We start from the raw sequence: 55,488 nt of genomic DNA on the forward strand, positions 1-55,488 counted from the left end.
TAGCTCGATTTGTTGTTTATTGCGAATTGACTTCGCTCATGTTAATTAATTCTTTTCAACTTTCATTGAAAAGCCCTATCACATTTACGAAACTTTGTTCAGTTTTCAAAGGACTACCTTGTCCAAAAGACAACTTTATCAGTCTATCAATTAGGCACAACGTTGTCAATGATTTTTCTCAATCACCCTAGCGGCTCAACACCGCTTCGTTTTGACAACGATGACTATATTACCAACCACGCCAAGGAGCGTCAACCATTTTTTAAAAAAGACCCAACAGATTCTGACTCCGCCCACCGCCTCGCGGCCCAGCACCGACAAAAAACAGCCGCATCGCTGCGACTGTCCGAACCATCATTCACCCTTAATCACTGTTTGGCCAGCCATGTAAGGAACCAGCACATCGGGAATCGTCACCGAGCCATCCGCGTTTTGGTAGTTTTCGAGAATTGCGGCGACTGTCCGTCCAACCGCCAGGCCCGATCCGTTCAGCGTGTGAACAAACTGCGGCTTGCCGTTTTCGTCACGGTAACGAATCTGCGCGCGCCGCGCCTGGAAATCGGTGCAATTGCTGCAACTGGAGATTTCCCGGTAAGTATCTTGCGCCGGCAACCAGACTTCAAGGTCATTGGTCTTAGCCGAGGTGAAACTGGCATCGTTAGAAGCCAAGGTAATCACATGATACGGCAAGCCGAGCTTTTGCAGCAGGTCTTCCGCGTCATGAACCAGGTTCTTCAGCTCGTTCCAAGAGTCTTCCGGCTTGCAGAACTTGACCATTTCGACCTTGTTGAACTGGTGCATGCGAATCAGACCACGCGTATCGCGGCCTGCCGATCCCGCCTCCGACCGGAATGCCGGCGTCAGCGCCGTGACACTGATTGGAAGCTTGTCTGCATCAATGATGTCACCGCGGTAATAATTGACCAGCGGCACCTCCGCCGTCGGAATCAGCGTCAACGGCTCGTCCTCGTTCATGATTGTGTAAACATCCTTGGTGAACTTAGGAAATTGACCCGTCCCAAACATGGAGTCGTTGTTGACTAGGTATGGCGGAATGATTTCCTCGTAGCCTTCCTTGTAGTGCTCATCCAAGAAGAAGTTATAGACTGCGCGCTCAAGGCGGGCGCCTGCCCCTTTGTAGTAAACAAACCGCGCGCCCGAGACTTTAGCCGCACGCTCAAAGTCCAGGATACCAAGCGCTTCGCCCAGCTCGTAATGCGCTTTTGGCGTGAAGTCGAAGTGCGGGATCTTCCCCCACTTATACTCTTCGCGCGAGTCCTCTTCATTCAGCGACATTGGCACATCATCGGCCGGAAAGTTGGGCAGGCGAACCAGGACGTCATTGAGTTTTTGCTCAACTTCAGCCAGCGCCTTGTCAAGCTTGCCGATTTGCTGGCCAACCTCGCGCATCTCCTTGATATCGTCGGCCGTGTCTTCCTTGTTGCGCTTTTTTTGCGCGATTTGGCCGGACACCTCGTTACGCTTGGCCTTCAACTGCTCAGTTTGGGCAATCAGTGCCCGGCGCTTGTCGTCGTCGCTCAGCAAGTCATCAATCTGCTCCGGCTTGACCGCGCGCGCGGCCAGCTTAGTCTTGGCCCAGTCAGGGTCTTTACGAATCACCTTAATGTCTAACATAGTTCTCCTCCTTGACGTAATTGCACACAAAAAGCCCTTCATCTCAATTGGGACGAAAGGCTTTTCCGCGGTGCCACCCAAGTTTGGTCCAAAGACCACCCTTAATTTGCTGCTAACGGTCAGCGCCGTGCGACTCATCGCCGCCCACTGTCGTGCTGGAAGTGAGACATCCCGGCTCACACCGCCCGCCGGGTCTCTGAAAGTCTCAAAATAGGCACCTAATCACGTGTTATTTTGTCATTGCTAGAATACTGCAAACCATTGAGCGGTGCAACTGCTCAATAGTCAAAATCTTCGTCGCGAGCACCTTCGTTTTTGTTTTCCCAGATTTGCCGCAGCTCGGCGTAAAGCTCGCCGAACCAATCGTTGGACGCACTGGCCGCCCACTTGTAGGTCAGAATTCCGGAACGGCGTTTGGCCGCATCTGGCACCGTCGCGCTTTCAATGACCAAATCAACGTCATCCAAACCCTCGTCAGGCGACACCAGCTCCACAAACGGCTGAGCCATCAAAAAGCTCAGTAAATCCACGTAGCCCAGCCCCGCCTGCTCGGTCACTGCGGCCACTCGCACCTTAGACTTCGGCGCGAACTGCTGCGCAATCTGAAGCACATCAGAATAAAAGGCGTCGGTGAGTGCATCCAGGTGCAGTTTCAGATCATCAAGCCCACCGACGTACACCACGTGTTCCAATGTCTGACGCACCTTTTTCTTCAGCATCGGGTTTTCGGGCATTGCCACCAGGTGTTCATTGATTTCATACGCGATGACCTGAGAAAGGTCTTCCCCAAACTCAAGCGTGGACACTGCGTTAGCCAACAAATTGGCTTTCAGCATGTTCAAAGCGCCTTCCGGAATTTGATCAGTGGTCAAAAATGCCACTGGCAGTTTGGCGAGAAATTCCGTGACCAGCGTGTAAATGGGCTGGTTATAGTGCTGGAACCGCGCAAGCGTTTGCGCCATGGACGCGGAATTGGTCGTGCCAAACAACGGCAGGAAGTTGAACACAAAGTACATGGCGGCACTTTCGCCCATCTGACCCTCGGTGCTGAACTGGGGAAAGAGAAAATCCTCGGCTAACCCCGGCTGCAGTTCTTCAAACAGGTTCGCGGTCGGATAGCGGAGCGTCAGCTTATTCGGGTCGTAAATGATCACGAGGCCTTCGCTGGAGCGCTTGTGCGCGATCGCGGTGTAATACATCGCGACTTCCCGGGTGACGTAATTCGGTTTGTTCATGTCGTACAGCGCAACGGTTTCGTCTACCACTTCGCCGACCGCGTCCCGCTTAAGATCATCAAACGGCCAGCCGGCCCCATCCGTTGCCAGCCAGAAAATCATGGTCAAAAACAGCCGAATCCGTTTTTCATCACCCTGCAGGCTGAGCGTCTCATACGAAAAACGGACGCCAAACTTGCGAGCAAAGTCGCGCAACGGTTTGAGGTGCCGCAACATGGTCGCCTTGCTCGCGTGACTGGCCGTTAAAAATTCGGCAAAGTCTTTATAGTCGTGGTACACCAGGGTGTGCAGGAACCGATACGGATGATCTTTTTGGACCAAAAAGAGCCGCACCTGACTGGAAGGCACATTGAACAACTTGCTCACGGTCGTGGTCTTGGTCCCAATCATTTCCTGAAGGGTGGAGACCAAACTGTTATAGGTGTTGTATACCGACCCATAGTTGCGCCGGGTGAGCGCCGCGATCTGCTTCAGATTAACATCCGTCACTAAGGGCTCGGCGGCCTGTTCGCGCACTAACCGCTCTGCCACCGGCGTCTGCGCTGAGCGTGCATTGACGATGCGCCGAAATAGGCTCGTTTCCTCCGCCTGGGACTGCGCCAGAAAGATATCCTCGCGACCTCTCATAAATAAGTGCCTCTTTTCGTGAATTTGACTACTTTTCGAGTCTAATTATAGCCACTGTCATCAAATTAGGCCAATAATATTTTATGATAAATGAGAACTTTCTTAGGCCGTGTTCAACAACTGTTTTTCTCGGCTGAATCTGCCGCATTTTGCGCCTTCCTACTCGGCCATCGAGGGAGGGAAATGAATCGGTCTGAAGCGCGGTAACTGGCCAAAACATTTAACTTTGTCAAATAGTTTTGGCGATGCCACTTTTTTCCCAGCTCAAACATGTGGTATTCTGTGAGTAATCATTAGTGACTATTAAGCGTGTCTAAGGGGGGCCTACGGATGAATTTCGAGACGATTTTCCTCGAAAAAGCCGATTTACAGAAATTCACCATGTTTCAAACCCTCGTCACCAACCAGACGCAAAGTTTGTCGATCACCGACTTGGCGGAAAGACTCGCACTGTCGTATCAGCAAAGCTACAACGTGTTTCAGGAGCTGACGCGCGACTTGGTTGAGCTGTCCAGGCAGCCAGCCGGCAAAATTAAACAGGCCCTCACCGACGGGGCAGCGCTGAATTTGTCAATCGACGACTACCGCCTGTTTCTGCTTAATAGCTCTATCGCCTTTCAATTCGTCGACTATTTGGTCCAAGGCAATCAGCAAAGCGTCAGCCATTTTTGCGGTGACCATTACATCAGCCGTTCCACGCTCATGCGCAAAACCGCGCTGGTGCGCAGTTTCTTATCTGGCTTCAAAGTTAAGATCTCGCTGACGCAAGCGACTTTTGTCGGCGACGAAAAACAGGTACGCCTGTTTCTTCAGCTCTTCTACTGGCTTAGTTATCACGGCAGCCGCTGGCCGTTTCGGGCACTCGACTTTGATCGCCTCAGCGCGCAGTATCGCAGCCTGCCTTCAGCCGATCAGGACCCCATCACGGCCAGTCAAGAGCGCCTGTTTTGGGGCGTTTGCCGCACTCGCATGAGCCGCGGCCATTTTGTTTCGCTAAACGCGGGGTTCTCAAAGTCCATCCCCCAAGGGGAATTCTCAATGACGGCGGTGTACCCGAGCAAACCAAATCCAAACGTCCCGCAGGCAGCGCTGGACGCCGAAACAATCTTTTTCTACTTTTTCCAGCAAAAAACCATCCGCTTCACGCCGCCGGCCGCCAGTACGATGATGATGTGCAACTACCTGGAACAAACCAGCAGTCCTGCCGCGCAGGTGGTTGCCGGCCTGCCCGCCGCGGTGCGGCAAGACTCAGTCGGGCAGACTGACCCCTTTGAAGACCCGGTCTTGCACGCCAATTTAATGCGGGTCACTGCGGCCTTCTACCTGATGGAGGGCAATTTCGTTAAGCAGTCTGACTTCTTCAAGCCGTCTTTGCCTAACTACATGCAAAAGCAGGCACGCCGCACCCTGAGTCGCTACATCGACAGTCTGCCGGACAGGGCCGATTATCAAACTTTCAAAAGGGCCAAGCGGCCGCTGGTCGAAATGCTATTTTACCTGCTAGTACCATATCTCCGCGACTTCCAGTGGCAAGAGCTCGTCAAGGTCAAGCTGGTCATGGAAACTACGGACACGGTTAATCGCAACATTATCGATTTTGTCCGCAATCTGAGCGTGGTCGAGCTGCTGGGCGACGATGCCCCCCTGGAGCAGGCAGACCTTTTGATCACTGCGCTGGACGACTTTGTCGACCCTGTTGCGCTGTCCGCCTTGCCCAAGCGCATCGCCAAGTTTAACTGGTACCTTGACGCCACTGATGGCGACTACCAGACATTGTTTGAGACCGTATTTAAGCTGTTTCAGCAGAAGTTGATCGCCTCTGGCAACTAAAAAATGGTCTGCGGCATTGATGGCGCAGACCATTGTTTTAGTTAGGCATCGCACATTTCAGAAGCCAAAGCCGCGCCACCGTTAGCCCGGGCCGCGGCCTTTTTGTACAGCGCGCAAAGCTGCGGCTTGGCGTCTCCGATCTCGTACATCACGATCGTCATGAGCTCAAAGCGCGTGAACACGCGCGCCCTTCGCGGCTGCTGATCTAACCAGGCCGAGAACTGCATTTCAAAGGTCGCCAGATTCCAGTTCAACCGACCAAGTAGCGTCTTGAGGGTGTTCTTTTCAAATTCGCTCATCTTAGCCCACGTGGTTTCGTATGTCAGCTCGCTCCCATCGGGTTGCGGATCCAGATCCGCATCGATCAACGCCATCAGCGTCAGCATGGCGTCATGGTTGTGGTGCGTGTCATACTCCAGGCGCAGCTGATGCCGAAGCAGCAACGTTAGGTAGGTGGGATCATCAGCATACTTGGCCTTGGCGTTGGCCAGCATCTGTTCAATGTAGTGATAATCGATCTTTGGGTGCAACCAGGGCAGGGTGACCACATGATCAAAGTCGATCACGTCCGGCAGATAGTACTCATGGATCCACAGCCAGCTGTCAATATCAGCGAGCGCCGCTTGCCCCTTGGCGGTCAGTTCGAAGCGCACCGCGTTGCCTGGTACTGGCTGGATCAGTCCTCGGCGCAGCAGGCGCGCAATCACGCGCGTGGGACTGAGCCGGTAGCGATCACGCCAGACTGGCTCGGTGTCCACGGACGGTGAATCCGACATGGTGAGCATGTACATAAAGACTTTCACACTTGGTGTCAGCATACTGTCCCCCCGTTTCCCCATAAACAGCACTATTGTATTCGCATCTGAAAACGCTGTCAAACCCAAGGAAAAAAAGACGTCAGCGCAGGCTGACGAAAGTTTTAAAGGCTTATTTCAGACTTTTTTCAATCTTGGCAATGCCCTGAGCGGCATCTGCCACGTTGACAGTAAACCCAAACTTGCGGAAAATGTGATCCAGCTTTTCAAAGTTTTCCTTGTCAAAGCTCGAAATGTTGCCATCGATGGTGTCGACGTCCGCCTTGTTTGCGAGATTGAGAAACGCCTTCAGCGCGAGCTGCGCCAGCCCCATGTTTTGGAAGTCATAGAACGCCAACCGGCTTTCTGAGCCCAAGGTCTCAAGGACGGTGATGTGCATGGTCTTCTGCCAAGCGTTCAGATCAAAAAGCAGCTGGGCTTGATAATCAGCCTTGGAGTGACCATACTTATCGACATTTTCGAAGGGCGTGTAGACACTGATTGTGAAGCTGCTCTTACGTGAGTTGGCTTGGTAATCCGTATAGACAATATACTGCGAGGCCTTTTCTCCGGCGACCTGCGGCTGGTTCATGCTTGACAGGATGGTCAGGGCCTCATCCTTTTCAATCGCGGCAAGGCGCTTGGCGTATATATCATCGTAATCAGCTTGGGTGCTCATTATGAAACCTCCAGTTTATTTTTTCAGTTTCATTATACCATTACCTTGCGCTGACCATGACATTTCTTTTGTTGAGTGAAATGAAAAGCCGTCTTTACATCATGTAAACTAATCGGTGAAATAATTTTCATTGACGCGCTCAAAGTACGCTTCCGCGCTGCCGCCCTGGGCCAACCCGGCCGGCAGGGCCGCCGTGAAGCGGTACTCAAACCCCAAATGAGCCAGCAGGGCAATGGAGCGCCGGTTGTCCGGATAAACCCCGGCCCACACCGCGGTGATGTCTCGCGCAAACAACTCGTCCAGCACCAACGTCAAGGCTTCTTTCATCAGTCCTTGCCCCCAGTCGCGCTGGTTCAACGCGTACCCCAGCTCGCGCGTGGTCCAGGCCGGATCATCCGGATCTTGGGTGCGGGGGTAAACGCCCACCTCACCGATCAACTGGCCATCTCGGGTCACGGCAAATTCGGTGTCGCGGGTACTGGCCAGATGCTGCTCGGCGGCATGCAAGTCCGCCAGCTCGCTCATCCCCGCCGGCACCGCCACGGCCGGGTCCTGCGTCAGTGCCAAGTAGGCCGCGGCATCGCTGGGTTGCATCGGCCGGATCGAAACGCGTTTCCCCTTCAACTCCATCTGCTCGCCTCCCTTGACTTTTTTGCTCATTCCGGTATGCTATTAAGGTTCATATATAGAAAGAGGTGCTTGAGCATGCGTGATCACATTCTTCTTGCTTGCGCCGAAACTGGCGAACGGATCTATTTGACTTCCAAGAACAAGCGCAACACACCGGATCGTTTGACTTTGAAGAAGTATTCTCCAAAGCTGCGCCGCCGTGTTGAGTTTACTGAAGTTAAAAAGTAATTCGGCTCGTCGCTTAGGCCTAGCGACTACCACCGTCTCCTCGGAGGCGGTTTTTTTATGCCTGTAAAAACGCTGGCCAATCCGCCGGCGCTGCCAGATGGTAGCTGTGAGTCAACCCAGTGAATGGGTCAGTGAAGGTCAACCCACTGGCCTGCAGCAACTGGTGCCCATAAGCTGAGGTGGTCTCCCCGTACAAGGGATCACCAACCAAGGGGTGCCCAATCGCGGCGAAATGCGCCCGGATCTGATGCGTCCGCCCGGTTTGCAGCACAATGTTCACCAGACTCAGGCCATCATGGGTGGCCGCGACTGCGTAGTCCGTGATCGCCACTCGGCCGCCTTCAGCCACTTCACGGTGAATGCCGTCGGCCGCTTTGGCCAGCGGCAGCGTGATTGTCCCCACCGCCGGGTCAATCGTGCCACTCACGACTGCCTGGTACTGTTTCGTCAAGCCGCTATCACCGGCCTGATCCAGCTTGCCCTGGGCAAAAATATGCTTGGCGATGAGCACCAAACCGCTGGTGTCGCGGTCCAATCGCGTCATAATCGCGGGCTGCGGGCCATCGATGCCAGCGGCCGCCAGGTACCCGGCCGCCCGATTGAGCAGGCTGTCATCGGGGCTGCTGGGTCCCGGCACGCTTGCCAGGCCCACCGGCTTGTTGACAATTAGCCAGTCATCCAGCTCCTGAACGATGGTGAGCGCGCCGTCGCTGATGGTGACGGCCGCTGACGGCGGCAGCTCGAAACGCACCTTATCCCCGTGAATCACTGGCTGATTCTCGGTGGGCTCGCCGTTTAAAAACACGGCGTTTGCGGCAAAAAGCTTGGTGAGCAGCCGATGGCTCACGCCCTGACGCATGAGCACTCGCTTAACCGTGGTCGCGCGCTCGGCTGAGTACTGAAACGAAAAATTCATATGATTGTCCTCCGCCTCGAATTATAGCGAACTTTGCTGGGCTTGAACACGGGTCCCTTCCTGGGAGCGCTTGCTATCTTTGCTTTGAGAGGACTAAGCTGGAGGTAGACACTTTTTAGGAGGAGACACGATGATTGAAACTGATCTTGCTTATGGCACTGACCCCGCACAAAAGGCTGATATCTACGTTCCCGACCAGCCCAACGGCGCCGCCATAGTGTTCATCCACGGCGGCGGCTGGTTCCGCGGTGATAAAACGCGCGACCAGGAAATTGGCCAACTCTTTGCCAACGCCGGCTACACGGCGGCACTGATCAATTATCGCTTGGCTCCGGCCCACCTGTTCCCGGCTGCGCAAGACGACCTGCACGCCTTTCTCGCCTGGTTTGCCGCCAGCGGCTTTGAGTTCGACCGGGCCAAGGTCGGGCTGTTGGGCGCCAGCGTGGGCGGCACGATGGCCATCAGCGAAAGCATTCTGGGCGGCCAGCCTGTCGTCACCTGGTCGGCGGTGGTCGACTTTGCCAACTGGGTCCAGCAGCATCAAACGGTGAAGGCCTCAGCCGACGCCAAACAAGAGCTTGGCCTCACCGAACCGCACGCGGTGCACGAAAGCTTCTATAAATTCTTCGTGCAAAACTACCTGGGTGATCTGACTCCGGCGCGGCTCACCGCAGTCAACCCGCTGAATCACCTAAGTGAAAAACTTGGGCCTACCCTGATGTACAACTCCACTGATGAACTGGTCCCCTTACCTGGCGTCTTTCGTTTTCTTGAACAGGCGGCCGCTTTCAAGCGCGATATCGCGGTCCACGTGGTGCCCGGCTCCGGCCACGCGCGCGACTACACCCAGTTCGCCCTTCCCGGGACGATGGCCTTCTTCAGCTATCACCTGGGCCTAGACAACTCACTCTGAAGACGCAAAAAAGCTCCCAGGACCGCGGCGCATTGTGCGCCGCTGGCCCTGGGAGCTTTTTCGTTTAGCGCACCAGAATCAGTGGTGCGCTGGCGCCTGTGACCCACTGCAGCTGGCCATGGCTCAGCACCAGCAGCAGTGAATCAGCTTCAACGTCGGTCGGGGTGAATAGATAGCCCGCGCCGCTTGGGACGGCGTGGTAAGTGGTCGTGATGCTCGACTGGCCGCTTTGGGCAACGATCATGGTACTGCCTGACAGCGTCAAAGTGACCGCGGCATTGTGCCAAGTCCCGTAATATGCCGCAAGCCCGGTTGCTTGCTGGCTAGGCGATTGGGCGGCCGGTTTAGCCGCGGCGCTAGAAGCGTTAGCTGCCGCCGCAGTCGGCTTAGTCTCTGACGCGGTTTGGGGTGCCGGCTTGACCGAAGCGGCCTGCTGGCGCGTCGGTGCAGCCGGTGCTTTAGCCTGTTTGCTGGCGTTAACGCTGATCTTTGCCCGGGACTTCGTGACGGCCGGCGTCTGAACACTTGGCGTCGTGCTTGCTTCATCGGTTTGGCTGTACGCCATTCCTGCCCCGCCGCCGATCAAACCCAACGTCAGTGCACTGATCAAAAGCCATTTCTTCATCACGATCACTCCCCACTCATTTCTATATTTATAGTATAACCACTTTTGCAATGTGTTTGTAACATATTCGTCATAAAAATAGTTAAGCTTTGATTAAGCGGCGTTTCCGGCCCGTTGATATGTTACAAAGAAATGAGGGGCTGCTGGTTGCACATGCAAACGCTTGTTCGTATAATGAGCATAAATCCACTTGAAGGGAGCATCCTCGTATGACCTACGCCGACCAAATCGGCCAAGCCGCCTTCACGCGGCTGGTCGCCGACTTTTTTGCTCATCATTACCACGACCGCGGTATGAAAAAATGGCAGGGCTATTACTTGTCCGACCACACGGCGGCCCTCAAAAAGCAGGCGCAAGCCGAAGCCGCCTTGCAAGATCAGGTGGCACTGCCGCTGCAAAGCGAAACGCAAGTCCGCAGCGTACTGGCGGCCGCTTTTGCCAGCGGTCAAAGTGTCGTGGTTCAGCTGAAACACCTCACCCCGGAAGGCCGCCTGGCGGCTCCGCTTGGGGGCAAGGTCGCCGGCTATACCGACTGGGACGAAGTCGGCATTGGCAGCATTCAGGTCAGCATTGCCGATATCCGGCACGCTGATCTGATCCCCTTTCCGCAGCGTTGAGCCTGTGCTAACATCAGTGTAAATTCGCTTCGGCGCACAAAGGAGAAAAGCGATGTCTGTAATTGCACTGTTGCTGGACGCGGCGGCGTTTGGCACCTACTGGCTGCAAACTCAAGCCGCCAGTTTATACGTTTTTGGAGTAATTGCCCAAGGGGTGATCACCTTGGCTTTGCTGATCATGACTTTCACGTACAAAGGCAAAAGATTTGGCTGGTTCAACTTCCAAACCTGGGCCCATAACTTCACCATTCGCTACGCGGCCATCGTGCTGTCGCTGATTGTCAACGCGGTCGTGCTGTTCTTGTACGTGCTGAACGTGACCGGCACCAACTCGCTGATTTTTCGCTGATCGGCGAGCCCCGGCGCAGTCGTGGTACATTAAACAAGAGGTGAGAATTTGACAACATCAATTAAAATCGGCCACAGCGACGTGGTCTCCGGACCGCTCGGCCTGGGCACAAATAAAATTGGCGGCCACAACCTGTTTCCAGGGCTGGACGATCAAACCGGCGTTCAAACTGTCAAGGCTGCACTCGATCACGGCATCAGTATGCTGGACACGGCTTTCATGTATGGGCTGGGCAACTCTGAATACCTGATCGGCCAGGCCATTGCCGACTATGACCGCCATCAGATTGTGATCGCGACCAAGGCCGCGCAAGATCCGGACCAGGAGCTGCGGCCAAACAACCGCCCCGCCTTTTTGACGCAGCAGGTCGATAATGCCCTGCAGCGCCTCGGGACGGATTACATTGACATCTTTTATATCCACTTTCCTGACCAGGACACGCCCAAGTACGAAGCGGTCGGCGCCCTTGAAAAACTCAAGGAGGCCGGCAAAATTCGGGCCATTGGCGTCTCAAACTTCAGCCTGGACCAGCTCAAAGAGGCTAACCAGGACGGCTACGTAGACATCGTGGAAGACGCCTACAACCTGATCGACCGGCAGGCGGCGCAGACCCTGATGCCATACCTGCAGCAGCAAAAAATCAGCTTCGTGCCCTACTTCCCGCTGGCCTCTGGCCTGTTGACCGGCAAATATCAGGCGAATCAGACCTTTGAGCCTGGCAGCTGGCAGGCCAAACGGGCCAATTTCCAAGGCGAACGCTTTGCCGCGATCACAACCGCTTTGGTCGAAACAATCAAGCCAATTGCCGCAGCGCATCAGGCCACGCCTGCGCAAGTCGTGCTGGCCTGGTACATTCAAGATCCCGCCATCGCAGTGGTCATCCCCGGCGCGCGCACCCCGGAGCAGGCGGCCCAAAACGCTGCGGCCTTAAACGTCACGCTCAGTGTCGACGAGGTCAAACAGATTTCTGCGGCCTTCAAGCACCTGCCTGCGTAACTCCACCCTCAATTTAGCAAAGCCGGTACGACGCCGCAGAGCTTTGGCGCCATACCGGCTTTGCTTGTTTACCCCACAATAAAAATCGCCAAGGTCAGCCGCAAGATCACACTCACCGCTGAAACTGCGACGCCCCACCAGGCTAATCGCGGCTACGCACGAAACACCCCCCAACAGCTGAACCCAAGCCCCAAGGCGTAACACGTCCAGCCAATGATTGGCACACCCAACAGCAACACCCCAAAAATGGCCAATATCAGGCCGAGACTGCCGATTCGGACGGTCATTTGAATTGCCCCCTTCTAGGAGTAGATTCTGTCAATCAATGAGAAATCCCTTCGAGAGCCTTGTTTCATTCGGATTTTACAGTATGATTATTAAGTATGTTTTCAGAAAGAAGGGGCATTGTGGTTACTCATCGGTTCAGATTTGGCATGGAAATCCTGGTCGCCGCGCTGATCGTCTTGGCGGCGGTGTTGGCCCTGCGGCCGGCGCAGCCAACGGCGACGCATTACACGCTTGACGGTGGCCAAATCGTCTATGATGGGCAGATGCTCAAAGGCAAATTCAGTGGCCGCGGCACGCTGAAGCAGCGAAACGGCGACCGGTATGTCGGCGAATTTCAGGCCGGTCGGTTCAATGGCGCCGGCACCTTTTCGTCACATGCGGGCTGGCAGTATCAGGGCCACTTTAAAAACGGCGCCGTAACCGGCCAAGGCACACTGACCAACAAGCAAGGCAAAAAAATGCGGGGGTACTTCAAAAATGGCCAATACCATGCAGCATCAACACATTAAGTGGTTCGGGCCGATCCGGATACTGGGCCTGTTGATGATCCTCGGTTATCACTTTTTCAAGGTGGCCTATCCTGGCGGCTTCATCGGGGTCGACCTATTTTTTGTCTTTTCGGGCTTTCTGATCACCAGTTTGATGATCGATGAGTTCTCGAAGACGCAGCGCTTTGACTTGCTGGGCTTTTTGCGGCGGCGGTTCTATCGCATCGTTCCCGCCGTCATCATGATGATCCTGATTGTCGTGCCATTCACCCTGTTGGTTTCGCCTGACGTCATCACCGGACTGGGCAAGCAGGTCGAAGCCGCGCTTGGGTTCGTCACGAATTGGTACGAACTGGCGACCGGCGGCTCATACGAGACCAATTTCATCCCGCACCTGTTTGTGCACACCTGGTTTCTCGGGGTCGAGATGCAGTTCTACCTGGTGTGGGGGCTCGTGGTCTGGGGGGTCAGCCAACTGCTGAAAAATCCTGAGGTGCCCATGCACGAGCGGCGGGCGCGGTTTCGGGGCATCCTGTTCGGCCTGGCGCTGCTGCTTTCAGCCGGCTCTTTGGCGCTGATGTGGCGGCAGAGCCAAGGCCTGAAGGACTTCACACCGGTTTACTTTTCAAGTCTCACGCATGCCTTTCCGCTGTTCTTCGGCGCCTTGCTGGCCACTTTGACCGGCGTGGCGGTCGTGCCAAAGTGGTTCCGCCGCGCGGCCAGCCGCACCCAGGCCTGGCTGCCGATCCTGGTCCTGATTCTAGCGGCGGGGACAACGGTCTGGCTGGGCACCTGGGTCCGCTTCGATGCGGCGTTCACCTATCCCGCAGGGCTGGTGGCTGCAACTGGGCTGGCAATGGTCATGATCATTGCGGCCCGCCTGCTTCACGAAGCCACACCGAATACTGAGGAGCCCAAATTCGCTGTCGCCTTAGCCGGGCTCTCTTACGGCATCTACCTGTATCACTGGCCATTTTTTGTCATCTTCAGCCGGCTGCTTGATCCGGCCCTGGCCATCGCCGCCACGCTGGTATTAAGCGTCGCCTTTGCCGCCTTGTCCGTTTACCTCGTGGAACCGCTGATCGCCGGCAAGCTGAAAATCAGCCATCCCAAACTACTGGGGACTGGTGTGGCGCTGATCGCAGCCGTCCTGGCCGCCGTCTCGGTGCGCCAGGTCCAGGCGGCGCCCGCGCTCTCACAACTTGAAACCACGCTTTGGACAGAAGGCGTTCAGCAGGATCTGGCACAATATGACCGCATTGCGCCGGAAATCGTGGCGGCTCATTCGCCAAAGCAAACTGCGGCAGCTAATCGCATCGCCCAGGCGAAACAGGCGGCCGCCCAAGCCGCCAAAACTGACCCGCATGGCTACCAAGCGCAAAACCGCCAAAGCACGGCGGCCGAGCACAACATCCCCGCCGGCGTGTCGGTCATTGGCGATTCCGTCACGCTCGGCACCGCCAGTTACCTTACCGCCCATGTGGCCAACGCGGTCGTAGACGCGGAGGGCGACCGCACCATGAATCAGGCAGTGACGCTCGTTAAGCAGCAGCAAGCCGCTGGCACGTTGCGCGAATTCGTGGTGGTGGCGTGCGGCACGAACTCCCTTGACGATTACGCCGCCGTCTTGCAGCAGCTGCTGGACACCATCGCCCCCGGGCACAAGCTGGTGCTCGTCACGCCGTTTAACGGCAAGGCGCAGCCAGACTGGAACTCAAGCAAGCTGACAGGCTTAGAGCACGCGCTGCCGGCGACGCATCACTGGGTCACCCTGGCTGACTGGGCGGCTGCCGCGGCAGCGCACCCCGAAGTCTTCAAGGGGACTGACGGCGTGCACTTCGGCGGCCATCAAGACGGCAATGTGCTGTTCGCCCAAACCATCAACGATGCGTTGGTCGCAGCGGCCAAAAAACCAGCCAAAAAATGATCGCACCAAAAGAGAGCAAGCCAAAATTGGCTAGTCCTGTTCCATAACACAACGCCCCTGCACCGCGATTTATTTTTCAAAATCGCGGTGCAGGGGCGCTTGTGCGCTTGGGCTAAAACCGCTTGATGGCTCAGCCGCTATTTTGATGGCTTCAGGTAATGAAGCATCCCGTATCCCACCCCGTCTTCGAGGTTGCTTTTGGTGATGTACTTGGCGACTTGCTTGATCGCCGGCGCGGCGTTTGCCATCACGATTGGCGTGCCCACCATGGTGAGCATGGGCAGGTCGTTTTGCCCGTCGCCAAAGGCCGCAGTGTCTCGCGCTTCTATATGTTCCTGGTCCAAGACATGCTGGATCCCGCGTGACTTTTCCGCCTCGGCGGAGGTGATCTCAAGCCACGCCGCATTCGAGGAGCGCGCGTTCACCCCATGAAACTCATGAGCGGCGAAAAAGTCGTGGATCTGCGCCATCACCCCAGCGTCGAAGTCGATCAGCATGATTTTCACGATTTGGCGCGGGCGTTCAAACACTTCTTGGTAAGGCTGAAAAGTCGGCATCAGCCGCGAAACCGCAATTTCGCCGCGCAGGTTATCATCCATCCGTTCAGCGTACCAGTCTGCGCCGTCGTAGTAGCTGACCGAGGTGCTGGGAAAGCGCGCAATGATCTCACCAATGATTTGTTTGGCAGACTCAGTCGGCATCGGCAGCGCTGACAACACCGTGCGCCCAGTTTTGTGCGGCACGAAAATCATGCCGCCATTGTAGGCAATTTGCGGCCCCTGCAGGTCCAGTGCGGTGATTGCCTCCTGCATTTCTTTTGGTGAGCGCGCCGAAACTAGGGTTAGCGGCAGCCCGCTTGCTTTGATTTTCTCGGCATTGCTTGCGCGCACGCGGCCTGTCTCATCAAGCAGCGTCCCATCCATATCCGTGAATACCCATGAGGTCATTTACCTGTGCTCCTTCCTGCTTCTGCCTTCAATTTTAGGCTAATGCTCACCGCCGTGCCAAAAATTCCTCACATTCACGCGACGGGAATTCTTGTGAAAACCGAAAAATGCCGACTAGACGGGCGCGCGTGGCCATTTAGCAGGCGTTTTCACTTGACTACCGGGCGTTTTTCATTATACTGAGCGTATTAAAGTGAGTACTCACTCAAAGGAGGCGGCAGGATGACGCAGCGCATCCAGGAATACACCGATTTTGCGGCAGACCTAGTAGAAAGCGCGGACCAAACTGCGCAACTGCCGCAAGACTATCAGTGGCAACATGAAGGTCGCCGGTATCGACTGAAAAGCGCGGCCGTGTACCACACCATGAAGCCCCTTGGCAGCTTGTACTGGCACCTGTTTCTGCACGCCAAGGTGGTCGGCCGAAACAAGCTTGCGCCGTTCCGAGACCAAGGCTACTTCCTTTACGGGAACCACACGCAGCCGTTCGGCGATCCCTTCATGCCAATGCTGCTGGCAGGACATACGCGCGCTTACACACTCGCTTCGGCGGCCAACCTCGGGGTGCCAGTCTTTGGCCCCATCCTGCAGCTGGGGGGTGGCGTCGTCCTACCCGAAACTACCGGGCAGACCCGGCGCTTTCTCAGCTACCTGCGCACCTTGATCAATCAAGGCTGCCCGGTGGCGATTTACCCGGAGGCCCATGTCTGGCCGTATTATACCGGGATTCGGCCCTTTGTGCGTGGCGCCTTCCACTACCCGGTGGCGTACCAGGTGCCGGTGTTTGCCTTCACTACGACTTATCAAAAGCGCGGCGTGACCGTCTACGTCGACGGCCCGTTTATGCCCGACCGCTCGCAGCCGCCAAAGGCGCAACGCGAAGCGCTGGCGCAGCGCGTCCACGCCGCAATGACCGAGCGCGCCAAAGCCAGCACCTTCCAGCATGTCATCTACCGGAGGCGAACGCCATGAATATTCTCTATTGCGGCGACGCGCATGTGCAAGACGGTGTGCTGCTGTCAGTGCTGAGCCTCACCAAACAAGTCGCGGTGCCGCTGCACATATACGTCTTTACGGCGCGCTTGAGCGTGTCTGGCACCGCGTATCAGCCCTTCCCCGAGGCGGCGATCAACGAGCTGCGAGCCGTGGTCACGGCCCACGACCCGGCCGGGACCGTCACCTTGTTTGATCTGACGGACCTGCTCAACCAGCTGCCGCCAAAGGCCAACTGGCAGACTCGGTTTACGCCCTACTGCATGTTACGCCTTTACGCCGACCTGATCCCGGCAATGCCAGACCAGCTGCTCTATTTGGACGCAGACGTTTTGGCCGTTCAAGACCCAACAGCCTTTTACAACCAGCCGCTGGCTAAGACCGAATTGGTCGGCGTGCTAGACCACTATGGCCAGTGGTATTTTCACCACGGCCGGCACCTGCGCGACTACATTAACTCCGGCGTCTTGCTACTGAACCTCGCGAGAATCAAGCAAACTGGGTTGTTTGCGCGCTGCCGCGACCGAATCAGCGCGAAAAAAATGTTCATGCCAGACCAAAGCGCGCTGAATAAGCTGACGCGAGAGAAAAAAATCGTGCCACGCCGCTTCAATGATCAGCATGGCCCCCACGCCGATACAGTATTTTTGCACTTCTCGACGCGGCTGAAGTTCTGGCCTTGGTTCCACCCGGTAACGGTGAAGCCGTGGCAGATCGACTCCGTGCAAAGGATGCTGGGGCTGTCCGACGCGCAAACACAGGCAGTGTACGCAGATTACCAAAGCGTACGCGCCGCAAGAAAAGGATGATTACATGACCTACGCAATTTTTTACTCTGTTGATGATAACTACGTCGACCCGCTGACTGTCTCCTTGCACTCGCTGGTGAAAAACACGGATCCGGCCAAGCAGTATCACGTCACTGTGCTGACTGAGCACCTGACGCCGGCCCACAAGGCGCAAATTATGGCCGAGCAAACCGCAAACGTCGCAGTCTCCTTCGAATCGATTGCCGACCGGCTGAAGGCGCAGATCACGGATAAAGACAATAAGCTGCGGGCAGACTACTTCACGTTCACGATTTACTTCCGGTTGTTTATTGCCGAACTTTTCCCTACCATCGACCGCGCTGTCTATCTGGACGCCGACACGGTGGTGTTGACTGATATCGCCGACTTGTTTGCCGAAGACCTGCATGGCGACCTCCTAGGCGCCGTGCATGACCCGTTCATGGCAGTCAACCCGGAAACCACCGCATACACTCGCGACGCCATTGGGGTGGCCGTGGACCAGTACTGCAACTCCGGGGTGCTGCTGATGGATCTGGCCGGCATGCGGCGCGTCAAGTTTGCTGCGCATTTTCTCAAGCTGCTGAATCAGTATCACTTCCACAGCTTGGCCCCCGATCAGGACTACATCAACGCCATCACGCGCGACCGTTTGACTCACCTGGACGAAAGCTGGAACGTGCAGGGCGACCAGCCGCAGGTCAAAACGCCGAAGGTCATTCACTACAATCTGTTCGACAAGCCGTGGCACTATGAGCAAGTGCCAAACGGCGACTATTTCTGGCACTACGCCGATGAGCTGCCGCAAGTCGCAGCGAACCTGCGCGCCACCCGCAAGGCCTTCGATTCTGTCCACGTCCAGGGCGACGTCAAGCATAAGGCGGACTTGATGCACCTGGCTGCCACCACCGGCGCTGAACCCATCACCTTTGCCAGCGTTGAAGCCCAGGGAGGAGCGGTGCAAATATGATCGAAAAACAACCGGCCGATCCGCACCTGCCTGTCATCAAAAATATCGAGCGCGCGGTCCAGGACGGCCGCTTTAATGACAAGGTCGAGGTCAACGACCCCACCCTGGCGCCGGACGCCGAAAAGGCCGTGATCAACCACTACCTGGCGAGCCAAAACACGTGGCGCCACCGCGTGAACAATGTGATCGTGCGCACCGGCATGAACTTGTCTGCTCGCTGGCTCGGCCATGGCATTGCGGTCACCGGCCGCGAACACCTGGCAGCAGTCCCTGGCGCAGCCATTGTGACTTCTAACCACTTCAGCCCAGTGGAAAATCTGATTGTCCGCAAGGCGCTGGGGATGCCCCGCCTGTTCATCGTCAGCCAAACCACCAACCTGGAAATGCCGGGCACACTGGGCTACGTATTCAATAATGCCGACATTTTGCCAATCAGTGGCGATTTAAACTACCTAGCCCATGAATTTCCCACTTTGCTCGACACGGTGCTCGACCGGCAGCATAAGGTCTTAATCTACCCCGAGCAAGAGATGTGGTACAACTACCGCAAACCGCGGCCACCCAAGCGTGGCGCCTACTACTACGCCGCCCGCTTCAACGTGCCGGTGATTTCCTGCTTCGTGGCCATCCACACGCTAGCCAAGCAGGTGAGCCCGGCTTTCAACAAGGTGAGCTACAGCATGCAGATCATGCCTTCCATTTTTCCCGACCCGACCAAGTCGGTGCGCGAAAATTCGCTTGCGATGATGAAGCAGGACTACCGGCAAAAGTGTCAGGCATACGAGCGCGCTTACCACCGCAAGCTCACCTACCAGTTTAGCCAAGACGACATTGCCGGCTGGCGGGGAAAGGAGTAATTATGGCAGATCCTCACTTAGCTGATTACGCACCGGCCTTTGGCAACCTGACCGCCAAGCAGCAAAAAATTTTAGAAAGTGCCATCACCGTGTTTGCAGAAAAAGGCTACGCCAACGCGAGCACGCATGAAATCGCCAAGCGCGCCGGCGTCGCCGAAGGGAATATTTTCGCCCGCTTTGGGTCAAAGCACGGTCTGCTCAATGCCATCATTCAACCCGTCGCCGAGCGCATTTTCCCCTTTGCGGTGTCCGATTTGGTCGACCGCGAATTGGCCACTCCGTTTCAGACCCGCCACGAGTTTTGCGAGAGCTTGATCAGCAATCGCCTGCGGATTTTGCGTGACAACGCCCCTTTGGTCAAAGTGTTTGTCACTGAGCTTCTCAACCAGGAAACGGTTCGTCAGCAGCTGCTGCATCAATTCCCAGATAGCTACTGGGCGGCTTTGGACCAGACACTGGACCGGCTGCGGGAAAACGGCGAACTGGTCGCCTGGTCCAATCGCACCGTGCTCAAGTACCTCTGGTCCCTGGTCGGCGGTGTGGCGGCCTCGTTCCTGTACTTCAACCAGCCGCTGGATGACGAGACCATCGCCACCACCGTCACGGCCGCAGACAAGGTCCTCGCCCCAAAACCTGCTTAGAAACTGAGCCATAAAGCGGGTTTAGTCCAAGGCACAAGCGTCCCTGCACCACGATTGGGTTATAAAATCGCGGTGCAGGGGCGTTTTTAAGTGTGAGCTGCTTTTGGCGCGCGAGTAAGCAATTCTGTCTGGCTGGCAATATTTTGGACCTTCATTCGGCCGTTCTGAATCGAACCATTGTTTGCTAAAGACCGGCAGAAGGAGTTGTTTACAAAATAATTGTTCGGATAGTATTAACATTCCTGTTACGGAATGCTTTCTGAAAATATCATGAAAAAATGGCCCAAAATCCGAACTTTTTGATGATAAACCTAGATTACACCATTGAATTTGGGAACCTTCTCGCCTATACTACAAAATGGCTGGTAGGGAGCGGCCATCATCGACAGGAAAAATCATTTGTTCGAATGTCGATAATGTTCGGTTTTTACCAGTGGACAACCGACACTCACATTATGGGGGAGATATTGATGAAGCTCTGGAAAAAATTGGCAACAGTCACGCTGGCTGCGGCTGCCACTTTAGCCCTTGCGGCCTGCGGCAATAGCAAGTCCAGCACCAGCAGTTCCAGCAAGGACGGTTACACACCAAAGTCCTTGAACATCCAGTTCGTACCATCAAGCAACGCCGACACGATTGAGGCCAAGGCCAAGCCGCTGGAAGCCCTGCTCAAAAAGCAGCTCGGGATTCCAGTTAAAGTGACTGTCTCGACTGACTACAATTCGATCGTCGAAGCCATGAAGTCGAAACAGGTCGACGTGGGCTTCTTGCCACCTGACGGCTACGTTCAGGCGCACAAGCAAGGCGCTGCCGACGTTCTGCTCCAAGCCCAGCGTTACGGCATCAAGCAGCCAGGCGGCAAGAACACGACCAAACTGGTCGACTCCTACCGCGCCGAGATCATCGTTAAGAAAGGCAGCAGCATCAAGTCCTATAAGGATCTGAAGGGTAAGAAGATCGCGGTTCAGGACGTCACCAGTTCATCAGGTTACATCTGGCCAGTCGCTGAGCTTTCCCAGAAGGGCATCGATGTCCCAAAGGATGACACCCTGGTGACCGTCAAGGGTCACGACCAAGGCGTCATGTCCGTTCTGAACGGCGACACCGACGCGGCCTTCGTCTTTGAAGACGCCCGCAACGTCGTCAAGAAGGATGTGCCAAACATCATGACCGAAGTGCTGCCAATCTACTTCACCAAGCCAATCCCGAACGATACCATTTCCGTTCGTACCGACATGAGCAAAGCCTTCCGCAACAAGCTCAGCAAGGCCTTCATGACCATTGCCAAGAGCAAGAAGGGGCACGCCATTATCTCCAGCATTTACACGCATGAAGGCTATGTCAAAACCAAGGATTCAAACTTTGACATTGTTCGGAAATACGACAAGATTGCTGAAGGCGAAAACAAGTAAGTCATGCATCGCACGCAGAAGCGCTAGCCCTCTAGCGCTTTTGCTATACGTAGCGGGAAACGTGGAGGAAAGCAATGTCAGAATCAGTAAAACCGGTCATCGAATTTGACCATGTGTCCAAAATCTACTCGAACGGAGTCGTCGGTCTGAAGGACATCAACTTGGCGATCCAACCAGGCGAGTTTGTGGTGGTCGTCGGCCTCTCAGGCGCAGGCAAAAGCACGCTGATGCGCGCAATCAACCGCCTGCACGACGTCACTGAAGGCGATGTCCGCATCAACGGGACCTCCATTACCAAGGCCAAGGGCAAGCAGCTGCTGCACATTCGGCGCCAAATCGGGATGATTTTTCAAAACTTCAACTTGGTCAATCGCGCGACCGTCCTCAAGAACGTTCTGACTGGGCGCGTCGGCTACTACCCGACCTGGAAAATGATCTTCGGGCTCTTCTCTGCGGAAGATAAGCAGCGCGCCTATGACGCGTTGGGCACCGTTGAGTTGCAGGACAAGGTGTACACCCGGGCCGATCAGCTTTCCGGGGGCCAGCAGCAGCGGGTCTCCATCGCCCGTGCCCTGACCCAGGAGCCGCAAATCATCTTGGCTGATGAACCGATTGCCAGCCTCGACCCGCAAACCACCAAGCGCGTCATGGACGACTTGCAGCGGATCAACCGCGAAATGGGCATCACCGTCGTCGCCAACCTCCACTCCGTCGAACTGGCCCAAGCTTACGCCACGCGCATCATCGGCATCCGCGCCGGCGAGAAGGTCTTCGACGGCCCGGTCGCGGAAGCCACGGACGAGGCCATCGCCGAGATTTACAGCGGCGAAGAAAAGGAGGCGTAGCATGACGGCTCCTTCCTCTTTGCCCAAGCGCAAGCTGCAATGGCAGAAATGGGCGCTGACCATTTTCATGGTGGTCGGCCTCGTGTGGTCCGCCTGGATCACCCAGGCGCACATGGGCCTGTTCTTACAAAACATCAGCCAGTTCCTGGTGATTTTTCAGGAGATGGCCCATGTTGACTGGAGCTACGCCTACTACACCGTCGATCCGATGATTCAGACGCTGAAGATGTCCATCATCGGCACCCTCATTGGCTCCGCGCTGGCCTTTCCTTACGCCCTGCTGGTGTCACGGAATATCGTCACTAATAAAGTCGTGGTCGGCGTCTTTCGGTTCATTCTGAACATCGTCCGCACTATTCCCGACCTGATGCTGGCGGCGCTGTTCGTGGCTGTCGTCGGAATCGGCCCGATTGCCGGGATCTTCGCCTTGGCCATCTTCACCTTTGGGATGGTCGGCAAACTCTTCTACGAGGCGATTGAAACCATCGACCCGGGTCCGCTTGAAGCACTGCGGGCCGCCGGCGCCGGCCGCATCGAAATCATCCGGTTTGCGGTGGTGCCGCAGATTGCCAACTACTTCATCAGCTACGTCCTGTACGCGTTTGAAATCAACGTGCGTGCGTCTACCGTGCTCGGGTACATGGGCGCCGGCGGGATCGGGATCTACCTCCAGCAGGCACTCTCCATGTTCCGCTACGACCGCGTGGGCTTGATTGTTCTGGTCATTTTCGCGGTGGTGCTGCTTATCGATTACGTCTCTAGTAAAGCAAGGGAGGCGCTGTTATGAGTCACGCAAGTACGCTGCCAAAAGCCCCCCTCACCCATCGGTACCGCCACATCTTCTTCACGGTGCTGACAGTCGCCATCGTCATCTGGTCATTTACTGGCATGCCGAGCTTTGACATCAAGCAAAACGCCTGGCTGGTCACGAAGTCAATCGTCAATGGCTTGGTCCACCCAGACTTCAGCTACGTCTGGACCGGCGACGGCGAAGATCTGACCTCCAGTCTCTTGCAGACCTTAGGCATCGCCTTTTTAGGGACGTTCATCTCCGCCATCATCTCCCTGCCCTTCGCTTTCTGGGCGGCCAACACGCGCAACAAATTCTGGTTGACGACTCGCTCTGGTAAGTTTGTCCTGACGGCGATTCGGACCTTTCCTGAAATCGTCCTGGCCCTGATGTTCATCAAGGCCGTGGGCCCGGGCTCCTTCGCCGGGGTCCTGGCCGTCGGGTTCCACTCGGTCGGCATGCTGGCCAAGCTGTTCTCCGAAGCGATCGAAAACATGGACGGGGGCGCCGGTGAAGCCGTTACGGCTGCCGGGGGCACGCGGCTAGAAGTCACCCTGATTGCCAGCCTGCCCCAGCTAATGCCGGAATTTGTTTCGAACACCCTTTACCGCTTCGAGCTGGCCATCCGGTCCGCTTCGATCCTGGGCATGGTGGGTGCCGGCGGTGTCGGTACCCCACTGATTTTCGCGATTCAAACCCGCTCCTGGAGCCGAGTCGGAATCATCCTTTACGGGATCATCATTCTGGTCACGTTGACTGACTTCATTTCGGGTTCACTGCGTAAGCGGCTGATCTGAGCGTAAAGGAAAAGGCGCTGCGAGAAATTTCTCGCAGCGCCTGTTTGTTTACGCTTATTTGTCGTCTGAACTGTCGATGTCCAAGGTTGTCGGATCAGCCTCAGCCGGTTCGGCGTCTTTGTCCTTATCATCGTCGTCATTCCCAAACAGGGTCTCTTGCAGCTGTTTGCGCAGGGTTTCGGTCACATCGGGATGGGCAATCAGGTAGTTTGTCGCGTTATCCGCGCCTTGCCCGATCCGCTCGCCGTTGTATGAATACCAAGACCCGGCCTTTTCCACGATGTCGTGATCGACCCCGAGGTTCAGCATGTCGGCTTCCGGTGAAATCCCGTGGCCATAACTCATGGTCGTTTCAACCGTCTTGAACGGCGGTGCCACCTTGTTCTTGGTGACCTTGATCTTGACGATGTTGCCGACAACATCAGTGCCGTTCTTAACCTGTTGCGCCCGGCGGACCTCCAAGCGAATCGTCGCGTAGAACTTCAGCGCACGGCCGCCTGGCGTGGTCTCGGGGTTCCCAAACATGACGCCGATTTTTTCACGCAGCTGATTGATGAAAATGACAATTGTCTGAGTCTTAAAAATCGTCGACGTCAGCTTCCGCAGCGCCTGAGACATCATACGCGCCTGCAGGCCCACGTGAGAATCCCCAATTTCGCCTTCGATTTCGGCCTGCGGCACCAGAGCCGCCACCGAATCGATGACCACAATGTTGACCGCCCCAGATTGAACCAAAGCGTCCGCAATTTCCAGTCCCTGTTCGCCGGTATCCGGCTGAGACAGCAGCAGGTCGTCGATGTTGACGCCAAGGGCTTCGGCGTACTTCGGATCCATCGCGTTTTCAGCGTCGATGTACGCCGCCGTGCCGCCGTTCTTCTGCACGCTGGCGACCGCCTGCAGCGCGATCGTGGTTTTCCCTGAACTTTCAGGGCCGTAAATCTCGATCACCCGGCCCTTAGGAAAGCCGCCGACGCCAAGCGCCAGATCCAGGGATAAGATCCCCGTGGAGATGACCGACACGTTGGTCAAGGACTTGTCGCCCATCTTCATGACCGCGCCGTCGCCAAACTGTTTCTTGATCTTTTTCAGCGCCGCATCCAGCGCCTGTTCGCGGGCGCCACTGTCCATTGACGGTTGCCCATTGGCAGATTTCTTAACCATAGTATACGTCCTCTCTTTTTCGTAGCTTCAGTATACACCAAAACATATGTTCGGTGCCAACCCTTATCGCTATTTTATTTCGCAAACGGGCGACTTTTCCCTGCGGTGACGGCGCCGCTCGTTATGCAGTATGATAAGGGCAACAAAACTGGGAGGCACATCATGGCAGAAGCACGTTGGACGTGGCATCATATCAACCTGGACGACGCCCAGGCGGTCGGGATCGCCACTAGGCAGTATACACTTTCAACCGAGCAAACCGGCTACGCCATTGACCGCCACGAGCGCGCCCACGTCGAGTACGACAGTTTGGCCGAGACCTTTCTGCTGGTGTTCAACATTCCTGACGCGGATGGTGATGCCGCACAGGCCGAAACGCATCAGATGACGTTTGTGATCAAAGGACACGATCTATTGACATTCGGCCACGCCGATGCGGCGAGTCTGGTTCAAGAATTCACGCAGCGCTTCGACACACCGCGCGCGCTGAGCGCCTACCAGTTTCTTCTGGAAAGCCTGTACCTGATCACCCAGCGCTTCATGCCGCTGATGGAAAAAGCCGACGCTGAGCGCCATCAAATTGCCCTCGCGCTGCGCGACAAAACCACCCGCAAACGCCTGCTGGAGCTGTCTGACCTAGAAACCAACGCGCTTTACCTGGGCAACGCGACTCGGCAGAACCAAAGCGTGCTCGAACAGCTGAAGGGTCTTTCAGTCTACCACGGCTTCACGCCAGAGGAAAAGGAGCGCTTGGAAGACGTCCTGATCGAAGCCCGGCAGCTAGTCGACATGACCAGCCTGGGCAGCCAGAACTTGGCGCAGCTGGAAGCCACCTACAACAACATCCTCAACAACAACCTGAACGACACCATGAAGTTTCTCACCATTTGGTCGATTGTCCTGACAGCACCAACTATCATCTCCGGCTTTTTCGGACAAAACGTACCGCTGCCCTTCATGCACACGCCGGGCGGCTGGTTGATCACGATTGCCTTATCACTTGTCTTGGCGCTGATTTTTGCCGTCTGGATGACGCACTACGTCAACCGCTAAGCCTTAACAAAACGTCAGCTAAGGCCCGCCTCCAACTGGAAGCGGGCCTTTGAGGTTATGCCTGGGCTGCTGGCAGCAGCATGATTTGATCGGTTTGGCTGAGCACACCGTGAACCGGGGCGTTGTATTCCTCACCATCCAGCTGAATGTGCTCGTGCGCCTCAGTCTCAAAGCGAAAACGCTGGCGTTTGATGTGGGCCAGTTTGGGGTGAACCGACTGGCCGCTGAGAATTTTGCCCAGGACCTGGATCAAGATACGCCATTTCTCCTTGCGCACCAGGACAAAACTGAGCTGGTGCCAATCCTGCGCGGCATCCGGAAAGAGCCGCAGACCGCCGCCCAGAAACGGATGGTTGGTGAAGACGCAAAGAAATGTGTTGGGGATCACCACGGCTTTTTGAACGCCGACAGTCGCCTTAAACGCGTGCTGGGTCGTGACCGCCTTTAAAATGTTTGCAGTGTACGAGAGCTGCCCCAGGTGAACGCTGTTGAGCATGGCTTTAGCCCGCGAGTGATTGGTGTCGTAAACAATACGCGCGTCAACGCCAATGCCAAAATTGTTGAGAAAATACAGGGTGCCGAACTCCTCAGTCTCGGCCTTGCCGATGCGCGCCTCGTGCGGCCGCGCAGTTTTGAGGGCCGCAACTGCCGCCAGTGGCTCCAAGGGAATGCCATGCGCCCGGGCAAAATCGTTGCCAGTCCCGTTAGGCACGTAGCCCACCGGAATGTCCGGCCGCCCGAGCTCCTGCAAACCATTGATCACGTCGTGCAGCGTGCCATCGCCGCCGATGACCACGATTTGGGGCTGGGCAGCGCCTGGCGCGACTGCGGCGACAATTCGCTCAATCGCCTTGTGCGCGTCCCCGGCCTCGTGCGTGTAGGTCGTGGTGGCAAACGTGTACTGCTCTTTGAGCGCAGCAATTAGACTTGGAATCAGCTTTTTCGTGCGCGCGTTTCCTGCATACTCGTTGATGATCAGTTCAATTGCTTTCACCGCTGTGCCCCCAGAAATTTAGCCAATAATGGCAAGAATTACGTCCATTGTACCAAAAGTCGCCCCTTTCGCGCACAATGAGGATTGGCTTTGATGAAACGATATGCTTGAAACGTCTCACAACTCGGTGCCATTCCAACCGCATAATTTTTATAATGTCATTACAACTAAAAGGAGACGATCAAATGTCACTAAATCCCGAACAAATGGCGGCCACTCGCCACGAACTGCAAGCTAACTTTGAATTAACGGGTCTGACCAAGGCCCAGGTCGCAGCCGCCCTACACATCTCAGAAACGAAACTGGACCACCTGTTCACGCTCACCCAGCAATCTCTCAATGATCCGTGGATCCTGCGCAATTACCTGCTGGACCAGGTCAAGGCCCAGGGTAAAACACCGGTGCCGTTCACTGCGCTCAGCGGCGACTGGCACCGCCACTGGTTCTTGGATGCTGCCGCCATCGACCAGCGGCGCATGTCCCCCGGCGATAACTGATCATTCACGCCCGATTCTAGCATCGATGGTCAAATGATGTTACACTTGTCACATCAACGGGAATCAATGACAAGTGCGAGGCAAATATGGCAAATCCCAAGAATCAGCTGATTCAAAAACAAACCAAGCAACGGCTTAGGCAAGCAATGGGTGACCTCATTGTTGCCAAGGCCTTCAGCGATATTTCAATCAGTGATCTAACTGAGCGCGCCGGCGTTTCGCGCATGGCGTTTTATCGCCACTACCCGTCCAAGGAAGCAGTGCTGATTGATTACGTCGATGAGCAGCTCGCCCCTTTATACGACTTCCTGACCCGCCTACCGCACAAAGGGCCGCTATTCATCTGCCAGGCGTACTTTCAGTATGTCGACGCGCACAGCGGCTTGTTTGAGGCGTTGATCCAAACGGGTGCCGAGCTGGTGCCAGCCGAGTGCTTTCGCGATTACGCCGTCCGTTTCTACGCGGAGAATGTCCCTCAGGTGCCCTTTGCACCGGACTTTAAGCGCTATTTTAACAGCTACGTTGGCGCGGGCTTGTACCAGATGACTCTGGATTGGATCAAAGATGACAAACGCGCGCCCCGCACCCTGCTGGCCCAAATTGCTGCCAAACAGGCCGTCTGATTGGTACCCCGTCTTTCCCCCTCATACACAAACCACGGGAATCGTTATTTATGGCTAGTATCCTCGCCATTACAGCATTTCTTCCCTTAACTGGCACAATCAATCTTAGACCAATAGGAATCAATAGCGTCCGTCGGGCCGTTCACTACCGACAAAAAAGCCGCTCACCGAGCGGCTTTTGCGTTACCACAGATAATCGACCGGGTTCTTGATGTATTCATCGTAAACCTCTCGCACGATTTGCATCTGCCCCGGCGTGAACGCAGGCAACGCAGACGCCCGGGTGTTCCGTTCGATTTGCGTCGGATTGCTTGCGCCGGGAATGACGGCAGACACCGCGTCATACATCAGAATGTACCGCAGGGCCAGCCCGGCTAAGTCTGCCGTGCCAAGCCGCTGCTTCAGCACGTTTGCGGCCTTGACCCCTGTCAGGTAGTCAACCCCAGAGAAGGTCTCCCCTTTGTCGAAGAGCTCACCATGGCGGTTGTTGGCCCGCTGATCAGTCGGCGCAAACTGCGTGGTCGCGGTGTACTTGCCGGATAGCAGCCCCGAGGCCAGTGGCACGCGGGCCAAAATGCCGACGTTTGCCGCCTTGGCCGCGGCGAAGAAGTGCTGCGCCGGCCGCAGCCGGAACATGTTAAAAATGATTTCCACGGCGCTGATATCGTACTGCAGGGCCTTCAGCCCTTCCTCCACCCGCTCCACCGACACCCCGTAGTTGCGAATCTTGCCAGCTTTTTTCAGCTGGTCCAGGTGCCAGAACATTTCCGGGTCATAATACGTCTGCATGGGCGGGCAGTGCAGCAGCACCATGTCCAGCGCATCAAGCTTCATGTTTTGCAGCGACTCGTCCACGTAGCGGTCAAGGTGCGCGTTGTCGAAGTGGGCCATCGTCAATGGCGACTCCTTGCGCCCAATTTTTGTGGTGAAGTGAACGTCCGGATGAGTGCGGACAAAATTGCCGACCGTCCGCTCCGAGTTGCCGTCCTGATAGCCATCCGCAGTGTCAAAAAAGGTCACGCCTTGCGCGTAGGCCTCGGCCAGCGTGGCGTCCGCATCCTGTTGACTGAACGGGGCGCCCCATTTGCCGCCCAGTTGCCAGGTGCCAAGCGACACCTCGCTGACCTTGAACCCAGTTTTACCTAAAGTGCGATAGTTCATCAATGATTCCTCCGTTTCCAGTTCTCAGTATAGCAAATCGCCAACCTGAACGCCGCAGCAGTTGAAAACAAGGCTAATGAGACAATCATGAGCTTTGGTTGCGTATCTTGCTTTTTGCTTCTGGTGACAGCGCCTACAATTAAAGTGAACAAATAAATAAAAGGGGTGTATTTCATATGGCAAATAAGCCAATTGTCAGTTTGATCACCGGGGCCGAGCGCGGATTGGGCCTCCAGTACGCAAAGAACCTTGGTAAAGCGGGTCACGTGATCATCATCGGGGCGTATGACATGACCGCCGGCGCGGCGGCACTAAAGGAGCTTCAGGACGCCGGCCTCACCGCACTGCTTTGTCACTGTGATATCACGGATCAGGCAGCGGTGGACGAGACCATGGCGACCATCAAGGCCAAGTATGGTTACCTGAATATCCTCTTGAACAACGCCGGTATCTCCAGTCCCGCGTTTGAAAAACCTTCCGAGACTTCCGATGCGCACATTGAAAAGTGCTTCGCGACTAATTTCTACGGCACGAACCGAGTGATTCGCGCCGCGGTGCCGTTGCTGGAAGCTGCCGACTGGGCCAAAGTGATCAACATGACCTCCGACTTGAGTTCACTGACTCGCGCGATGGATGCCAAATACGGCTACTCCAAGATCAATGACCTGCCTTATCAGGCCTCCAAGACCGCGGTCAACGCGCTAACGATGGGTTACGCAAAGGAATTCGCCGGCACCCACATCACCGTCAACTCGGTCAACCCTGGCATGACTGCCACTGATTTGGTCAACAAGAAGGCCTTTGAAGCCAACGGTGCTCAATCGGTCGAAGCTGGCGCCAAAGCCGCAACTGATCTGGCTCTGGCCAAAAGCAACGATGTCAACGGCGAATTTCTAGAAGCTGCTGGCAAGATTGCCTGGTAATCTTATCGGCTATTTTTGAGACTAAAGCATCAAGCGGTTTTAACCCAACCCACAAGCGTCCCTGCAGTGCGATTTATTTTTAGAATCGCGCTGCAGGGACGTTTGCGCACTTACGCGTTGCGTATGGACCGCGACTAGGTCATTTTCTTGTCGGTGCTTGCTGGTCTGGTGCGCCTCAATGTTGTCAGCACAGATGCCGTTGGCCAGCACTTCTTGGGCCATTCGGCAACGGGCGGAGGCGCTGCCGAGGTGGGCGCGAACACAGCTGCTGCTTTTAATCGCCCAGTTCCGAACAACTGTCAATTCGGCCGGTCCGGTTAGCTTACTATATCAAAGTGTTACACTAGAGTCGTTAATCACTAAGGAGTGAGCACATGAGTAATGTATTGATTTTAGGTGCAAACGGGCAAATCGCTCGCCTTGCAGAAAAGCAGCTGTTGAGTGAGCCGAAGCATCACCTCACCTTGTTCTTGCGCAATGCCAAGCGCCTAGAAATCACTGATCCTGACCGCGAAACCGTCATCGAAGGCGATGCCACCGACCCTGATGCGTTGAGCGAGGCAATGGCCGATATTGACATTGTCTATGCCAACCTTGGCGGCGGTCAGACCATTGAGACCCAGGCGAAAGCGGTCGTGCAAGCAATGGACCGGGCCAAGGTCAGCCGGTTGATTTGGATTTCGACGTTAGGCATCTACGACGAAGTGCCAGGCGCATTTGGCAAGTGGAATCACCAGCAACTCGACGGCGGCTATTTGGAACCCTACACAGCCGCTGCGAAGGTCATTGAGAATTCCAACTTGGACTACACGATTATTCGGCCAGCGTGGCTGCAAAACAACGACACCGTAGATTACGAGCTGACCCACCGGGATGACCTGTTTAAGGGCACCGAGGTGTCACGCAAGAGTGTCGCCGATTTGGTCACCAAGCTGATCAATGACCCCAAGAAGTACGTGAAGGACTCGCTGGGCGTCAGCCAGCCGCACACCGATGGTCCCAAACCTTCGTTTTACTAATTAATGTCCCCCCAAAAAAGCGTCGACCCTGTGCCGGCGCTTTACTGGTGCCCACCGGCGCGTCCCGAATTTTTTTTGCCTGCCCCCTTTCCAAATCCAGCATCGCGTGCTAAAGTAGTCACAATCACAAACGAAGACTTGCAAGACCAGTAACCAACGGCGTTCTATCAGTGATGTGGGGTCAGTGAAAACCCACTTAGACCAAGCTCTTGGCGAATAACCCTTGCTCATGTCTCTGCCCCAAATGGCAATGGCCAAAGTAGACGCAGACGCAACCGGCGCGTTATCATCCGGAACCGCATGTCAGTGCGGATTGAGGTGGTCTATTTCGGATAGGCAACTAGGGTGGTACCGCGAAAAGTCTTTCGTCCCTTGCGTTAGGGACGGAAGGCTTTTTTCGTGCCTAACGAGCCGAGGCGAAAGCCCGTCTCGGCCGTATCTGTCATGGTTGAAAAAAATCCGGAGATGAAAATGATGCATTTAATTATTCCTGAACACTATGATCCAAAATTGTCCGTTAAAGAAACCGAAGCGGCGATCCGCTACATCCGTGAAACGTTCCAAGACGAGTTCGGCAAACAGCTCGGCCTGCAGCGCATGAGCGCGCCGATGATGGTGGCAAAGTCCACCGGCCTCAACGACAACCTCAACGGCGTTGAAACCCCGGTCTCCTTCACCATGAAGGACATGCCCGGCGAGCAAATGGAAATTGTGCACTCGCTGGCTAAGTGGAAACGCATGGCGCTTTACCGCTACGGCTTCGGCATGCATGAAGGCCTGTACACCAACATGAACGCGATTCGCAAAGACGAGGACCTCGACAACTTCCACTCCATATATGTTGACCAGTGGGACTGGGAAAAAGTCATCGCCAAGGAAGAGCGCACCGAAGCCACGCTCAAAGACACCGTGCGCCAAATCTTCAAAGTGATCAAGCACATGGAAGATGAAGTTTGGTACAAGTATCCGCAGGCCGTCCACCACTTGCCTAAGGACATTCACTTTCACACCACCCAGGAGCTGGAGGACCGGTGGCCGGACCTCACCCCCAAGCAGCGCGAGGATGCCATCTGCAAAGAAGACGGTGCCGTCTTCCTGATGCAGATCGGCGGCCCGTTGAAGTCTGGCAAGCGTCACGATGGCCGCGCCCCTGACTACGACGACTGGCAGCTGAACGGCGATATCCTGTTCTGGTATGAACCGCTCGACTGCTCGCTGGAGATTTCATCAATGGGCATCCGGGTCGATGAAGATGCCATGCGCCGCCAGCTTAAAGCGGCAGGCGCCGAAGACCGCTCCGAGCTGCCGTTCCACAAACTGCTCTTGGCCGGCAAGCTGCCTTACACCATCGGTGGCGGGATCGGTCAAAGCCGCCTGTGCATGTTACTCTTGGGCAAGGCCCACGTCGGTGAAGTCCAAGCTTCAGTCTGGCCGCAGGACATGATCGACAAGTGCGAAGCCGCCAACATTCACATCCTTTAATCCAGCCTGTTCAAAGCCGAGTGCGCCTGCACTCGGCTTTTTAGCACCACGAAAAAAGTGCCAGCAGCCGCTGGCACTTACTCATTCTGATCGACGCCGTCCTTGGCCACCGCCCCTGGGTGCTCACGCTTAAAGGCTTGCCAAGTTGGCCGCGGCACCGTGATGAACCGATTGGCGGTCAAATCTAGCACCTCAAAAGTGGGCAAGCGCCGCGTATACACCTGAAATGCAATCACGACGGCCACAACCGCCAGCAGCAGCCACCACCAGGCGGTAAAGGCGACGATGAACAGCACCACGAGGATGGTGCCCCAGGTCCACGCAAAAGCGCGTTCCGTCTTTTTGCCTGCCTGCTTGGAATAGCGGTGCGTTGGGTCTAGTTCTGTCATAGTCTTGCCTCCACTTGATTGTCCTCACTTAAGCAACCGGACCGATTTTACAGTTTGGTCGCCCTTTCCGCCTGTTTTTCCGCTATACTGAAAGAGCATTCAGGAAAGGACCTCGTCATGCATATCAACGGTTCAATCAATCTATCCGAGCAGTTCCATGCGCTAAGCAACGCCGAAACTGGTTATATTCACGCACATCTGCACGACCTGCATCTGAACAACTCCCAGGCCAGGTTGCTGAAATACATTGCCGACCATCCCGGTGCGTTGCAAAAAGACGCCGCCGCGTACCTTAACCGGCAAAATGCCACTGTGACCAACATGCTCAAAGGGCTGGAAACGCGTGGCTTGATTGAGCGCAAGATTCCTCGCGATAACGAGCGCCAAAAGCAGCTTTACCTCAGGCCCGCGGGCGTTGAGCTGGTCAAAGCGATTCGCGCCATTTTTACGGCACTTGAACAGCAAATCGAAGCGGCGGTGCCAACAGCCGACCAGCCCCAGCTGATTGCCCAGCTGCAAGCCATCGCTGCTAAAATTAATTTGATTCCGTAACCACTCAGCGACCACTTTAAGCGGCCGCTTTTTCGTCCCGTCAGACAATCAGGCCAGGTACAATTCCCGCAACGTTTGAATTTGCCGGTTGGTTAGCTGTAAGGCTTCATGCAGGTACTGCTGCATATCCCCGTAGGTCTCATTGATTGCCGCCAGCGCGGTATCCAGGTACTCTGGATACACGGTCCAGATATCGGTGAGACCCTGCATCATGTTTGCATTGCCGCCTTCCGCCTTCGCCTGCTCGAGCACTTCTGACAGCGCCGGCTGGATGAACGTGTTGGTGGCCAGGTAATCCTTGCGAATTGTCGCCTGATCAACGCCTAAAGCGGACAACACGTACACCGCAGCCATCCCAGTCCGATCCTTACCCGCCGAGCAGTGAAACAGCAGCGTGTCGTCGCTGTTTCCCAGAGCCAGATCAAAAAACTCACGATAAGCTTTTTGCGCCGACTCGCTCAGGGCTAAGTCACGATAGGTCCGAAGCATGTTGTGGTAACCCGCCTTAGGATCCTGCGAAAACATCTGCTGCTCCTCGGCCCACGTCTTGGACACCTGCGTCTTATCTTCGCTGAACACCGGGTCAAATACGTAGCGCGCCGAATCCGGCAGCCGGTCAGGCTTTTCCTGGCGCTCATCGCGCGTGCGAAAATCAACATCTACGCGCACCCCGTACTCATGCAAAAAGGCCACGTCGCGGTCCGACAGCCGGTCGAGGCCGCCCGAGCGGACGAGCCGGTGCGCGGCCAGGTGCTGCCCAGACATGGTCTGATAGCCGCCAAGGTCGCGAAAATTATAGCCATGATGGATGTTCATTAACGTCGGTTCCAATTCGTCTCACTCATTTCCTTTAGTCTTGTCTGTCCATTTTAGCGCAAACCGCTTCCAAAGTCGCGCTGACTTCTAGCGTGAAAATAGCCTATAATGATCGTATCCAATTTTCTGAAAGAAGCGATCATTTTGCCCGCCACCCAACCGCATGAAAAACCAATGCTGGTCGTCGCCATTGTCGCGCTGATGTCCTTTCTCGGGGTGCTGACGGAAACCTCGATGAACACGACCTTTCCGGCGCTGATGAAAGCTTTCAACGTCTCTTTGGCGACCGTTCAATGGGTAACTTCCGGCTACCTGCTCGCCGCTTCCCTGGTGATGCTGACCTCAGCTTACATGAAACGCCGCTTCACCAATCGTCAGCTTTTCATGAGCGCGGCGGCCCTGTTCATCATCGGCGACCTGCTATGCGCAACTGCCCAAGTGTTTCCGCAGCTGCTGGCGGGTCGCCTGATTCAGGCGGGTTGTGTCGGCCTTTGCACGCCGCTGATGGTCAACATCATTCTTGACGTCGTCCTCCGGGCCAAGCTGGGGTTGTACATCGGTATCGCCAATGTGATCGTGCTGATCGCCCCGGCGCTTGGCCCCACTTTTGGCGGGGCCGTTACCGCGTTTGCTAGCTGGCGCATGATTTTCTGGGTGACGCTGCCTCTCGCCTTGCTCCTGCTGATCCTCGGCAGCGCGCACATTCATCAGTACACCACCCAAAGCCGGTTGGCGTTTGACTGGGTCCGCTTCGGCCTGCTCGGCGGGGCACTGATCGCGCTGAACCTGGGGCTGACCACCATCAGCACCCGCCGCTGGCTGATCGTGGCAGTCCTGCTGCTGGTATGCGCACTTTGCATGCTCCTGTTTCTGCTTCTTTCCCGCACGAGCACCCGGTTTCTGTTCTCCCTGACAGTCTTCAAGCACCCAGCGTTTCTGTTCAGCTTTCTGCCTTACCTCAGCTTGCAATTCGCCAATGTCGGCATCAATTTTCTCTTGCCGAATTACGTCCAGGAAGTCTTCGGCGCCTCCGCGCTGATTGGCGGGCTGATCTTGCTGCCCGGCTCCGTGTTTAACGGGTTAGGCCAGCCGGTATACGGCTGGATGCTGGACCACTTTGGCGGCCGCCTGCCGCTGCTTTTGGGCGATGGCCTTTTCACCGTTGGCGTGCTCGCCATGACTGCCCTTGGCCCGGCCCTCGGGGTACTGGGGGTCACCATCGCGTACCTAATTTTTGCCATCGGCCGGTCGATGGCCTTCAGCAACTCGGTTGCTTATGGCCTCAAAGCGCTGCCCAAAACGCTGCAGCCCGACGCCAACGCGCTGTACAACATGGGCCAACAGGCGGTCGGGGGCATCGGCACAACGGTGTTGTCACTGCTCATGACCGCGGTCCATCATCCCGGCTGGAGCCACGCCCAAAATATCGCGGCAGGCAGTGCCTGGGCGTTTGGGCTGCTGGTCGCACTGGGCGTGGTGATTTTCGCGCTCTACTGGCATTTGCTAAACCGCACTACCGCGCAGTAAACGCAACTTTCAGCCAGATCGGGCTTGAAGATGAGAGCGTCCATACCCGCGCCAGGATTGGCTGATCTCGGTCGATCAGGCACGCTTGCATTGACATCTCAAAAATAATCAGTACACTCACAGTTATTGTCAGTGTACTGATTATTTTTTTGGAGGCAAACGGATGAACACTGCGTATTTACTGCTGGAAACTGCCAAGCGGTTAAAGCATCAACTGAACACTGCGCTCAGCAAGGAGGACACCACCGCCCAGCAGTGGGCCGTGCTTGAGGCGCTCGACCGGTTGAACAGCGAGGCCGACCCCATCACCGCCGCGCGCATCGCTGATGCCATCGACAGCGACCGGCAAACCACCGCGGCCGTGGTCCTGCGCCTAGCGGATAAAGGGTGGCTTAACCGCACCCCGTCCCCGGCCGACAAGCGCGCCGTGGTCCTCGAATTGACTGCCGCGGGAAAAGCCAAAGGCACCGCGCTAAAAGCCGTGGCCGGAAGGACTCTCACTACTTTTTTACAGCCGTTGCCGGATGCGGCGCAACACCAACTGGCGGCTGGACTGACAAAACTATTGGAGGAAAATCATGACTGAAACAATTTTGATTATCGGCGGCACCGGCAACATTGGCTTTCCGCTGATCAAACTGCTTGCCCAGGACGACCAGATTCATCTCGTTGCCGGCGCGCATGATTTAGCCAAAGACCAAGCCCAGTATGGGGACTTGCCAGTCGAATTGCGTCACTTCGACTTTCTCGACGCTGCACCCTTTGATCAGACCTTGGCAGGCGTAGACCGCGTCTTTTTCGTGCGACCGCCGCAGCTGGCTAAACCCAAGCAAGACATGCTGCCGTTTTTAAATCAGGTCAAGGCCCATCAGATCAAGCAAACGGTGTTCGTCTCCATGATTGGCGTGGAAAAGAATCCGGTGACCCCGCACCATAAAATCGAGAGCATGATTGTATCACTTGGTCTGCCGCACACCTTTATCCGGCCCAGCTTTTTCATGCAGAATCTCAGCACCACGCACCGCGAGGACATCTGCCGGCGCAATGACTTATTCATCCCCGCGGGCAATGCCAAGACCAGCTTTATCGACACCGCAGACATCGCCGCGGTCGCCGCAAAGGTTCTCACCTCACCAGCCGTGCCTGAGCAAAAGCTCAACATCACCGGCCCTGAGGCCATCACCTACGCCCAAGTTGCCCAGACCATGTCTGCGATTTTGGGCCGGCCCATCACTTACTCCAAACCCAGCCTGCTTAAATTCCGCAAAACCATGCTGCAGCGCGGGGTAAAAAAGGACTTTGTCAACGTGATGGTCATGCTTTATCTGATCACCCAAATGGGCAACGCCAAGCAAATCACCCAAGACCTGCCTAATTACCTCGGGCGGCCTGCGCATTCAGTGGCTGAGTTTATTACTGCCAATCAACGCCTTTTCGCACCGGCCAAGTAAGCCACGAAAGTCGTGCGTGCACCAAGGCAAAGGGCTAAACTGGTTTCAGATGGGGGTGATTTCAGTGGCAAATTCTTCCACTGAGGGAACAAATCAATTACTGAAAACAATGCTAGCTAAAGCCGCCGATGCCAAGCAATTCGCGGCCACATGGGATTTTGGTGATGCCAAGGACCCGCTGCCAGCACCGCTGATTCGCCGCGTTCTGAAGCACGCCGGGGTCCTGGAGACCGAGGCGCAATTGACCGCCGACTGGTTGAAGACGACTGAAGCAGCCCAAGACAAAGCGTGGCAGGCGCTGCAGCAAGCCACTGCAGAATTTTGTCAGCTGTTTGCAGCCGGCGCCGACGTCACAGCTGAACTGCCGAGCTACCGCCGGTTTGAAGGCATGACGCTGCGCGAGTTGGCATGGCAGATGAGCATCGACATTGAAGACCTCGAGCTGCCTGAGGCGCGCGCCGCGGCGCTGACCGACCCAAATCAAGTGGGCATGTACGCCGAAGCTCAGCGTCAATTTACGACCCAGTATCCGGGGTTCCGGTTCGAACCTGCGACAAAATAGCAAGTTTGCTTCGTAAGAGTCGTGATTAGTTGTCATTACATGATTAAAATAATTTTGGAATCACAATTAGAAGGCTACTCATGAAACTAATCACAGTCGAAGAACATTACGATACGGACGCAAACATCGCGCAGTTCAATCAATACTCAGAAGTTAAAAACAACAATCCGTTCCAGGATCAGTTAAAGCCGGACTTAGTCGATTTCAGCCGAAAAGTCGCGTACATGGACGCGCATGGCATTGACTTGCAGGTTATTTCTGACGCCGGCAATTCGGCGCAGGTCCTGCCTGACGCCTATGCTGTCGATGGCGCCCACGCCCAAAACGAAACATTGGCGGAAAACATCAGTCACTACCCGACCCGCTTTGCCGGCTTAGCCACCTTACCAGCAAACACGCCGGACAAAGCCGCTGAGGAACTCGAATACGCCGTGACCAAACTCGGCATGAAAGGCGGCATCATCAGCGGTTCGATCAATGGGCAGTTTTTGGACGATCCCAGGTTCGAGCCCATTTTTGCCGCCGCCGACAAGCTGGGGACGACCCTGTACCTGCATCCTGGCGTCATTACAAACGACCAACGGGTCATGTTATATGACAGCAAGGCTTATCCAGCTGCGACTGCCAGCATGATGGCCGGTGCAATGTGGGGCTGGCACATGGAAGCTGGGATTCAAATCATGCGCATCATCACGGCCGGCCTTTTGGAAAAGTACCCGCACTTCAAATTCGCGTCCGGGCACTGGGGCGAGTTCGTGCCGATGTTTTTGGAACGCATCGATGGGTTCAGCGGCATCGTCACCAAGCTACCACACAAGTTCTCTGACTATTACAAGCGTCAGGTCTATATTTCACCCTCTGGCATGTTCACGGCGCCGCAGATGCAGCTGGCCCTGACGGAGATGGGTGCCGATCACATCATGTGGTCCGAAGACTTCCCTTATGTAAAATCCGGCGATACCACCCGGGAATTCTTGGCTTCTGCTGACCTGACAGACGCACAGCGCGACGCCATCGCCCACGGCACTGCCGAAAAGGTATTTGATCTGTAAGGAGGATTGTTCATGGCTGATTCGAAAATTATTACTTTGATCACTGGCGCCGATAAAGGCATCGGGTTTGCCACTGCCAAGGATTTGGCTAGGGCAGGCCACCACGTCCTGATCGGGGCGCGCAACCAGGCGCGCGGGCAGCAGGCTGTCCAAGCCATACGTGCCGATGGCGGCACCGCAGACTTCGTCCAACTGGACGTGACCGATGACGACCAAGTCAAGGCGGCTGCGGCCAGGATTCAGGCCGATTACGGCTATCTCAGCATCCTGATCAACAACGCCGGGATTGCGGTGGACGCGCACCAAAAGCCTTCTCAGCTGCCAATCGACCAGATCCGCAAAGACTTTGAGGTCAACTTCTTTGGTCTGGTCCGAGTCACGCAAGCCATGGTGCCGCTGCTGCGGGCGGGCAAACCGGCCAAAATTGTGAACGTCACGTCCAACATGGGCTCATTCGGCCTGGCCACCGATCCTAACTCCCGCTTCTATCAAGTTTCTTCGCTGGGCTATCAGGCCTCAAAGGCCGCGGCGAACTTTGCCACCGTCGACTTTGCCAAGGAATTGGGCGATGAAGGCATCACCGTCAACTCCGTCAATCCTGGTTGGACGGCTACGGGCTTTGGCGGCCGCGACGAAAGTAAGCCCGCCATTCCCGGTATGCAAAGCATTCAAGAAGGCGCCGCTCAAGTGGTTAAAATGACCACTACCAGCAGCAAGCAGACCCTCACCTTCACCGAAACAGCCGGCCCGTTGCCTTGGTGATGGACTCACCCTGATGCTGAAAAAGGCTCCTGACCTCAACGAATAATCGTTGAAGATCAGGAGCCTTTTCATATGTGAAATAGGTTACTTCAGCGCGTCTGCCACTGCCTGGTTCACAGTTGCCTGCTGGCTTTGAATCAACGCCACCCGACTGGTGATCACGCTGGTGTCCATCTTGATCTCGCGGCCAAGCCCTGGCACGTCGATCTTCGGTTCAAAGAAGGCCTTGAACTCATCCAAGCGCTGCTGGGTCCGGAAGACGCCGGCAGTCACGGTGATGTAAGTCGTGAACTCCATGTCGCCGCCGACAGTTTCGTTCAGCCAGCCCCAGTTATCGCGCAGCCAGTCCCAAGCGAGCTGTTCGCCTTTCGGATTGGCCAAAACGCCGCGGTACCAGCTCCGCAGATCCTGCGGCTTAATGGTATCAGGATCCTTGTACAGCGCGATGATCTGCTTCAGAACGGCCTCGTCATCACTAGCCGGCAGAGCCTGCGCCAATGCGCTCTTCACGCTTGGGTCAACGGCCTTGCGGTAAGCGTCAAGCAGCTGATCAGCCAACTGAGTGCTGCTGAAGTGCTCAGTCTCGTTCGCCAAAATAGCGGTCCGGGCAGATGCCGGCAAGCTCGCCACGTCATCGGCGTGTTGCTGGAACAGCTCGTGCTCCTGAGCAATTGTATCCGGGTTTTCAGCATAACCGGCAGCGCCCAGGATCCAGTTGCGGGTCAACTGGTCGTCCACCGATTCACCGGCCTTTTCAGTTAGGCCCAGGCGTGCGTACTGGCCAGCGGACAGCTGGTTGTAAAACGCCTTGAGCTGCTTTTCTTCGGCAGAATCCGGCGCCACAAACTTGCGCAGCTGACGGGCCGCCTGGTAAATCGCCGTGTTGACGATGTTGGACTGGCTGTCCTTGAACCGCTTCAGCAGCGGCACAACGGCGGCATAAGTCGTCACACCCGCTTCGGCCTGCAGGCGCGTGTCTTGGATCAGCTGCAGCTTGGTGGTCGGATCAAGCTGGTCCGCGTCTTTCAAGATGTCGGCTAACAGGGCATCATCGTACTTCACGATGAAGTGTGAGTTGTTGCCAACGTTCAGACGGAACGGCTTGCCTTCCTTGGCGCGCAGGTCGGCATACTCGCCTAGGACAATTTCCTTGTCCTTCATGATTTGCGGCGCTTCGGCATAGTTGCTTTCCAGCGGAATCTGCCACTGACGGCCAACGTCTTTTCCTTCGCCGATGAAGAATTGCTTCTGGCTCAAGGTCAGCTTGCCATTGACGACCTTCGCGGAAACAACCGGGTAACCCGGCTGCTCGAGCCAGGAGTTCATGATTGCCCCGACGTCGAGGCCGGACGCATCGCCCAGCGCTTGCCAGAGGTCAGCCCCCTTGGCATTGCCGAACTTGTGGGCGTCAAAGTACGCCTTCAGGCCCTTACGCAGCTTCTCGTCGCCGAGCAGCGCGCGGACCATGACCAGCATGCGTGAGCCCTTCGCGTAAACAATCGCGCCATCGAACACGGAATCGATGTCGGCCGGGTCCTCAACGGATACATGAACGGACTGAACACCATCGGTGGCGTCACGCTGCAAGGCGGCTGGAACTTCAGCGACTTGGTACAATTCCCAGATGCGCCAGTCCGGCTGCAAGGCGTCGACACTCAGGTATTCCATCATGTTGGCAAACGACTCGTTAAGCCATAGGTCGTCCCACCACTTCATGGTGACCAGATCGCCGAACCACTGGTGGGCCAGTTCATGCGTGATGACCGTCGCCACATACTGCTTGACGGACAGCGACGTGTTGTCCGGATCGATCAAAATGGCGGCTTCACGATAAGTGACTAAGCCCCAGTTCTCCATGGCGCCGGCAGAAAAGTCCGGCAGCCCCAGCTGATAGGAATGCGGCAGCGGGTACTTGGTCTGGTAAAAGTCTTCGTAGAATTCGATGGCGCGCTTGGCGATGTCCAGGGCAAAATCGAGTTCCTTCGGCTGGTGCGCCTTAGTGGCAAACACCCCGATTTCAACCCCGGACTTGGTCTTCGTCAGTTTCTTTTGCATGTCGCCAAAAGCAAAGGCAATCAGGTAAGTGGACATGCGCAACGTCGTGTCAAAGTAGTGCACGCCGTTTTTGACCTTTTTCTCCGGCATGTTGGCGATGATGATATCTTCCGGCTTTTCGTCGAACTTAATGGCAACATCGAACGTTGCCTTGGCCTCTGGCTCGTCGACCCCAGGAAAGGCCTGGCGCGCCGCGGTGGACTCAAACTGCGTACCAATGAGTTCCTTCTTCTGGCCGTCAACGGTGTAGTAGGACGGGTAAATCCCCATCATCGAATCGGTGAGCGGCGCGCTGTAAGCAATCGTCAGCGTCGTCTCGCCCGCTGCAGGCAGCGTGATGTCAAACTTCTCGTTAGCGTCATCCACTGTAAATGGCACGTCTGCGCCACCTGCTGTGACTGACTCAATTTTGAGGTACTTTTGATTCAACGCGATCTGCGCTTCAAGTGCCTGACCAGTAACAGTGGTTTTGCCCACAATGGTCTTCTTGTCCCGATCGATATCAAGGTACAAGTCGTAGTGTGAAGGTTGGAACATTTCGTATAAGTATTTTGCCATTATTTCCCCTCCGAAATTTCAGTGTGTTTTCATTATAGCCTATTCGAGCGCCAGATGCGCCGCTTCGGCTCAAGTTCATCAGCGCCAAGCAACCTAATCCATGAAAAAGTCCCGCACTTCGTCGGCGACTTTCGGCAAAAACTCGTGCCCGTACTCGGGCAGCACATAGAGCTTCTTATCGCCAGCCAGCTTGTTATACGCCGCAAACTGCGCCGGCACCGGGACCACCTGGTCCTGCAGCCCCATCCCCCAAACCACTGGAGTCTTGATGGCCGCGGCAAAATGCTGCACGTCGATGTACTCCAGGGTATCAAAGAACTGGGCCTCGCGTTTGTGCAGCGGGTCACGGTACTTAAACCAGTACGCCAGCTGATCGTAGCCATTGGTCTCGGCGCCCAACTGGTAAGCCTTTCGATAATCACACAGGAATGGGTAATTCACATAGGCCCGGTGAATGGTGGGCACGAGCCCAAGCGTCGCCAAGGTCAGGCCGCCGCCTTGCGAGCTGCCGGTCGCGTAAAGCCGAGAAGCGTCCACGCCGGGCATCCCCGCTAAAATATCGGCCGCCTCAGAGCAGTCGAGGAAAACACTGCGGTAATACAAATGCGCCGGCCCACCTTCCACGCCGCGGATGATCAGCCCTTTCAGTGTGCCGCCTTTGGTTTTTGTCGTGTCCTCGCTGGGCCCACCTTGCCCGCGGACGTCCAGCGCCAACACCACAAACCCTTCGGCGGCCCAGCCAAATTTCTCGGTGAAGTCGCCGGCATCTACGTGATAACCGTGAAACATGAGCAGGCCCTTGTGCGGCTTGCTGGGATCAAAGGGCTTAGGCATGATCAGCTGCGCGTGGATGCGCGCATTGCCGACGCCGGTGAACCACAGGTCATAGGCCTGCGCCACGCGACTTTTTATCGCGACTGGCGTCTGCTGAACATCCGGCGCCAATGCGCGCATTTCCTTGAGGCCGCGTGCCCAAAATTCGTCAAAATCTGCGGGCCGCTGCCCCATGCCGCGATAATCTTTAAACTGCTTAATGTCGATCATGGTTACTTACCCTTCGCCTGGTCAACTAATGACAGCGCGGTTGCCAGCACCTTCTCACCGTTCATGCGGCCGTAATCCATCATGTTGATGGCCTGAACCGGTACGGGCAAGTCAGCCTGCAGCTTGCGCACGGCATAGCTCACCTGCGGCCCGATCAGAATGACGTCGGGATTATATTTGCCCACTTGTGACTCCAAACCATTGACCCCAATTGCCGTGATTTCAGCATCGACGCCTTGGGCTTCGGCAGCCTTCTTCATCTTTGTCACCAATAAACTACTAGAAAATCCGCCAGCACATGCCAGTAAAATATTCACTTTTGCCATTTGAAGTCCTCGCTTTCTTTACAGGATTAGAGTAGCTTTCCACTTAATTGATTGCAACCGTTTTCTGGAAACTTTCCACCCGCATTTTTTCCATGTTATTGAGGCCCTAATGACATCTTTGTCCGGACAGGGTATACTCACTTTTAACCAGAAAGAAAATGTTTGGAGGAAACGCTTATGGGCAATCGTTCACGGGCCTACCGGGTCAGCATGCAGGCGCTGTTTCTCGCGCTGATTGCGGTGCAGACCATGGTCCCGATGCTGGGATACCTGCCGCTTGGCTTCGTTAATCTGACCATCATTCACATCACCGTCATTATTGGCGCTATCATGTTCGGCCCTGGCGAAGGCCTCTTGATCGGCACGGTGTGGGGTGTGTTGACCATCGTGCGCGCCTACACTGCGCCAACCAGCCCCATGGACACCTTGGTGTTCACCAATCCGCTGGTATCCGTCGTGCCACGCATGCTGGTCGGCGTGTTTGCCGCGCTGACCTTCTGGGGCGTGTACAAGCTGTTCAAAAAAATCGCCATTGCCAGCGTTGTGGCGGGTGCCATTGGCTCCTTGACCAACACCGTGCTGGTCCTGCTGGCGATGGGCACCCTTTACACCGGTCCGGTCGCCTCGGCGTACAAGGTGTCGACTGGCGCCTTGGGTAAGGTGCTGGGCGCAATCGTCGTCACCAACGGCGTCCCTGAAATGATTGGGGCGATGATCATCACCCCGCTGATTGTCGGCGCCTTGGTCGCTGCAACGCACATGCGGCCGTGGCGGGCAGCCAAAAATTAATTATTGAAGTCAAAAACAGTGTCTCACCATCGCGGTGGGACACTGTTTTTTTCGTCATGATCGAATTTGACCAGGCGCCTCTACTCTTGGTGCTGGGCGAGGTAATTCTGCTTATGGAACCAGGCGACACTTTTATCGAACAGGGAGACCATATCGTTGGCGAAGTACAGGATGTAGGTGAAGAACAACGTCAGATTCGCATCGCCTTGCAGTGCCGTGACGCCCCACAGCACGATGGAAAAAATGCTTTGAATAATCCAGAAATAATACTGATTGGAAAAGCGCAAAGTCGCCAGCAGCGAGCCCGTCACCCCGATGGTCCCGGTCAGCGCATCAATGACCGGCCGCGGCGAGATGAATAAGTGCGTGTCCATGGCGTACAGCAGCCCGAACACGATGAGGAAAAATGCGGCAATCCCGAGGTATGCCCGCAGCCCGACGTCTTTGAGCTTGCGCACACGCGCGCCGACGTTTTTGGCCCAGCTCGGCATCAGCAGCACTGGGATGTCCAGCAACACGATATAGGAAAGCTGAAGCACCACATCCGCGAAGTTGCGCGCCTGGGCCGCCACCAGAATATAAATAATGGCACTGGTCAGGCCGAACACCCCGTTGAGCGGCCGCACGTTAGTGATCGAGATGGTGCAGGTGAAGCCCAGCATGCCCGCCAGCATCGTCAGCACGCTGAGCACGGTCAGCTTGTTCACGATCGTGGTACCCAGGATCACACCCAGCCCAAACATCAGCAGGATATAACTGGAGAAAGTCCAGCCGCGCATCTGTTGAACATACCAGCGGGGATCGAAAATACTTGTAATTGCCTTATCTTGGTCACGTGAATCTTTCATTGGTCAGCCTCCGTTTTTTGGAAAGTGCGTGATCAATTATAGCCGGTAACAGCCGGCGCATTCAACGTTGACATCCCTTCTAGGCAGTGTTAGCGGTCGATGAAAACTGGGTATAGGCTGCGCGAAAACTCCTGTCACACAAAATAATCGGTCCGCTCGTCGGGCAACCCCAGATGCGCCGGAGTCGTCGTCCGCTCCCCTTTCACTAAGGCAACTGCGACGCGCACAGCATTCTCCGGACTCAGCGCCAGGACATGGTCATCATCCCACATCCAGCCCGTCCGCTGACCCACGCGAAATTTCAGCACCTGGCTGTGTGAGCGGTCCACCGCTGTTAACATCACCGTCGGGTCCTTGGGGTCAGCCGAGTCCTGCGCCACCACGGTGTACAGCTCAAGGCCATCAAACTGATCATGAAGCACTTCACAAACCGCATCGATCACCTGCTGATTCGTCAATCAGGCCACCCCCAGACGGCCTCATTATAGCAGAAAATCGAACACGTGTTCGTTTTCGGGCGTCATTTGCCCATCCGAGAGATGCCAAAGATAGACCGAATCACCTCTAAGCACGAGGTCAACCAGATCCTGGAGACAGCAAGCGCCACGGCATACGACGTCGTGGCACTCAACAGATTATTCTATAAAACGAAAGGCAGGGACATTACGATCACAGCTGCGCCACTTGCTGAATCTTCTCCACCGGTTTGCCCTTAGCCAGCTCGTCGACCACCTTGTCCATCTCCCGAACGCGCCGCATTAGCGGATCAGCGATGGTTTCGACCCGAACGCCGCAGATCATCCCGGTGATCTGGCCAGCCTGCGCGGACCAGTTGGCCTGCGCACAAAAGTCTGCCACCGAAAGGGCCGCCGGCAGCGTGGTGAAACTTTGCGCCGGCCAGCCGGTCAACCAGCCCAGCACGGCATCCAGCTCCGCCTGCGTGCGCCCCTTGCGGCGGCATTTTTGCAGGTAAAGGTCATAAATCTTGGCCATTTTCATCTCACCGATTGGTTTTGCCATGTTGACCCTCCTTTGGCATCGACAATTTATTGACCTCAGTATACCGACTGCCGGGCGAGCTGCCAACCACTCGCGAGCTAGCTGTGACAAATTTAAAACAGGTGTCAGGATGCACTTGGCTTGCGCATTCCCCACCAAACTTTGATACAATGAAAGCGGTTAGAAAATTTGTAGGAACAACTACACTGATGGAGGTTGAACATGAGTTTTCCCAAAGGATTTCTGTGGGGCGGCGCCACTGCCGCCAATCAATACGAAGGCGGCTTTGATGAAAGCGGCAAGGGCCTGACTGCCGTTGATGTCACGACAAACGGCTCAGCAACTGAGCCCCGTAAGGTCACCTGGAAAAAAGCGGATGGTACCACCGGCTTTTCGCCGATGGTCTGGGGCAGTGACTTTTCCGTGCCGAAAGACGCGACCCCAACGGTGCTGCCGGACTACTATTACCCGAGCCATGGCGGGACCGACTTTTATCACCATTACCAAGAAGACATCGAGATGCTGGCCAAAATTGGCTTCACCACCTTCCGCTTCTCCATCGCCTGGAGCCGCATTTTCCCGACTGGCGAGGAAAGTGAACCCAATGAAGCCGGGCTGGCCTTTTACGACAAGGTGATTGACGAATGCGTGAAGCACCACATCGAACCTTGCATCACCTTGCAGCACTACGACACCCCACTGGCACTGGTACAAAAGTATGGTGGCTGGAAAGACCGCAAGCTGATCGACCTGTTCGAAAAGTACGCGACGGTGGTCTTCAAGCGCTACGCCGGTAAAGTTCACTACTACACGACCTTCAACGAGATCAACGCCATGGACGAAGCGCCCTACCTCGGCGGTGGGCTCACCGACCCGACCCCACAAAACCGCGCGCAGGGCGCCCACAACCAGTTTGTCGCGTCCGCCAAGGCGGTTCGCGCGGCGCACAAGATCGGCCAAGGCATTCAGGTCGGCATGATGCTGGCCTACCAACCGGTTTATCCGGAAACCTGCAACCCGAAGGACCAGGTCGCGGCAATGCTCAACATGGAGCGCGGCCTGTTCTACGCCGACGTCCAAGCGGGTGGCGAGTATCCTAAGTCCCGTCTGATTCAATATGAGCGCGCGGGCATCAAGCTGGATGATGCGCCTGAAGACTACGAACTGCTGAAGCAGTACCCCGCTGATTTTCTGAGTTTCTCCTGCTACACCTCGTCAGTGGTCACGGCCGACCCGAGCCGTGATGAGAATGCCCAGGGCAACTTGGGCGGCGGCACGGTCAAGAACCCGTACCTGGAAACCAACGCGTGGGGTTGGGCCACCGATCCTGACGTGTTGCGACTGGCCTTGAATACCTTGTGGCATCGGTATCACAAGCCGCTGTTCATCGTTGAAAATGGTCTGGGCTGGGCCGATGAAGTCGCGGCAGACGGCAAAATTCACGACGACTACCGAATCAACTACCTGCGCTACGCCGTTCAATCCATGAAAGACGCCATCACTGAAGACGGCGTCGACCTGATCGGCTACGCCCTGTGGAGCGCGATCGACCTGGTGTCAAACGGCACGGGGGAAATGAAGAAGCGCTACGGTCTGGTTTACGTCGACCGCGACGACTGGGGCAACGGCAGCCAGCGCCGCACGCCGAAGGATTCCTACTACTGGTACAAAAAAGTCATTCAATCAAATGGTGAGGACCTGGCCTAGATTCAGGTCTCTGTCCCATCAGCGAGCAGCCAGTCATGGCTGCTTTTTTGTTTCACCGGCAAAAAAGGCGCAGCCCCAACACCGGGACTGCGCAGCAGAATTCGTTAATCGGTCGTTTCAATCGTGACCCTAGCGGTCTGATTGGCCCGGTCGAAAACGCCTAAATCAACGGTCACCCCACGCTGCTTACGTGAAGCGGCCAGCGGGTCATCCGCCCGCAGACCAAACGTCACTGGTGCGGCCACAGTCTGCCCATCGACGGTCACTTGGACCTTGGTCGGTTCTTGGCTGAGCGGCACAAAGAGCTGAAGCGGCTGATCAGCGCTAGCCCCTTCATAGTGGCCGACCCGCGGGTGGACTGTCACCGTGACGGTTTGGCCTGCGGTTTGGCCTTCAATCGGCGTGGTCGCAAAGTCGCCCTTAGTGTATGCCATGGTGTGACCGTCATCTTCGTACCAGGTGAAGCGGCCCGGAGCGCCTGGAAAGTACTCGATCAAACGCGCCGACTCTTCCGCCGCCGGATTCTGCGCCGCGTGCTGGGTGACAATCAGACTGCCGGCCTTCACGAACACTGGCAGCTGCGCCAGGGGCGTGGCCACCTCGGCATACGTCCGCCCACCGGCCAGTTGGTCGTTAGACCACAGATCATACCAAGTGCCGGCAGGCAAATAAAGGCTCGGCCGCGTATCGGCGCCGTCTGCCTGCAACTGATAGGCGTCCATGATCGGCGCCACGAGGAACGAGTCCCCCAGCATGAATTGGTCGGCCAGTGCGTGGCCCAACGTGTAAGGTGTGGGTTCAGCCCAAAACGTCGGCCGGACGATTGGCGCGCCAGTTTCTCGGGCTTCATGCGCCAAGGTGTAGAGATAAGGAATGAGCGTCACATGATAGCGGGCAAAGGCGCGACAAATCGCCGCAAAGGGCTCACCAAACTGCAACCCCAGCATTTTCGGGCGATCGCCCCAGCCGTCCATCGATAAAAAGGTCGCGGACGTACACCACCGGATCAGTGCCGGCGTAAATCCCGTCGACATCGCTAGTGATATTGGGATTGCCGGACAGGCCAGTACTCAAATAGGTCCCGATGTGCGCGCGGAGGTTGGCCCAGTGACTGCCAGCCTGATCTCCTGACCAGACGACAGCACTGCGCTGGCTGCCGGCCCAGCCGTCAACCGTGTAGGTCGTGGGCCGCAAATTGCGCGCTCGCATCAGCCGGCCGATTTTTTCCGTTGCGTTCAGGCCGAAGGTGTAGCCCTCGCCGACCCAGGCGACGTCGGTTTTGGCCGCTGCAACGCCAGTATCGAGCTCCTGGGCAAAGTCGCGCTCCCCCTTTTGCGGGTGGGCTGGGTCCTCAGGGGTCAGGCGTTTTTGCGTCCACAACCCCGTCTGCACCCCTTGCGCTTTGGCCCAGCTCACGAAGGCAGCCAAGTTCGCCAAGTCGCCGGCAAACGAGTCTGTCTGGCCGTACCCGGCGCCGTAACCGTCATTGGGAAAGATCGTCCCCAGCGGCATCCCCACGGCTCGGTATTGGTCAAGCACCGCCCGCGCCGAAAACGGGTAGTCGTGCTCACCGTTGAGACTTTCGTGGATCGCGCGTTGCGGCATGCCGTCCGCACCAGGATCAACAAAGGTCACGTGACCTGCACCTGGCACATTTGGCACCAGCGTGCGCCCGGCCACCGTGATGGTCCCAGGCCGCTTGCCCGTGTTGAACGACTCTGGGTTGACGGGCTGATACTCTTTGTAATAGTGCCCGGGTGTCACCTCGACGGCCCCGGCAGAGTCCTTGGTCACTGCTACCCAATAATCCCGGTTGTAAGCATTGAGGTGAACCGGATAAAACCCAGCCCATGGCATCAGCTCGGGTTTACCCGTCAACTCGTGATACCCGTGAATCAAAGCCTGTGGTGTCTCGCCCAGAATCATATAAACATCCCACACCGGATCGTCATGATGGACGCGGACGCCGTGGTGCGGATTGGAAAAATCATATTCGCCCTTCGTGAAGGTGTTGACCAGCAGACCAAACCCGGCCGTGCTCCAGAAAAACGGCACCGGACTGGTGACCCCGCCTTGCGTCCACACGTTTTGGTTCGCGATCTCGACGATTTGGTCGGCCAGCGAAATCACGCCATTGCGGGTGCCGCCGCCAAAAAAGGCCGCGTCGTCTGCCGTGTGCCAGACCTGCGTCCAGCCGTCATCGTCAAAAGTCGGCAGGCCAAAGGAAAATTCAGCTTGGCCCCCGGTGACCAAAAAGCGTCGCCGCTCGACATCAAAGCGCAGCTGGTACTCGCCAAGCTGAACACTCAGCGGCGCGAAGGCGGCATCAAACGGTCGCTGTTCGTGATCGATCACGATTGGCGCCTCAAACTGCTGGCCTGACCCACCGGAAGCCACCGTCTCGTCGGCGTGTTTTTCAACGGCAACGGCGCCTGGTACGGTGGGGTGTTCTGGCCGACTGCCGGCATATGCCAGCAGATGAATGACGTGATCATTGACCGCTGTCATTTCATACTGGTGCACCGCCTCGGTAAAGCCGATCTGCTGCGGGTCTAAGCTGATTTTTTCCATTATTGAGCCTCTTCTCATGATAAAAAAACGACTACCAACGCAGTCGCTAAACTTCCAAATGGCGGTGCTTCAGGCTGGGAAACACGACCCGGTCGGCCGCGGCAATTACAAACCCTTGGCAGAGCAGCGAAAACGCCGTGCCGATATTGATCGCGTACAGCTGCCGCGTGATCAGAAAACACACCAGACTGATTGCAATCGGCGGGATGAATGAGATTGGCTGCGCCACCGCGGCACGGCCGTGCAGCCACTTGAAGCGGATAATCTGCATGAAGTCATCATTGGGGTGCATGATCACGTTGACCCGCTGATAAATTGAGATGGCCACGCCGATGCAAACCAGGCCGAAGAGATCCAGCAGCACGCGCACCGCCAGCGGCCAAGTCTGAATCGGCGTCAGCTGCAGCAAAGCGGTAAAACCGGCGACAACATACGAGAACAGGAACATGTAAATCAAGTTGCCTAGCACTCGCCGCCAGTCAAAGCGGCCGAGAAATAACACATTAGTCGCCGTGACCGCGACGCCTTCAACCAAAAGCACGACCAGCAGCGACCAGTGCAGCGTGTGGGTCAAGTTGACCGCCGACGCCGTCCACAATGCCGAGCCAAGATTCATGCACACGGTCAGGCCGTTGCCGAACCCGTTGAGTAAAATCGAAAACACGAGGTAAAAGCCCAGCTGGGCGGTCGTTGCATCGTGCTGGTGAGAATCAGAAGAAATCATGCGGCAGGCTCCTTTTCAATGCTTTCAGTATAGCGAGCCGCTGCCAGCAAGGAAACCTTTTCATCTAAAAATGTCGCAGCAGCTGTCGACCCCTTTGGTCAAAAAACTTGACCCAGCAAAAAAGCGAGCCCCATGACTCGCTTGCTTCCACAGCTAAAAGTGCTTTACGGCTTCACGCCCACTTGGGTCGGCACGACGTAAATCGCCTTGGCCGCTTTCGCCGCCGACATCCCGCGACTTTGTGCGTAACGCATGAGCAAGCCCGCATACTGGGCGAGCTCTTCCTTGGCGGTAAACCACAGGCCGTCTGCCGGATCATCACTCCAACTCAGCAGGATCGAATTGCTATTGTTTTCATCCTCGTGGACATCGGTGAGAAATTTGATTCCCGATTCATCGTCCAACTTGACCCCCAAGTTAACAAACGTGACGAGCGCCGGCAGCGCAGATGAAGGAATATCAACGTAAGATGGGTAGGTATCAAAGGCAATTTTTCGCATCTGCTATTCCTCCTCTGCAGCTAGCGGCAGCTGAAGGGCTGCGTATGGTTTTCCGTCCGGGGTTTTAGTGAACTGCACCGTGCACGGAAAGATGTCGAGCTGGGAAACGACCTCCGCCCAGGTCATAAATTCATCAGGCAGCGCCCAAAATACCGCCTCGTCGGCGTGGCGCACCGTCATGCCCGGATAATACGCGCCGGTCAAGTCATCCACATAACGCTGGGCCTTTAGCACCGTGAACCGCAGCTGCGCCCAATCGCCTTCATCAAGGTCAACGAGCCGATTATCATCGCGGGAAATCTGATGCTCTGCCCCGAACTGGTCGAGGTCCACTTGCGCGGTGTCCACGACCCAAGTGATCTCACGACCTTCCTCAGTGCCCGCCGGGACCGGCAAGGTCTCCACCTCAAAGAACTGACGCACCACCTGAAAAGCGTCAAGGGCAGTCGCCATGTTTAACGGCTCCCCAGCCGGATCAGGATGGCGAATCAACGCCTGGAACAGCCGGTCTTCCACCTCAAAAGCGGCTGTGCGGTCGGTGATCATGGAAACCGCTTGTTCCGGATCATCAGTCAGTTCGACCCCAAAATCGTCCGCCGTATCAGCTTTGTAGCCGGCGATGTAACGACCATCTTTTTTCGCGCGAAACCACGCTCGGTATAGTTGCGCCATAGCTCCTCCTTTGACCTGCGCAAAGCCCCCAGCAGGTCGCCCTTATGATGGTTCTATCATATCAAAACTTGTCGAAACCGATTACATTTTTATTTACGTAAATTGCAAGAACAAGTTAGCCAGTCGTTGAGGACAATCCCAGAACAGGCCGTTATCAAATAGAAGTTGTGGCGCTAGAGAGACTACTGGGCCATGCGGCGAACGCGCCGAGCTTCGGCCTCAAAGTTTTGCTGGGGTGTGCAGTAGCCCTGTTGTTTGCGAGGCAACTGATTCAAGCGGTCTTGCGTGGCCTGCACTTGACTAGGGCTAATGTCATCTAGGGACATGCCCTTAGGGAAGTCCTGGCGGATCATCCGGTTATGTGCCTCGTTGGTGCCACGGTCGCAGGACGTGTAAGGATGGGCGTAGAAGATCTCAGTTTCCGTCCCAGCAAAAGCAGTATTTAAGGCGGTGAACTCGGGTCCGTTGTCGGCTGTGATGGTCTTGATGCAAGCTCCCCATTCGCGCTTGATTCCACGCAATGCATAGCTCACAGAGTCTGCATCTCGTCCTTCGATCAAGCGGAGAAGCTGGCAACGGGTCTTGCGCTCAATCAGAGTCAAGATGACGCTCTCCTTGCCATTGCGTTTACCGACAATGGTATCCATCTCCCAGTGACCGAACTGCCTGCGTCGTTCAACGACCTTAGGCCGTTCCTCGATACTGCGGCCAGCCAGGCGCTTAGCCTTGGTGTGGTGCTGGTGAGAGGTCTTCCGCTTAGTCTTCTCCAACAGGTCGATATTTCGAATCTCTAGGCGTTGGTCGTCAATGTACTGGTACAAAGTCGAGGCACAAACAAGCTCTTCAGGAGTAAACAGCTTGTGTCGCTTGGCATAGCCGATTGAAGCATCCGGGGACCATTTGTCCTGCTTAGCTCGCTGTACGTACCAGGCTAAGAAGACCTGTACGCTGGCGAACTTGTCAGGACGATGGCAGCTCAAGCGTGCAGTCTCGTAACGTGCCTGAGCAGCCTCTGGCAGGTATTGTCGATGGTAGACACGCTTGCCATTACTCTTCTTGACCTGATCTACTGTACCTCGCTTGATTTCATTATTAATGGTCTGCGGGCAGACGCCAATTTCAGCAGCAATCCAACGATTGGACTTCCCAGCTTGGCGGAATCCGGCCACTTTTCCGCGCTCGAGTGATGTTAAGTGCTGACCTTTTTGGCGGTGTGTGCTATCCTGTTTCTGCATCAAGACAATATCCTCCTCCATTGTTTGTGTAGGAACTTCAATGATACAGGATATCTGTTCTTGATGTTTTTTATTGTCCAAAAAATTTTGAGACAGTGGCTAACTTGATTCTAAAATGCGCGACATTTTTATTTAAAAGAATCATTGACGATTTTTTTAGTGTGTTGAGTGCCCAGCCGGCCCAGCCAAAAACGCCTGCCACTGCCTGGCTACCGGGGCCTCGACGTATTGTTTAGCCGAATCCAGCGCGCCTTGATGCAAGGCGTGCCACAGCCGCGCATCCGTCAAGAGTCTGATCACCTTGGCGGCCGCAGCGGATTCATCGCCTGGCTGCACCAGGTCACCGTTCACCCCAGGCACCACGATCTCGCGGGGGCCAAAGGCCACATCGTCAGCAATCACCGGCGTACCGGCGCTCAGTGCCTCGACCAGCTGCATGCCGAACCCTTCATGCTGAGACGGCGCGATCAGCACCTGTGCCTGGCGATAACTTTGGGCCAGCTCAGGGCCGGTCACGTAGGACGAAAAAGTCACGGCCTTTGTCACTCCCAGGTGCTCGGCCTGGGCCTTGAGCTGGTTCAGGTAGTCGGCACTGATCGGGTATCCGCGCAGCTCTAGCGTGGCATCCGGCACCGCGGCGAGCACCCGAGTGAATATCCGCAGCGCGGCGTCCGGCCCTTTTTCCGGGGCCAGGCGGCCGACCAACACCAGCCGGTGCGGCACGCGCGCCACCGCGGGGCTTGCTTCATCCGGGAAGATCACGGTGTCAGGCACCACGGCCGTGCGCACGCGTGGAAACTGCTGGTTGAGCGCCGCCTGCTGCGCCTTGGTCGAAACCAGCACACCGGTGAACTGCTCAGGGTGTTCGACCAGCACAGGACGATAGGCTGCCAGCAGTTGGCCGGCCACCTCATGGGCGTCGTGGAAGATGGCCCACTTTTGGGCAGCGGCGGCAGCGCCCACCGCCGCGTCCAGGCTGCGCCGCTCGGAAAACAGGCGCGCCTGCGGGTCCTGTTTCACCAGTTCGTCAAGGAAAAAGGTGAAAAGCTCGTCTTCCGTGCTGAACCGGTAATGATGACCGTGGTCGCCCAGCAGCTGCCACATCGTCGGCGCGACCTGGCCGCCTCGATTCATGCAAACCATCTCGAGCACCGGCTGACCGGCCAGGTTCAGGTACATCGTGCGGGCCAGCTGGCCGTCCGGGTGAAAGTAGTCGACCGAGGACTTAAAGCCGCGCCAGTCAAAATTCTCGCGTGCGGTCAGGTTCCCGAAGCGGTCCTGATAGGTAATCGACCCAATTAGGCCGACGGTGCCGGGCATCACATCGATGCGAGCCAGCGTCAGACCATTTTCTTCAAGAGTGGAATAGTTGGGGCCGTGGCCGGCAATTTTGTATGCGACCAGCGGGATCTGCTTGAGCAAGCGCAGCTTTTGTTCAACTCTCGGCACGCTTGTCGTCCCTTGAAAATAGTCGTACATATTCAGCACTTGCGCTGATTTTAGTCCCACCGTCTTGCGGTCGCGCGCCAAAAACCGGTTGTAGTTGCGGGTCACATACACCGCATCGGTCGCAGTGGAACGGGAAAGCAGTCGCACCCGCCGCGCTTGGGCGTGCTCGG

The 55,488-nt window shown here is 56.1% G+C and carries 58 protein-coding genes (1 of these 58 only partly in view); 32 read left to right on the forward strand and 26 right to left on the reverse strand.

Annotated features, from left to right (window positions below; translation table 11 throughout):
* Nucleotides 1-354 precede the first annotated feature (354 nt).
* Together serS and JUE30_RS04665 are read right to left on the reverse strand one after the other, a co-directional pair.
* Nucleotides 355-1,635, reverse strand: a complete 1,281-nt coding sequence (serS, locus tag JUE30_RS04660; RefSeq protein ID WP_203623835.1) for a serine--tRNA ligase — start codon at nucleotides 1,633-1,635, stop codon at nucleotides 355-357.
* Between the two features lie 278 nt (nucleotides 1,636-1,913).
* The gene (locus JUE30_RS04665; RefSeq protein ID WP_203623836.1) at nucleotides 1,914-3,497 is read right to left on the reverse strand and encodes a helix-turn-helix domain-containing protein; all 1,584 of its coding nucleotides are present in this window, start codon (nucleotides 3,495-3,497) and stop codon (nucleotides 1,914-1,916) included.
* 330 nt (nucleotides 3,498-3,827) lie between these two features.
* On the opposite strand from JUE30_RS04665, the gene JUE30_RS04670 reads away from it, so the two are divergent.
* Nucleotides 3,828-5,327 (forward strand): helix-turn-helix domain-containing protein, encoded by a 1,500-nt coding sequence (locus JUE30_RS04670; RefSeq protein WP_203623837.1) that lies wholly within the window; start codon nucleotides 3,828-3,830, stop codon nucleotides 5,325-5,327.
* 41 nt (nucleotides 5,328-5,368) lie between these two features.
* On the opposite strand, the gene JUE30_RS04675 is transcribed toward JUE30_RS04670, so the two are convergent.
* From JUE30_RS04675 to JUE30_RS04685, 3 genes are all read right to left on the reverse strand, one after another.
* Nucleotides 5,369-6,145 carry a hypothetical protein gene (locus JUE30_RS04675; protein WP_203623838.1) on the reverse strand — a complete coding sequence of 259 codons (777 nt, stop codon included), beginning with the start codon at nucleotides 6,143-6,145 and terminating at the stop codon, nucleotides 5,369-5,371.
* Between the two features lie 109 nt (nucleotides 6,146-6,254).
* Nucleotides 6,255-6,800 (reverse strand): hypothetical protein, encoded by a 546-nt coding sequence (locus JUE30_RS04680; RefSeq protein ID WP_203623839.1) that lies wholly within the window; start codon nucleotides 6,798-6,800, stop codon nucleotides 6,255-6,257.
* 108 nt (nucleotides 6,801-6,908) lie between these two features.
* Nucleotides 6,909-7,430 carry a GNAT family N-acetyltransferase gene (locus JUE30_RS04685; protein ID WP_203623840.1) on the reverse strand — a complete coding sequence of 174 codons (522 nt, stop codon included), beginning with the start codon at nucleotides 7,428-7,430 and terminating at the stop codon, nucleotides 6,909-6,911.
* A 75-nt stretch (nucleotides 7,431-7,505) separates the two neighbouring features.
* Here JUE30_RS04685 and rpmG point away from each other — a divergent pair, with 75 nt between their 5' ends.
* A complete protein-coding gene (gene rpmG, locus JUE30_RS04690) occupies nucleotides 7,506-7,658 on the forward strand; it encodes a 50S ribosomal protein L33 (RefSeq protein WP_054664841.1) in 153 nt (50 codons plus the stop codon).
* Between the two features lie 55 nt (nucleotides 7,659-7,713).
* Here the strand turns inward: rpmG and JUE30_RS04695 are convergent, their stop codons facing one another.
* Nucleotides 7,714-8,574, reverse strand: coding sequence for an RluA family pseudouridine synthase (locus JUE30_RS04695; protein WP_203623841.1), 861 nt, complete (start codon nucleotides 8,572-8,574; stop codon nucleotides 7,714-7,716).
* Nucleotides 8,575-8,704: 130 nt separating this feature from the next.
* Between JUE30_RS04695 and JUE30_RS04700 the strand changes: the two genes are divergently transcribed.
* Nucleotides 8,705-9,487 (forward strand): alpha/beta hydrolase, encoded by a 783-nt coding sequence (locus JUE30_RS04700; RefSeq protein WP_203623842.1) that lies wholly within the window; start codon nucleotides 8,705-8,707, stop codon nucleotides 9,485-9,487.
* Between the two features lie 64 nt (nucleotides 9,488-9,551).
* Here JUE30_RS04700 and JUE30_RS04705 read toward each other — a convergent pair whose 3' ends face one another.
* Nucleotides 9,552-10,112 (reverse strand): hypothetical protein, encoded by a 561-nt coding sequence (locus JUE30_RS04705; protein ID WP_203623843.1) that lies wholly within the window; start codon nucleotides 10,110-10,112, stop codon nucleotides 9,552-9,554.
* 209 nt (nucleotides 10,113-10,321) lie between these two features.
* Here JUE30_RS04705 and JUE30_RS04710 point away from each other — a divergent pair, with 209 nt between their 5' ends.
* The 5 genes from JUE30_RS04710 to JUE30_RS04730 all read left to right on the forward strand — a co-directional run bounded on the left by JUE30_RS04710 (nucleotide 10,322) and on the right by JUE30_RS04730 (nucleotide 14,777).
* The gene (locus JUE30_RS04710) at nucleotides 10,322-10,729 is read left to right on the forward strand and encodes a phage infection protein (RefSeq protein WP_203623844.1); all 408 of its coding nucleotides are present in this window, start codon (nucleotides 10,322-10,324) and stop codon (nucleotides 10,727-10,729) included.
* Nucleotides 10,730-10,781: 52 nt separating this feature from the next.
* A complete protein-coding gene (locus tag JUE30_RS04715; protein ID WP_203623845.1) occupies nucleotides 10,782-11,078 on the forward strand; it encodes a hypothetical protein in 297 nt (98 codons plus the stop codon).
* Between the two features lie 48 nt (nucleotides 11,079-11,126).
* Complete coding sequence (locus JUE30_RS04720; RefSeq protein WP_203623846.1) at nucleotides 11,127-12,074, forward strand: aldo/keto reductase; 948 nt, start codon at nucleotides 11,127-11,129, stop codon at nucleotides 12,072-12,074.
* A 407-nt stretch (nucleotides 12,075-12,481) separates the two neighbouring features.
* The gene (locus JUE30_RS04725; protein WP_239061360.1) at nucleotides 12,482-12,871 is read left to right on the forward strand and encodes a hypothetical protein; all 390 of its coding nucleotides are present in this window, start codon (nucleotides 12,482-12,484) and stop codon (nucleotides 12,869-12,871) included.
* Nucleotides 12,840-14,777, forward strand: a complete 1,938-nt coding sequence (locus tag JUE30_RS04730; protein WP_239061361.1) for an acyltransferase family protein — start codon at nucleotides 12,840-12,842, stop codon at nucleotides 14,775-14,777. The genes JUE30_RS04725 and JUE30_RS04730 overlap by 32 nt, the downstream gene beginning before the upstream one ends.
* 137 nt (nucleotides 14,778-14,914) lie before the next feature.
* Here JUE30_RS04730 and JUE30_RS04735 read toward each other — a convergent pair whose 3' ends face one another.
* Nucleotides 14,915-15,724, reverse strand: a complete 810-nt coding sequence (locus JUE30_RS04735) for a Cof-type HAD-IIB family hydrolase (RefSeq protein ID WP_203623847.1) — start codon at nucleotides 15,722-15,724, stop codon at nucleotides 14,915-14,917.
* A gap of 222 nt (nucleotides 15,725-15,946) precedes the next feature.
* Between JUE30_RS04735 and JUE30_RS04740 the strand changes: the two genes are divergently transcribed.
* The 9 genes from JUE30_RS04740 (at nucleotide 15,947) to phnE (JUE30_RS04780) (ending at nucleotide 23,817) form a co-directional block, all read left to right on the forward strand.
* Nucleotides 15,947-16,696, forward strand: coding sequence for a 1-acyl-sn-glycerol-3-phosphate acyltransferase (locus JUE30_RS04740; protein ID WP_125757449.1), 750 nt, complete (start codon nucleotides 15,947-15,949; stop codon nucleotides 16,694-16,696).
* Nucleotides 16,693-17,526, forward strand: a complete 834-nt coding sequence (locus tag JUE30_RS04745; RefSeq protein ID WP_203623848.1) for a glycosyltransferase — start codon at nucleotides 16,693-16,695, stop codon at nucleotides 17,524-17,526. The genes JUE30_RS04740 and JUE30_RS04745 overlap by 4 nt, the downstream gene beginning before the upstream one ends.
* Before the next feature lie 4 nt (nucleotides 17,527-17,530).
* A complete protein-coding gene (locus JUE30_RS04750) occupies nucleotides 17,531-18,475 on the forward strand; it encodes a glycosyltransferase family 8 protein (RefSeq protein WP_125757453.1) in 945 nt (314 codons plus the stop codon).
* Nucleotides 18,472-19,332, forward strand: coding sequence for a 1-acyl-sn-glycerol-3-phosphate acyltransferase (locus tag JUE30_RS04755; protein ID WP_125757455.1), 861 nt, complete (start codon nucleotides 18,472-18,474; stop codon nucleotides 19,330-19,332). The genes JUE30_RS04750 and JUE30_RS04755 overlap by 4 nt, the downstream gene beginning before the upstream one ends.
* A 2-nt stretch (nucleotides 19,333-19,334) precedes the next feature.
* Entirely contained in the window at nucleotides 19,335-19,973 is a 639-nt protein-coding gene (locus JUE30_RS04760) for a TetR/AcrR family transcriptional regulator (protein WP_203623849.1), read from the forward strand.
* Nucleotides 19,974-20,443: 470 nt separating this feature from the next.
* Nucleotides 20,444-21,385, forward strand: a complete 942-nt coding sequence (locus JUE30_RS04765) for a phosphate/phosphite/phosphonate ABC transporter substrate-binding protein (protein ID WP_125757459.1) — start codon at nucleotides 20,444-20,446, stop codon at nucleotides 21,383-21,385.
* Between the two features lie 74 nt (nucleotides 21,386-21,459).
* On the forward strand, nucleotides 21,460-22,230 hold the full coding sequence (phnC, locus tag JUE30_RS04770; RefSeq protein ID WP_125757461.1) for a phosphonate ABC transporter ATP-binding protein: 771 nt from the start codon (nucleotides 21,460-21,462) through the stop codon (nucleotides 22,228-22,230).
* A 1-nt stretch (nucleotide 22,231) separates the two neighbouring features.
* Nucleotides 22,232-23,017, forward strand: coding sequence for a phosphonate ABC transporter, permease protein PhnE (gene phnE / locus JUE30_RS04775; RefSeq protein ID WP_203623850.1), 786 nt, complete (start codon nucleotides 22,232-22,234; stop codon nucleotides 23,015-23,017).
* Nucleotides 23,014-23,817, forward strand: a complete 804-nt coding sequence (gene phnE / locus JUE30_RS04780) for a phosphonate ABC transporter, permease protein PhnE (RefSeq protein ID WP_125757465.1) — start codon at nucleotides 23,014-23,016, stop codon at nucleotides 23,815-23,817. Before phnE (JUE30_RS04775) ends, phnE (JUE30_RS04780) begins: the two co-directional genes overlap by 4 nt.
* A 54-nt stretch (nucleotides 23,818-23,871) precedes the next feature.
* Here the strand turns inward: phnE (JUE30_RS04780) and recA are convergent, their stop codons facing one another.
* Entirely contained in the window at nucleotides 23,872-24,945 is a 1,074-nt protein-coding gene (recA, locus tag JUE30_RS04785) for a recombinase RecA (RefSeq protein WP_125757484.1), read from the reverse strand.
* 195 nt (nucleotides 24,946-25,140) lie between these two features.
* Here recA and JUE30_RS04790 point away from each other — a divergent pair, with 195 nt between their 5' ends.
* The gene (locus tag JUE30_RS04790; RefSeq protein ID WP_203623851.1) at nucleotides 25,141-26,031 is read left to right on the forward strand and encodes a magnesium transporter CorA family protein; all 891 of its coding nucleotides are present in this window, start codon (nucleotides 25,141-25,143) and stop codon (nucleotides 26,029-26,031) included.
* A 55-nt stretch (nucleotides 26,032-26,086) separates the two neighbouring features.
* On the opposite strand, the gene JUE30_RS04795 is transcribed toward JUE30_RS04790, so the two are convergent.
* Entirely contained in the window at nucleotides 26,087-27,025 is a 939-nt protein-coding gene (locus tag JUE30_RS04795; protein WP_203623852.1) for a diacylglycerol kinase family protein, read from the reverse strand.
* Between the two features lie 185 nt (nucleotides 27,026-27,210).
* Here JUE30_RS04795 and JUE30_RS04800 point away from each other — a divergent pair, with 185 nt between their 5' ends.
* Together JUE30_RS04800 and JUE30_RS04805 are read left to right on the forward strand one after the other, a co-directional pair.
* The gene (locus tag JUE30_RS04800; RefSeq protein WP_203623853.1) at nucleotides 27,211-27,522 is read left to right on the forward strand and encodes a DUF2316 family protein; all 312 of its coding nucleotides are present in this window, start codon (nucleotides 27,211-27,213) and stop codon (nucleotides 27,520-27,522) included.
* A gap of 86 nt (nucleotides 27,523-27,608) precedes the next feature.
* Entirely contained in the window at nucleotides 27,609-28,145 is a 537-nt protein-coding gene (locus tag JUE30_RS04805; RefSeq protein WP_203623854.1) for a TetR/AcrR family transcriptional regulator, read from the forward strand.
* Nucleotides 28,146-28,328: 183 nt separating this feature from the next.
* On the opposite strand, the gene JUE30_RS04810 is transcribed toward JUE30_RS04805, so the two are convergent.
* Nucleotides 28,329-29,306 carry an aldo/keto reductase gene (locus tag JUE30_RS04810; RefSeq protein ID WP_203623855.1) on the reverse strand — a complete coding sequence of 326 codons (978 nt, stop codon included), beginning with the start codon at nucleotides 29,304-29,306 and terminating at the stop codon, nucleotides 28,329-28,331.
* A gap of 176 nt (nucleotides 29,307-29,482) precedes the next feature.
* Here JUE30_RS04810 and JUE30_RS04815 point away from each other — a divergent pair, with 176 nt between their 5' ends.
* From JUE30_RS04815 to asnA, 3 genes are all read left to right on the forward strand, one after another.
* Complete coding sequence (locus JUE30_RS04815; protein WP_125757478.1) at nucleotides 29,483-30,229, forward strand: SDR family NAD(P)-dependent oxidoreductase; 747 nt, start codon at nucleotides 29,483-29,485, stop codon at nucleotides 30,227-30,229.
* Nucleotides 30,230-30,603: 374 nt separating this feature from the next.
* Nucleotides 30,604-31,248, forward strand: coding sequence for an SDR family oxidoreductase (locus JUE30_RS04820; RefSeq protein ID WP_203623856.1), 645 nt, complete (start codon nucleotides 30,604-30,606; stop codon nucleotides 31,246-31,248).
* A gap of 474 nt (nucleotides 31,249-31,722) precedes the next feature.
* On the forward strand, nucleotides 31,723-32,730 hold the full coding sequence (gene asnA / locus JUE30_RS04825; RefSeq protein ID WP_203623888.1) for an aspartate--ammonia ligase: 1,008 nt from the start codon (nucleotides 31,723-31,725) through the stop codon (nucleotides 32,728-32,730).
* Between the two features lie 77 nt (nucleotides 32,731-32,807).
* On the opposite strand, the gene JUE30_RS04830 is transcribed toward asnA, so the two are convergent.
* Entirely contained in the window at nucleotides 32,808-33,119 is a 312-nt protein-coding gene (locus JUE30_RS04830) for a hypothetical protein (RefSeq protein WP_203623857.1), read from the reverse strand.
* Between the two features lie 117 nt (nucleotides 33,120-33,236).
* Here JUE30_RS04830 and JUE30_RS04835 point away from each other — a divergent pair, with 117 nt between their 5' ends.
* Complete coding sequence (locus tag JUE30_RS04835; RefSeq protein WP_203623858.1) at nucleotides 33,237-33,671, forward strand: MarR family winged helix-turn-helix transcriptional regulator; 435 nt, start codon at nucleotides 33,237-33,239, stop codon at nucleotides 33,669-33,671.
* A gap of 48 nt (nucleotides 33,672-33,719) precedes the next feature.
* Here the strand turns inward: JUE30_RS04835 and JUE30_RS04840 are convergent, their stop codons facing one another.
* Complete coding sequence (locus tag JUE30_RS04840) at nucleotides 33,720-34,502, reverse strand: tyrosine-protein phosphatase (RefSeq protein WP_203623859.1); 783 nt, start codon at nucleotides 34,500-34,502, stop codon at nucleotides 33,720-33,722.
* 159 nt (nucleotides 34,503-34,661) lie between these two features.
* Between JUE30_RS04840 and JUE30_RS04845 the strand changes: the two genes are divergently transcribed.
* The 6 genes from JUE30_RS04845 (at nucleotide 34,662) to JUE30_RS04870 (ending at nucleotide 39,841) form a co-directional block, all read left to right on the forward strand.
* Nucleotides 34,662-36,014 carry an MFS transporter gene (locus JUE30_RS04845; RefSeq protein WP_203623889.1) on the forward strand — a complete coding sequence of 451 codons (1,353 nt, stop codon included), beginning with the start codon at nucleotides 34,662-34,664 and terminating at the stop codon, nucleotides 36,012-36,014.
* 163 nt (nucleotides 36,015-36,177) lie between these two features.
* Nucleotides 36,178-36,600 carry a MarR family winged helix-turn-helix transcriptional regulator gene (locus JUE30_RS04850; RefSeq protein ID WP_203623860.1) on the forward strand — a complete coding sequence of 141 codons (423 nt, stop codon included), beginning with the start codon at nucleotides 36,178-36,180 and terminating at the stop codon, nucleotides 36,598-36,600.
* Nucleotides 36,593-37,465 carry an NmrA family NAD(P)-binding protein gene (locus tag JUE30_RS04855; protein ID WP_203623861.1) on the forward strand — a complete coding sequence of 291 codons (873 nt, stop codon included), beginning with the start codon at nucleotides 36,593-36,595 and terminating at the stop codon, nucleotides 37,463-37,465. Before JUE30_RS04850 ends, JUE30_RS04855 begins: the two co-directional genes overlap by 8 nt.
* Before the next feature lie 64 nt (nucleotides 37,466-37,529).
* Complete coding sequence (locus JUE30_RS04860) at nucleotides 37,530-38,027, forward strand: hypothetical protein (RefSeq protein ID WP_203623862.1); 498 nt, start codon at nucleotides 37,530-37,532, stop codon at nucleotides 38,025-38,027.
* Nucleotides 38,028-38,107: 80 nt separating this feature from the next.
* Nucleotides 38,108-39,079: an amidohydrolase family protein gene (locus JUE30_RS04865; protein WP_203623863.1), complete on the forward strand. Its 972-nt coding sequence runs from the start codon at nucleotides 38,108-38,110 to the stop codon at nucleotides 39,077-39,079.
* Between the two features lie 12 nt (nucleotides 39,080-39,091).
* Nucleotides 39,092-39,841: an SDR family NAD(P)-dependent oxidoreductase gene (locus tag JUE30_RS04870; protein WP_203623864.1), complete on the forward strand. Its 750-nt coding sequence runs from the start codon at nucleotides 39,092-39,094 to the stop codon at nucleotides 39,839-39,841.
* A gap of 84 nt (nucleotides 39,842-39,925) precedes the next feature.
* On the opposite strand, the gene JUE30_RS04875 is transcribed toward JUE30_RS04870, so the two are convergent.
* From JUE30_RS04875 to JUE30_RS04885, 3 genes are all read right to left on the reverse strand, one after another.
* Nucleotides 39,926-42,454: a M1 family metallopeptidase gene (locus tag JUE30_RS04875; RefSeq protein ID WP_203623865.1), complete on the reverse strand. Its 2,529-nt coding sequence runs from the start codon at nucleotides 42,452-42,454 to the stop codon at nucleotides 39,926-39,928.
* Nucleotides 42,455-42,547: 93 nt separating this feature from the next.
* Entirely contained in the window at nucleotides 42,548-43,498 is a 951-nt protein-coding gene (locus tag JUE30_RS04880) for an acetylxylan esterase (protein WP_203623866.1), read from the reverse strand.
* Between the two features lie 2 nt (nucleotides 43,499-43,500).
* A complete protein-coding gene (locus JUE30_RS04885; RefSeq protein WP_203623867.1) occupies nucleotides 43,501-43,824 on the reverse strand; it encodes a PTS sugar transporter subunit IIB in 324 nt (107 codons plus the stop codon).
* Nucleotides 43,825-44,001: 177 nt separating this feature from the next.
* On the opposite strand from JUE30_RS04885, the gene JUE30_RS04890 reads away from it, so the two are divergent.
* Nucleotides 44,002-44,613: an ECF transporter S component gene (locus tag JUE30_RS04890; RefSeq protein ID WP_125754608.1), complete on the forward strand. Its 612-nt coding sequence runs from the start codon at nucleotides 44,002-44,004 to the stop codon at nucleotides 44,611-44,613.
* Between the two features lie 80 nt (nucleotides 44,614-44,693).
* Here the strand turns inward: JUE30_RS04890 and pnuC are convergent, their stop codons facing one another.
* The 3 genes from pnuC to JUE30_RS04905 form a co-directional block, all read right to left on the reverse strand.
* Complete coding sequence (gene pnuC / locus JUE30_RS04895) at nucleotides 44,694-45,461, reverse strand: nicotinamide riboside transporter PnuC (protein ID WP_203623868.1); 768 nt, start codon at nucleotides 45,459-45,461, stop codon at nucleotides 44,694-44,696.
* A gap of 134 nt (nucleotides 45,462-45,595) precedes the next feature.
* Complete coding sequence (locus JUE30_RS04900) at nucleotides 45,596-45,919, reverse strand: hypothetical protein (protein WP_203623869.1); 324 nt, start codon at nucleotides 45,917-45,919, stop codon at nucleotides 45,596-45,598.
* 211 nt (nucleotides 45,920-46,130) lie between these two features.
* Entirely contained in the window at nucleotides 46,131-46,481 is a 351-nt protein-coding gene (locus JUE30_RS04905; RefSeq protein ID WP_203623870.1) for a DUF2200 family protein, read from the reverse strand.
* A 201-nt stretch (nucleotides 46,482-46,682) separates the two neighbouring features.
* Between JUE30_RS04905 and JUE30_RS04910 the strand changes: the two genes are divergently transcribed.
* Nucleotides 46,683-48,167: a glycoside hydrolase family 1 protein gene (locus JUE30_RS04910; protein WP_203623871.1), complete on the forward strand. Its 1,485-nt coding sequence runs from the start codon at nucleotides 46,683-46,685 to the stop codon at nucleotides 48,165-48,167.
* Nucleotides 48,168-48,271: 104 nt separating this feature from the next.
* Here JUE30_RS04910 and JUE30_RS11290 read toward each other — a convergent pair whose 3' ends face one another.
* The 7 genes from JUE30_RS11290 to JUE30_RS04945 all read right to left on the reverse strand — a co-directional run.
* Nucleotides 48,272-49,141, reverse strand: a complete 870-nt coding sequence (locus tag JUE30_RS11290) for a DUF5110 domain-containing protein (RefSeq protein ID WP_203623872.1) — start codon at nucleotides 49,139-49,141, stop codon at nucleotides 48,272-48,274.
* A complete protein-coding gene (locus JUE30_RS11295) occupies nucleotides 49,092-50,738 on the reverse strand; it encodes a TIM-barrel domain-containing protein (protein ID WP_203623873.1) in 1,647 nt (548 codons plus the stop codon). The genes JUE30_RS11290 and JUE30_RS11295 overlap by 50 nt, the downstream gene beginning before the upstream one ends.
* Nucleotides 50,739-50,784: 46 nt before the next feature.
* The gene (locus JUE30_RS04925) at nucleotides 50,785-51,462 is read right to left on the reverse strand and encodes a hypothetical protein (protein WP_203623874.1); all 678 of its coding nucleotides are present in this window, start codon (nucleotides 51,460-51,462) and stop codon (nucleotides 50,785-50,787) included.
* A 164-nt stretch (nucleotides 51,463-51,626) separates the two neighbouring features.
* The gene (locus JUE30_RS04930; RefSeq protein ID WP_203623875.1) at nucleotides 51,627-51,962 is read right to left on the reverse strand and encodes a hypothetical protein; all 336 of its coding nucleotides are present in this window, start codon (nucleotides 51,960-51,962) and stop codon (nucleotides 51,627-51,629) included.
* Nucleotides 51,963-51,965: 3 nt separating this feature from the next.
* Complete coding sequence (locus JUE30_RS04935; protein WP_203623876.1) at nucleotides 51,966-52,634, reverse strand: hypothetical protein; 669 nt, start codon at nucleotides 52,632-52,634, stop codon at nucleotides 51,966-51,968.
* 182 nt (nucleotides 52,635-52,816) lie between these two features.
* Nucleotides 52,817-53,869: an IS30 family transposase gene (locus tag JUE30_RS04940; protein WP_010620018.1), complete on the reverse strand. Its 1,053-nt coding sequence runs from the start codon at nucleotides 53,867-53,869 to the stop codon at nucleotides 52,817-52,819.
* A 156-nt stretch (nucleotides 53,870-54,025) separates the two neighbouring features.
* Nucleotides 54,026-55,488, reverse strand: the 3' portion of a protein-coding gene (locus tag JUE30_RS04945) for a glycosyltransferase (protein ID WP_203623877.1). It continues 46 nt past the right edge of the window; only the last 1,463 of its 1,509 coding nucleotides appear in the window; its start codon lies off the right edge, out of view; it ends in the stop codon at nucleotides 54,026-54,028.

It is taken from the genome of Lacticaseibacillus sp. 866-1, assembly GCF_016861825.1.
Lineage (GTDB): Bacteria > Bacillota > Bacilli > Lactobacillales > Lactobacillaceae > Lacticaseibacillus.

Bases quoted from the DNA above. Each gene is read 5' to 3' on its own strand.
- JUE30_RS04875 (WP_203623865.1), bottom strand. From the start codon at position 42,454: ATGGCAAAATACTTATACGAAATGTTCCAACCTTCACACTACGACTTG.
- serS (WP_203623835.1), bottom strand. From the start codon at position 1,635: ATGTTAGACATTAAGGTGATTCGTAAAGACCCTGACTGGGCCAAGACT.
- JUE30_RS04730 (WP_239061361.1), top strand. From the start codon at position 12,840: ATGGCCAATACCATGCAGCATCAACACATTAAGTGGTTCGGGCCGATC.
- JUE30_RS04750 (WP_125757453.1), top strand. From the start codon at position 17,531: ATGACCTACGCAATTTTTTACTCTGTTGATGATAACTACGTCGACCCG.
- JUE30_RS04935 (WP_203623876.1), bottom strand. From the start codon at position 52,634: ATGGCGCAACTATACCGAGCGTGGTTTCGCGCGAAAAAAGATGGTCGT.
- JUE30_RS04830 (WP_203623857.1), bottom strand. From the start codon at position 33,119: ATGACAGAACTAGACCCAACGCACCGCTATTCCAAGCAGGCAGGCAAA.
- JUE30_RS04820 (WP_203623856.1), top strand. From the start codon at position 30,604: ATGAGTAATGTATTGATTTTAGGTGCAAACGGGCAAATCGCTCGCCTT.
- JUE30_RS04680 (WP_203623839.1), bottom strand. From the start codon at position 6,800: ATGAGCACCCAAGCTGATTACGATGATATATACGCCAAGCGCCTTGCC.
- JUE30_RS04700 (WP_203623842.1), top strand. From the start codon at position 8,705: ATGATTGAAACTGATCTTGCTTATGGCACTGACCCCGCACAAAAGGCT.
- JUE30_RS04925 (WP_203623874.1), bottom strand. From the start codon at position 51,462: ATGATTTCTTCTGATTCTCACCAGCACGATGCAACGACCGCCCAGCTG.
- JUE30_RS04695 (WP_203623841.1), bottom strand. From the start codon at position 8,574: ATGAATTTTTCGTTTCAGTACTCAGCCGAGCGCGCGACCACGGTTAAG.
- JUE30_RS04800 (WP_203623853.1), top strand. From the start codon at position 27,211: ATGTCACTAAATCCCGAACAAATGGCGGCCACTCGCCACGAACTGCAA.
- JUE30_RS04745 (WP_203623848.1), top strand. From the start codon at position 16,693: ATGAATATTCTCTATTGCGGCGACGCGCATGTGCAAGACGGTGTGCTG.
- JUE30_RS04885 (WP_203623867.1), bottom strand. From the start codon at position 43,824: ATGGCAAAAGTGAATATTTTACTGGCATGTGCTGGCGGATTTTCTAGT.
- JUE30_RS11290 (WP_203623872.1), bottom strand. From the start codon at position 49,141: ATGGACGGCTGGGGCGATCGCCCGAAAATGCTGGGGTTGCAGTTTGGT.
- JUE30_RS04790 (WP_203623851.1), top strand. From the start codon at position 25,141: ATGGCAGAAGCACGTTGGACGTGGCATCATATCAACCTGGACGACGCC.
- recA (WP_125757484.1), bottom strand. From the start codon at position 24,945: ATGGACAGTGGCGCCCGCGAACAGGCGCTGGATGCGGCGCTGAAAAAG.
- JUE30_RS04845 (WP_203623889.1), top strand. From the start codon at position 34,662: ATGCTGGTCGTCGCCATTGTCGCGCTGATGTCCTTTCTCGGGGTGCTG.
- JUE30_RS04940 (WP_010620018.1), bottom strand. From the start codon at position 53,869: ATGCAGAAACAGGATAGCACACACCGCCAAAAAGGTCAGCACTTAACA.
- phnC (WP_125757461.1), top strand. From the start codon at position 21,460: ATGTCAGAATCAGTAAAACCGGTCATCGAATTTGACCATGTGTCCAAA.
- JUE30_RS04805 (WP_203623854.1), top strand. From the start codon at position 27,609: ATGGCAAATCCCAAGAATCAGCTGATTCAAAAACAAACCAAGCAACGG.
- JUE30_RS04715 (WP_203623845.1), top strand. From the start codon at position 10,782: ATGTCTGTAATTGCACTGTTGCTGGACGCGGCGGCGTTTGGCACCTAC.
- JUE30_RS04765 (WP_125757459.1), top strand. From the start codon at position 20,444: ATGAAGCTCTGGAAAAAATTGGCAACAGTCACGCTGGCTGCGGCTGCC.
- JUE30_RS04905 (WP_203623870.1), bottom strand. From the start codon at position 46,481: ATGGCAAAACCAATCGGTGAGATGAAAATGGCCAAGATTTATGACCTT.
- asnA (WP_203623888.1), top strand. From the start codon at position 31,723: ATGCATTTAATTATTCCTGAACACTATGATCCAAAATTGTCCGTTAAA.
- JUE30_RS04810 (WP_203623855.1), bottom strand. From the start codon at position 29,306: ATGAACTATCGCACTTTAGGTAAAACTGGGTTCAAGGTCAGCGAGGTG.
- JUE30_RS04865 (WP_203623863.1), top strand. From the start codon at position 38,108: ATGAAACTAATCACAGTCGAAGAACATTACGATACGGACGCAAACATC.
- rpmG (WP_054664841.1), top strand. From the start codon at position 7,506: ATGCGTGATCACATTCTTCTTGCTTGCGCCGAAACTGGCGAACGGATC.
- JUE30_RS04815 (WP_125757478.1), top strand. From the start codon at position 29,483: ATGGCAAATAAGCCAATTGTCAGTTTGATCACCGGGGCCGAGCGCGGA.
- phnE (WP_125757465.1), top strand. From the start codon at position 23,014: ATGAGTCACGCAAGTACGCTGCCAAAAGCCCCCCTCACCCATCGGTAC.
- JUE30_RS04665 (WP_203623836.1), bottom strand. From the start codon at position 3,497: ATGAGAGGTCGCGAGGATATCTTTCTGGCGCAGTCCCAGGCGGAGGAA.
- JUE30_RS04735 (WP_203623847.1), bottom strand. From the start codon at position 15,724: ATGACCTCATGGGTATTCACGGATATGGATGGGACGCTGCTTGATGAG.
- JUE30_RS04870 (WP_203623864.1), top strand. From the start codon at position 39,092: ATGGCTGATTCGAAAATTATTACTTTGATCACTGGCGCCGATAAAGGC.
- JUE30_RS04910 (WP_203623871.1), top strand. From the start codon at position 46,683: ATGAGTTTTCCCAAAGGATTTCTGTGGGGCGGCGCCACTGCCGCCAAT.
- JUE30_RS04760 (WP_203623849.1), top strand. From the start codon at position 19,335: ATGGCAGATCCTCACTTAGCTGATTACGCACCGGCCTTTGGCAACCTG.
- JUE30_RS04880 (WP_203623866.1), bottom strand. From the start codon at position 43,498: ATGATCGACATTAAGCAGTTTAAAGATTATCGCGGCATGGGGCAGCGG.
- JUE30_RS04930 (WP_203623875.1), bottom strand. From the start codon at position 51,962: ATGCGAAAAATTGCCTTTGATACCTACCCATCTTACGTTGATATTCCT.
- JUE30_RS04740 (WP_125757449.1), top strand. From the start codon at position 15,947: ATGACGCAGCGCATCCAGGAATACACCGATTTTGCGGCAGACCTAGTA.
- phnE (WP_203623850.1), top strand. From the start codon at position 22,232: ATGACGGCTCCTTCCTCTTTGCCCAAGCGCAAGCTGCAATGGCAGAAA.
- JUE30_RS04685 (WP_203623840.1), bottom strand. From the start codon at position 7,430: ATGGAGTTGAAGGGGAAACGCGTTTCGATCCGGCCGATGCAACCCAGC.
- JUE30_RS04850 (WP_203623860.1), top strand. From the start codon at position 36,178: ATGAACACTGCGTATTTACTGCTGGAAACTGCCAAGCGGTTAAAGCAT.
- JUE30_RS04705 (WP_203623843.1), bottom strand. From the start codon at position 10,112: ATGAAGAAATGGCTTTTGATCAGTGCACTGACGTTGGGTTTGATCGGC.
- JUE30_RS04670 (WP_203623837.1), top strand. From the start codon at position 3,828: ATGAATTTCGAGACGATTTTCCTCGAAAAAGCCGATTTACAGAAATTC.
- JUE30_RS11295 (WP_203623873.1), bottom strand. From the start codon at position 50,738: ATGGAAAAAATCAGCTTAGACCCGCAGCAGATCGGCTTTACCGAGGCG.
- JUE30_RS04675 (WP_203623838.1), bottom strand. From the start codon at position 6,145: ATGCTGACACCAAGTGTGAAAGTCTTTATGTACATGCTCACCATGTCG.
- JUE30_RS04855 (WP_203623861.1), top strand. From the start codon at position 36,593: ATGACTGAAACAATTTTGATTATCGGCGGCACCGGCAACATTGGCTTT.
- JUE30_RS04835 (WP_203623858.1), top strand. From the start codon at position 33,237: ATGCATATCAACGGTTCAATCAATCTATCCGAGCAGTTCCATGCGCTA.
- JUE30_RS04755 (WP_125757455.1), top strand. From the start codon at position 18,472: ATGATCGAAAAACAACCGGCCGATCCGCACCTGCCTGTCATCAAAAAT.
- pnuC (WP_203623868.1), bottom strand. From the start codon at position 45,461: ATGAAAGATTCACGTGACCAAGATAAGGCAATTACAAGTATTTTCGAT.
- JUE30_RS04710 (WP_203623844.1), top strand. From the start codon at position 10,322: ATGACCTACGCCGACCAAATCGGCCAAGCCGCCTTCACGCGGCTGGTC.
- JUE30_RS04890 (WP_125754608.1), top strand. From the start codon at position 44,002: ATGGGCAATCGTTCACGGGCCTACCGGGTCAGCATGCAGGCGCTGTTT.